Origin of the sequence: Blautia massiliensis (ex Liu et al. 2021) (assembly GCF_052064225.1) — a bacterium.
In the GTDB taxonomy this organism is placed as follows: Bacteria; Bacillota; Clostridia; order Lachnospirales; family Lachnospiraceae; genus Blautia_A; species Blautia_A fusiformis.
Genome location: NZ_JBQHWA010000020.1, coordinates 1 through 57,671, shown reverse-complemented (window position 1 = coordinate 57,671; position 57,671 = coordinate 1). Strand labels below are relative to the sequence as shown.

The 57,671-nt window shown below is 44.9% G+C and carries 55 protein-coding genes, 2 tRNA genes, 3 pseudogenes and 1 riboswitch (1 of these 61 running past the window's edge); of the genes and pseudogenes, 21 read left to right on the top strand and 39 right to left on the bottom strand.

The features are described from left to right. Nucleotides 1-460, bottom strand: the 5' portion of a protein-coding gene (locus ACTNDQ_RS09680; protein ID WP_441064463.1) for a Crp/Fnr family transcriptional regulator. It extends 200 nt beyond the left edge of the window; only the first 460 of its 660 coding nucleotides appear in the window; its start codon is at nt 458-460; its stop codon lies beyond the left edge, outside the window. 135 nt (nt 461-595) lie between these two features. Between ACTNDQ_RS09680 and ACTNDQ_RS09675 the strand changes: the two genes are divergently transcribed. From ACTNDQ_RS09675 to ACTNDQ_RS09625, 11 genes and pseudogenes are all read left to right on the top strand, one after another. Continuing rightward, complete coding sequence (locus ACTNDQ_RS09675) at nt 596-1,366, top strand: NifB/NifX family molybdenum-iron cluster-binding protein (protein ID WP_154433136.1); 771 nt, start codon at nt 596-598, stop codon at nt 1,364-1,366. A 70-nt stretch (nt 1,367-1,436) separates the two neighbouring features. Continuing rightward, a complete protein-coding gene (locus ACTNDQ_RS09670; protein ID WP_235249357.1) occupies nt 1,437-2,066 on the top strand; it encodes a rubredoxin-like domain-containing protein in 630 nt (209 codons plus the stop codon). Nucleotides 2,067-2,068: 2 nt separating this feature from the next. Continuing rightward, nucleotides 2,069-2,638, top strand: a pseudogene (locus tag ACTNDQ_RS09665) (4Fe-4S binding protein); the annotation flags it as partial. Between the two features lie 18 nt (nt 2,639-2,656). Next, nucleotides 2,657-3,217 (top strand): rubrerythrin, encoded by a 561-nt coding sequence (gene rbr / locus ACTNDQ_RS09660; protein WP_334296353.1) that lies wholly within the window; start codon nt 2,657-2,659, stop codon nt 3,215-3,217. A gap of 89 nt (nt 3,218-3,306) precedes the next feature. Continuing rightward, nucleotides 3,307-4,257, top strand: coding sequence for a hypothetical protein (locus tag ACTNDQ_RS09655; RefSeq protein ID WP_441064462.1), 951 nt, complete (start codon nt 3,307-3,309; stop codon nt 4,255-4,257). Between the two features lie 2 nt (nt 4,258-4,259). Beyond that, nucleotides 4,260-4,571 (top strand): hypothetical protein, encoded by a 312-nt coding sequence (locus ACTNDQ_RS09650; RefSeq protein ID WP_256180645.1) that lies wholly within the window; start codon nt 4,260-4,262, stop codon nt 4,569-4,571. 98 nt (nt 4,572-4,669) lie between these two features. Beyond that, a pseudogene (locus tag ACTNDQ_RS09645) lies at nt 4,670-4,966 on the top strand (thioredoxin family protein); the annotation flags it as partial. A 63-nt stretch (nt 4,967-5,029) separates the two neighbouring features. Further along, on the top strand, nt 5,030-5,935 hold the full coding sequence (gene trxB, locus ACTNDQ_RS09640) for a thioredoxin-disulfide reductase (protein WP_441064469.1): 906 nt from the start codon (nt 5,030-5,032) through the stop codon (nt 5,933-5,935). 1 nt (nt 5,936) lies between these two features. After that, entirely contained in the window at nt 5,937-6,152 is a 216-nt protein-coding gene (locus ACTNDQ_RS09635) for a hypothetical protein (RefSeq protein WP_235249362.1), read from the top strand. Beyond that, on the top strand, nt 6,137-6,799 hold the full coding sequence (locus ACTNDQ_RS09630; RefSeq protein WP_441064461.1) for a cytochrome c biogenesis CcdA family protein: 663 nt from the start codon (nt 6,137-6,139) through the stop codon (nt 6,797-6,799). The genes ACTNDQ_RS09635 and ACTNDQ_RS09630 overlap by 16 nt, the downstream gene beginning before the upstream one ends. Before the next feature lie 9 nt (nt 6,800-6,808). Beyond that, nucleotides 6,809-7,417, top strand: a complete 609-nt coding sequence (locus ACTNDQ_RS09625; RefSeq protein WP_441064460.1) for a TlpA family protein disulfide reductase — start codon at nt 6,809-6,811, stop codon at nt 7,415-7,417. A 196-nt stretch (nt 7,418-7,613) separates the two neighbouring features. On the opposite strand, the gene ACTNDQ_RS09620 is transcribed toward ACTNDQ_RS09625, so the two are convergent. The 12 genes and pseudogenes from ACTNDQ_RS09620 to ACTNDQ_RS09565 all read right to left on the bottom strand — a co-directional run bounded on the left by ACTNDQ_RS09620 (nt 7,614) and on the right by ACTNDQ_RS09565 (nt 14,337). Beyond that, complete coding sequence (locus ACTNDQ_RS09620) at nt 7,614-8,060, bottom strand: RNA polymerase sigma factor (RefSeq protein WP_278796046.1); 447 nt, start codon at nt 8,058-8,060, stop codon at nt 7,614-7,616. Beyond that, a complete protein-coding gene (locus ACTNDQ_RS09615) occupies nt 8,050-8,715 on the bottom strand; it encodes a sigma-70 family RNA polymerase sigma factor (protein WP_278796047.1) in 666 nt (221 codons plus the stop codon). Before ACTNDQ_RS09615 ends, ACTNDQ_RS09620 begins: the two co-directional genes overlap by 11 nt. A 160-nt stretch (nt 8,716-8,875) precedes the next feature. Then, nucleotides 8,876-9,028 carry a hypothetical protein gene (locus ACTNDQ_RS09610; RefSeq protein ID WP_441064459.1) on the bottom strand — a complete coding sequence of 51 codons (153 nt, stop codon included), beginning with the start codon at nt 9,026-9,028 and terminating at the stop codon, nt 8,876-8,878. A gap of 134 nt (nt 9,029-9,162) precedes the next feature. Beyond that, nucleotides 9,163-9,522, bottom strand: a complete 360-nt coding sequence (locus ACTNDQ_RS09605; RefSeq protein ID WP_441064468.1) for a helix-turn-helix domain-containing protein — start codon at nt 9,520-9,522, stop codon at nt 9,163-9,165. A gap of 157 nt (nt 9,523-9,679) precedes the next feature. After that, entirely contained in the window at nt 9,680-10,024 is a 345-nt protein-coding gene (locus tag ACTNDQ_RS09600) for a DUF6050 family protein (RefSeq protein WP_441064458.1), read from the bottom strand. A 1-nt stretch (nt 10,025) separates the two neighbouring features. Further along, on the bottom strand, nt 10,026-10,349 hold the full coding sequence (locus ACTNDQ_RS09595) for a DUF6017 domain-containing protein (protein ID WP_278796051.1): 324 nt from the start codon (nt 10,347-10,349) through the stop codon (nt 10,026-10,028). Further along, entirely contained in the window at nt 10,350-10,748 is a 399-nt protein-coding gene (locus ACTNDQ_RS09590; RefSeq protein ID WP_441064457.1) for a hypothetical protein, read from the bottom strand. Nucleotides 10,749-10,756: 8 nt separating this feature from the next. Continuing rightward, nucleotides 10,757-11,098 (bottom strand): annotated as a pseudogene (locus tag ACTNDQ_RS09585) (ParA family protein); the annotation flags it as partial. A 16-nt stretch (nt 11,099-11,114) separates the two neighbouring features. Next, nucleotides 11,115-11,282 (bottom strand): hypothetical protein, encoded by a 168-nt coding sequence (locus ACTNDQ_RS09580; RefSeq protein ID WP_182447830.1) that lies wholly within the window; start codon nt 11,280-11,282, stop codon nt 11,115-11,117. After that, a complete protein-coding gene (locus ACTNDQ_RS09575) occupies nt 11,269-11,736 on the bottom strand; it encodes a DUF6075 family protein (protein WP_288787273.1) in 468 nt (155 codons plus the stop codon). The genes ACTNDQ_RS09580 and ACTNDQ_RS09575 overlap by 14 nt, the downstream gene beginning before the upstream one ends. Before the next feature lie 282 nt (nt 11,737-12,018). Further along, the gene (rlmD, locus tag ACTNDQ_RS09570; RefSeq protein ID WP_278796054.1) at nt 12,019-13,386 is read right to left on the bottom strand and encodes a 23S rRNA (uracil(1939)-C(5))-methyltransferase RlmD; all 1,368 of its coding nucleotides are present in this window, start codon (nt 13,384-13,386) and stop codon (nt 12,019-12,021) included. Between the two features lie 3 nt (nt 13,387-13,389). Next, a complete protein-coding gene (locus ACTNDQ_RS09565) occupies nt 13,390-14,337 on the bottom strand; it encodes a 3'-5' exoribonuclease YhaM family protein (protein ID WP_015524370.1) in 948 nt (315 codons plus the stop codon). Nucleotides 14,338-14,644: 307 nt separating this feature from the next. On the opposite strand from ACTNDQ_RS09565, the gene ACTNDQ_RS09560 reads away from it, so the two are divergent. From ACTNDQ_RS09560 to ACTNDQ_RS09550, 3 genes are read left to right on the top strand one after another with little or no spacing between them, the layout of a single operon-like run. Then, nucleotides 14,645-17,026, top strand: coding sequence for an endonuclease MutS2 (locus tag ACTNDQ_RS09560; protein WP_441064456.1), 2,382 nt, complete (start codon nt 14,645-14,647; stop codon nt 17,024-17,026). Nucleotides 17,027-17,041: 15 nt separating this feature from the next. Beyond that, on the top strand, nt 17,042-17,743 hold the full coding sequence (locus tag ACTNDQ_RS09555) for a response regulator transcription factor (protein WP_015524367.1): 702 nt from the start codon (nt 17,042-17,044) through the stop codon (nt 17,741-17,743). Further along, nucleotides 17,740-19,149 carry a sensor histidine kinase gene (locus tag ACTNDQ_RS09550; protein WP_279201319.1) on the top strand — a complete coding sequence of 470 codons (1,410 nt, stop codon included), beginning with the start codon at nt 17,740-17,742 and terminating at the stop codon, nt 19,147-19,149. The genes ACTNDQ_RS09555 and ACTNDQ_RS09550 overlap by 4 nt, the downstream gene beginning before the upstream one ends. Nucleotides 19,150-19,250: 101 nt before the next feature. On the opposite strand, the gene trmL is transcribed toward ACTNDQ_RS09550, so the two are convergent. From trmL to ACTNDQ_RS09535, 3 genes are all read right to left on the bottom strand, one after another. Next, nucleotides 19,251-19,751, bottom strand: a complete 501-nt coding sequence (trmL, locus tag ACTNDQ_RS09545; protein WP_015524365.1) for a tRNA (uridine(34)/cytosine(34)/5-carboxymethylaminomethyluridine(34)-2'-O)-methyltransferase TrmL — start codon at nt 19,749-19,751, stop codon at nt 19,251-19,253. Nucleotides 19,752-19,823: 72 nt separating this feature from the next. Further along, entirely contained in the window at nt 19,824-20,435 is a 612-nt protein-coding gene (locus ACTNDQ_RS09540) for an AIR synthase-related protein (protein WP_110103447.1), read from the bottom strand. 104 nt (nt 20,436-20,539) lie between these two features. Beyond that, nucleotides 20,540-22,225 (bottom strand): B12-binding domain-containing radical SAM protein, encoded by a 1,686-nt coding sequence (locus tag ACTNDQ_RS09535; protein WP_412225787.1) that lies wholly within the window; start codon nt 22,223-22,225, stop codon nt 20,540-20,542. 223 nt (nt 22,226-22,448) lie between these two features. Between ACTNDQ_RS09535 and ACTNDQ_RS09530 the strand changes: the two genes are divergently transcribed. After that, a complete protein-coding gene (locus tag ACTNDQ_RS09530; protein ID WP_441064455.1) occupies nt 22,449-23,129 on the top strand; it encodes a Crp/Fnr family transcriptional regulator in 681 nt (226 codons plus the stop codon). Here the strand turns inward: ACTNDQ_RS09530 and ACTNDQ_RS09525 are convergent. The 3 genes from ACTNDQ_RS09525 to ACTNDQ_RS09515 all read right to left on the bottom strand — a co-directional run bounded on the left by ACTNDQ_RS09525 (nt 23,126) and on the right by ACTNDQ_RS09515 (nt 26,303). Beyond that, complete coding sequence (locus ACTNDQ_RS09525) at nt 23,126-24,949, bottom strand: DUF6020 family protein (protein ID WP_441064454.1); 1,824 nt, start codon at nt 24,947-24,949, stop codon at nt 23,126-23,128. The genes ACTNDQ_RS09530 and ACTNDQ_RS09525 overlap by 4 nt on opposite strands. Nucleotides 24,950-25,051: 102 nt before the next feature. Continuing rightward, nucleotides 25,052-25,351 carry a thioredoxin gene (gene trxA, locus ACTNDQ_RS09520; protein ID WP_021651804.1) on the bottom strand — a complete coding sequence of 100 codons (300 nt, stop codon included), beginning with the start codon at nt 25,349-25,351 and terminating at the stop codon, nt 25,052-25,054. A gap of 49 nt (nt 25,352-25,400) precedes the next feature. Next, on the bottom strand, nt 25,401-26,303 hold the full coding sequence (locus ACTNDQ_RS09515; RefSeq protein WP_441064453.1) for an NAD(P)/FAD-dependent oxidoreductase: 903 nt from the start codon (nt 26,301-26,303) through the stop codon (nt 25,401-25,403). A 312-nt stretch (nt 26,304-26,615) separates the two neighbouring features. On the opposite strand from ACTNDQ_RS09515, the gene ACTNDQ_RS09510 reads away from it, so the two are divergent. Together ACTNDQ_RS09510 and ACTNDQ_RS09505 are read left to right on the top strand one after the other, a co-directional pair. After that, complete coding sequence (locus ACTNDQ_RS09510) at nt 26,616-27,800, top strand: iron-containing alcohol dehydrogenase (protein WP_278796063.1); 1,185 nt, start codon at nt 26,616-26,618, stop codon at nt 27,798-27,800. 130 nt (nt 27,801-27,930) lie between these two features. Further along, nucleotides 27,931-28,003: transfer RNA gene (locus ACTNDQ_RS09505), tRNA-Phe, on the top strand. Nucleotides 28,004-28,107: 104 nt separating this feature from the next. Here the strand turns inward: ACTNDQ_RS09505 and ACTNDQ_RS09500 are convergent. Continuing rightward, nucleotides 28,108-29,187, bottom strand: coding sequence for a 3D domain-containing protein (locus ACTNDQ_RS09500; RefSeq protein ID WP_441064452.1), 1,080 nt, complete (start codon nt 29,185-29,187; stop codon nt 28,108-28,110). Between the two features lie 162 nt (nt 29,188-29,349). Here ACTNDQ_RS09500 and ACTNDQ_RS09495 point away from each other — a divergent pair, with 162 nt between their 5' ends. Beyond that, the gene (locus tag ACTNDQ_RS09495) at nt 29,350-30,039 is read left to right on the top strand and encodes a lysozyme family protein (protein ID WP_278796065.1); all 690 of its coding nucleotides are present in this window, start codon (nt 29,350-29,352) and stop codon (nt 30,037-30,039) included. A 166-nt stretch (nt 30,040-30,205) separates the two neighbouring features. Beyond that, nucleotides 30,206-30,278 (top strand) — tRNA-Gly (locus ACTNDQ_RS09490). A 163-nt stretch (nt 30,279-30,441) separates the two neighbouring features. On the opposite strand, the gene ACTNDQ_RS09485 is transcribed toward ACTNDQ_RS09490, so the two are convergent. From ACTNDQ_RS09485 to ACTNDQ_RS09435, 11 genes are all read right to left on the bottom strand, one after another. Continuing rightward, nucleotides 30,442-31,626 (bottom strand): phosphoribosylaminoimidazolecarboxamide formyltransferase, encoded by a 1,185-nt coding sequence (locus ACTNDQ_RS09485; RefSeq protein ID WP_015524356.1) that lies wholly within the window; start codon nt 31,624-31,626, stop codon nt 30,442-30,444. A 38-nt stretch (nt 31,627-31,664) separates the two neighbouring features. After that, nucleotides 31,665-32,378 (bottom strand): IMP cyclohydrolase, encoded by a 714-nt coding sequence (locus ACTNDQ_RS09480; protein WP_118609036.1) that lies wholly within the window; start codon nt 32,376-32,378, stop codon nt 31,665-31,667. Between the two features lie 86 nt (nt 32,379-32,464). Then, nucleotides 32,465-32,546, bottom strand: a riboswitch (ZMP/ZTP riboswitch). Between the two features lie 97 nt (nt 32,547-32,643). Next, entirely contained in the window at nt 32,644-33,360 is a 717-nt protein-coding gene (locus tag ACTNDQ_RS09475; protein WP_441064451.1) for a peptidoglycan recognition protein family protein, read from the bottom strand. Nucleotides 33,361-33,472: 112 nt separating this feature from the next. Beyond that, nucleotides 33,473-34,927 carry an IMP dehydrogenase gene (guaB, locus tag ACTNDQ_RS09470; RefSeq protein WP_015524354.1) on the bottom strand — a complete coding sequence of 485 codons (1,455 nt, stop codon included), beginning with the start codon at nt 34,925-34,927 and terminating at the stop codon, nt 33,473-33,475. A 68-nt stretch (nt 34,928-34,995) separates the two neighbouring features. Further along, entirely contained in the window at nt 34,996-35,499 is a 504-nt protein-coding gene (locus tag ACTNDQ_RS09465) for a DUF6106 family protein (RefSeq protein ID WP_015524353.1), read from the bottom strand. Nucleotides 35,500-35,612: 113 nt separating this feature from the next. After that, nucleotides 35,613-37,232 carry a chaperonin GroEL gene (gene groL / locus ACTNDQ_RS09460; RefSeq protein ID WP_279201302.1) on the bottom strand — a complete coding sequence of 540 codons (1,620 nt, stop codon included), beginning with the start codon at nt 37,230-37,232 and terminating at the stop codon, nt 35,613-35,615. Between the two features lie 47 nt (nt 37,233-37,279). Beyond that, complete coding sequence (gene groES / locus ACTNDQ_RS09455) at nt 37,280-37,564, bottom strand: co-chaperone GroES (protein WP_015524351.1); 285 nt, start codon at nt 37,562-37,564, stop codon at nt 37,280-37,282. A 297-nt stretch (nt 37,565-37,861) separates the two neighbouring features. After that, a complete protein-coding gene (gene codY, locus ACTNDQ_RS09450; RefSeq protein WP_441064450.1) occupies nt 37,862-38,647 on the bottom strand; it encodes a GTP-sensing pleiotropic transcriptional regulator CodY in 786 nt (261 codons plus the stop codon). Between the two features lie 145 nt (nt 38,648-38,792). Beyond that, nucleotides 38,793-40,865, bottom strand: a complete 2,073-nt coding sequence (gene topA / locus ACTNDQ_RS09445) for a type I DNA topoisomerase (protein WP_021651815.1) — start codon at nt 40,863-40,865, stop codon at nt 38,793-38,795. A 75-nt stretch (nt 40,866-40,940) separates the two neighbouring features. Further along, on the bottom strand, nt 40,941-41,828 hold the full coding sequence (gene dprA, locus ACTNDQ_RS09440; RefSeq protein ID WP_173746139.1) for a DNA-processing protein DprA: 888 nt from the start codon (nt 41,826-41,828) through the stop codon (nt 40,941-40,943). A 25-nt stretch (nt 41,829-41,853) separates the two neighbouring features. After that, a complete protein-coding gene (locus tag ACTNDQ_RS09435; RefSeq protein WP_278796070.1) occupies nt 41,854-43,389 on the bottom strand; it encodes a YifB family Mg chelatase-like AAA ATPase in 1,536 nt (511 codons plus the stop codon). A 220-nt stretch (nt 43,390-43,609) separates the two neighbouring features. Between ACTNDQ_RS09435 and ACTNDQ_RS09430 the strand changes: the two genes are divergently transcribed. Further along, complete coding sequence (locus tag ACTNDQ_RS09430; RefSeq protein ID WP_015524345.1) at nt 43,610-43,825, top strand: helix-turn-helix domain-containing protein; 216 nt, start codon at nt 43,610-43,612, stop codon at nt 43,823-43,825. A gap of 104 nt (nt 43,826-43,929) precedes the next feature. Here ACTNDQ_RS09430 and ACTNDQ_RS09425 read toward each other — a convergent pair whose 3' ends face one another. The 6 genes from ACTNDQ_RS09425 to ACTNDQ_RS09400 all read right to left on the bottom strand — a co-directional run bounded on the left by ACTNDQ_RS09425 (nt 43,930) and on the right by ACTNDQ_RS09400 (nt 54,903). Next, the gene (locus ACTNDQ_RS09425) at nt 43,930-44,688 is read right to left on the bottom strand and encodes a hypothetical protein (RefSeq protein ID WP_092071416.1); all 759 of its coding nucleotides are present in this window, start codon (nt 44,686-44,688) and stop codon (nt 43,930-43,932) included. 60 nt (nt 44,689-44,748) lie between these two features. After that, nucleotides 44,749-46,707 carry a fructose-1,6-bisphosphatase gene (locus ACTNDQ_RS09420; protein ID WP_173753359.1) on the bottom strand — a complete coding sequence of 653 codons (1,959 nt, stop codon included), beginning with the start codon at nt 46,705-46,707 and terminating at the stop codon, nt 44,749-44,751. 98 nt (nt 46,708-46,805) lie between these two features. Beyond that, nucleotides 46,806-51,299 carry a PolC-type DNA polymerase III gene (locus ACTNDQ_RS09415; protein WP_441064449.1) on the bottom strand — a complete coding sequence of 1,498 codons (4,494 nt, stop codon included), beginning with the start codon at nt 51,297-51,299 and terminating at the stop codon, nt 46,806-46,808. Beyond that, nucleotides 51,299-52,363, bottom strand: a complete 1,065-nt coding sequence (ispG, locus tag ACTNDQ_RS09410; protein WP_288787257.1) for a flavodoxin-dependent (E)-4-hydroxy-3-methylbut-2-enyl-diphosphate synthase — start codon at nt 52,361-52,363, stop codon at nt 51,299-51,301. The genes ACTNDQ_RS09415 and ispG overlap by 1 nt, the downstream gene beginning before the upstream one ends. Before the next feature lie 84 nt (nt 52,364-52,447). Then, a complete protein-coding gene (locus ACTNDQ_RS09405; RefSeq protein ID WP_059085427.1) occupies nt 52,448-53,596 on the bottom strand; it encodes a toxic anion resistance protein in 1,149 nt (382 codons plus the stop codon). Nucleotides 53,597-53,667: 71 nt separating this feature from the next. Then, the gene (locus ACTNDQ_RS09400; protein WP_279198841.1) at nt 53,668-54,903 is read right to left on the bottom strand and encodes a 5-bromo-4-chloroindolyl phosphate hydrolysis family protein; all 1,236 of its coding nucleotides are present in this window, start codon (nt 54,901-54,903) and stop codon (nt 53,668-53,670) included. A 149-nt stretch (nt 54,904-55,052) separates the two neighbouring features. On the opposite strand from ACTNDQ_RS09400, the gene ACTNDQ_RS09395 reads away from it, so the two are divergent. Beyond that, nucleotides 55,053-56,078 (top strand): branched-chain amino acid aminotransferase, encoded by a 1,026-nt coding sequence (locus ACTNDQ_RS09395; RefSeq protein ID WP_021651824.1) that lies wholly within the window; start codon nt 55,053-55,055, stop codon nt 56,076-56,078. 147 nt (nt 56,079-56,225) lie between these two features. On the opposite strand, the gene ACTNDQ_RS09390 is transcribed toward ACTNDQ_RS09395, so the two are convergent. Further along, the gene (locus tag ACTNDQ_RS09390) at nt 56,226-56,720 is read right to left on the bottom strand and encodes a dihydrofolate reductase (protein ID WP_015524334.1); all 495 of its coding nucleotides are present in this window, start codon (nt 56,718-56,720) and stop codon (nt 56,226-56,228) included. A gap of 23 nt (nt 56,721-56,743) precedes the next feature. Further along, on the bottom strand, nt 56,744-57,592 hold the full coding sequence (thyA, locus tag ACTNDQ_RS09385; RefSeq protein ID WP_092071400.1) for a thymidylate synthase: 849 nt from the start codon (nt 57,590-57,592) through the stop codon (nt 56,744-56,746). Nucleotides 57,593-57,671: the final 79 nt, after the last annotated feature.

Below are 57,671 nucleotides of genomic sequence, written 5' to 3'. Positions count from 1 at the left end.
ATTCTGCCAGCCTTTTATCAAAGCTTTTCCACATGATCTGCTCCATGAGCCACATAACCTCAGAAAAACGGGTAGCCATAATTTCATTGGTAAAATTAGCTACCACAGCAGACTCTTTCATAATGCGCTGATAAGTGTCAGCAGAAATAACCCACATCGTGGTATCCTTCTGCGCCTCAATGGTGATCTCAAACTGAATGCTGTTCATCATACAGGAGGCGGAAAACAGGCAAATATCCCGATCAAACAAACGATAGAGGCTAATCTCCCGTCCTTCATCGGAAAGAATATAGGCACGAAGCTGTCCGCTTCTTACCAGCAGAAGACCGGTACACTCCACAGTTCCGTTGTGAATCACAGTCCCTTTGTCCACTTTTCGTAAAACTGCATTTTGCTCCAAAATCTGCTGCTGGGTCGGTGTCAGTTTGTTCCAAATTGGAAAATAGGATGAAAAATCCATGGGTACACCTCCTTGAATACATATAGTATAAAACAATTTATAGCATATGTCAATAATTCCGTTGACATATAGGAAAAGGAGATGTACAATGGTCGTATAAATGGCATATGCCGCAAATAATATGGAGGTGAATCTATGCCAAGACCGAGAAAATGCAGAAAAGTTTGTTGTTTGCCGGATAATGATGGTTTTGTTCCGGTTCGTGGCGGCGAGGAACTGACTCCCATTGTCCTGAATGTGGATGAGTATGAATCCATTCGCCTGATTGACCGTGAAGGTTTTTCTCAGGAGCAATGCGGAGAATATATGCGTATTGCCAGAACAACGGTTCAGCAGATTTATGCAGCTGCCCGCAAAAAACTGGCCGATGCGCTGGTTGAGGGACTTCCTCTGCGAATCGAGGGAGGGGATTTTACACTCTGCAGCGGAAACAGCGCAGCCTACGGGTGCAGAAATTGCTATCAGCAAAAAATCCATCCGATGCACGAAAAACCGAAAGGAGATAATATTATGAGAATTGCAGTCACTTATGAAAACGGAGAAATCTTTCAGCACTTCGGTCACACCGAACAGTTTAAAATCTACGATGTGGAAGATGGAAAAATCATTTCGTCTGAGGTTGTGGATGCTGGCGGCAGCGGACATGGTGCACTGGCAGGCGTCCTGAGTGCACTGAAGGTGGATGCCCTGATCTGCGGCGGTATTGGCGGCGGTGCCCAGATGGCACTGAGCGATGTGGGTATCCGGCTTTATGGTGGTGTTTCCGGCAACGCTGATGCAGCAGCAGAAGCACTGGCAGCAGGCGAGCTGGACTTCAACCCCAATGTCCGGTGTGATCATCACGACCACCATGGGGAAGGTCACTCTTGCGGTTCCCACGGCTGCGGCCATCACTCCTGTGACTGAAATAGGTGATTAAGTCACGGAATATGTGTCGTGATTTGATAAAATATAGATAAAGGAGGCGGTAAAACCTATGAAACAATATGTTTGCGGCATTTGTGGATATATTCACGATGAAGCTGTCGGTGGCAAGTGGGAAGACCTACCTGCCGATTGGAAGTGTCCTGTCTGTAAAGCAGGCAAAGACGCTTTCAAACCCAAAGAAGAAAAAACAGCGTCCCAGGAGGTCCTTGAAAAGCCCCATGTGGACAAGGAACTCTCTCCCATGGAAATGAGCATCATCTGCTCCAATCTGGCCCGTGGCTGCGAAAAGCAGTATCTGCCCCAGCAGGCAGATGATTTCAGAAAACTGGCAGAGTTCTTCAGAAGCAAGGCTGCGCCCGTCGAGGAGGCCAGCACAGCCAAGCTGCTGGAACTCATTGACAAGGATTTGTCTGTAGGGTATCCCTATGGCAATGCTATAGCCGGTGAAAAGCCTGATCGGGGTGGTCTGCGCTGTCAGGTATGGAGTGAAAAGGTTACCCGAATGCTCCAATCTCTGCTGACTCGATATGAATCTGAGGGAGACAAGATGTTGGAAAACACCGGTGTCTGGGTTTGCACGGTCTGTGGTTTTGTCTATGTTGGTGACATAGCTCCGGAGCTATGTCCGGTGTGTAAGGTTCCCAGTTGGAAATTTGAAAAAATGGAAGGGAGGGCATAACTATGGCTGAAAAATATGCAGTAAGAAATCTTCGCTTATGTACCAAGGATTGCCTTTGCCTCTATGTCTGCCCAACCGGAGCGACTGATACAGAGAACAGCATCATTGATCCTGAAAAGTGTATCGGCTGCGGTGCCTGTGCTGAAGCCTGTCCATCCTCTGCAATCTCTATGGTTCCAAAAGAACTGCCGCCGCAGCAGCCGAAAGAAGAAAAAGTTGTCGAAGCACTTCGTGGCTTAGTTCAAAGCAAAGCCAATGCAGAGAACATTGCTTCGCAGCTTCCTGATGTCTTGAGCGTCGCTGTGGAAAAATCCTCTCGCCTGATGGCTGAGGATCTGTGCAGAGAAGCCGGCTTTATGCTGCCTCAGAGCAGCAACACCAGATCGTTTCTGGAAAGTATTAAAACGTATCCCGGCATTCCTGTGGATGCTGTGGAATCCCTGTTAAAAAACATTCAATTCAATGAAAAAACGGAGGAAAAGAAAATGGAAAAGTGGAAATGCTCTGTCTGCGGCTATATTCATGAAGGCCCCATGACCCCTGATTTCAAGTGCCCTGTCTGCAAGCAGCCCGCCGACAAGTTTGTGAAGATTGAGGATGCTGCGGCTCCTGCAAAGAATCCCTATGCAGGCACCAAAACCGAGAAAAATCTGTGGGAAGCCTTTGCTGGTGAATCTCAGGCACGCAACAAATATACTTACTTTGCTTCAGTAGCCAAGAAAGCCGGTTACGAGCAGATTGCTGCTCTGTTCCTGCATACTGCACAGAACGAGATGGAGCACGCCAAGCTGTGGTTCAAAGCTCTGGGCGAGCTGGGCGATACTGCCGAGAACCTGCTCCATGCTGCTGAAGGTGAGAACGCCGAGTGGACGGATATGTATGACCGCATGGCTCGTGAAGCTGATGAGGAGGGATTCCATGATCTGGCTGAACAGTTCCGTGGCGTAGCTGCCATTGAGAAGATGCACGAGGAGCGCTACCGCAAGCTTTTGAGCAACGTGGAGACCATGCAGGTGTTTGAGAAGAGCGGCGTTACCATCTGGGAGTGCCGTAACTGCGGACATATCGTAGTAGGAACCAAGGCTCCTGAGATCTGCCCTGTCTGCAAGCATCCTCAGGCATTCTTCGAAGTGCGTGCGGAAAATTACTAAGAATCAATAGCCTAAAGATGATGGAAGTATAAAAGGCAGTATGCCGCCTGTCGGTTTCCCGGCAGGCGGTTTTTTACAGGAGGATGCCTATGATTCAAGATAATGCCAGCTTTACCTTTTTACATCGCATAGAGGAAGTAGAACTGAACATTGAGGATGGACGCTGGCAATCTGCTTTGGCATTGGCGCTGACTTTGCCTGATATTTGTGGCGGAATTGCTTTCCCAGAAATTGTAAAGCGTTATCGGGATGGGCGTGCTGTTCTGGACAGAAACCAGAGACCAACTCGTGATGTAGGAAATCAATATATTCGTTGGTTTGATACATACGCAGCACCTTTCTTTAAAGTCTCTGCGCAGGATATCTCGCCCTATATCTGCGGAGAACGATGCTGGCAGCTTCGCTGTGAATACCTACACCAGAACAAAGGCTTTGCAAATACTGAGGACAATACTTCGATTCGTTTTCACCTGGGCGTGAATTGCGGAACCTCAGTTTGTCAACTGGATAGAATTGGTTCTGACAATAGCCTTACGGACATCCGTATCGATATTGAACAGTTTTGCCGAAGAATGTGTCAAGCGGTCAGAGCTTATTATGAAGCAGTACATACAGAAAAAGATTTCAACCTTTATAATACGCCAGTTCTTGATTTTATAAAGGCATCACAAGATGAGCAATCAAATGCCACGATTGCCATTATGTGCAGTGATCCAGCCTATGGGAACGGACTGAGACTGGTACTGCAGAAGTTATCCAAACATATCCTTGTATTTGAAACCCCGGAAGCTGCAAGAAAAAAGCTTGGAAAGAAAAAGCCTATGCTTTGGGTTGTTACAGAAGCTCTGACAAAACAGCCGGATCAGCCATGGCGGGCGGACAAAAGAACACCCGTGATTCTTCTATCCAATCAACTGGAATCAGAAATAACGATAGAAAAGAATGCAGGTAAGTTGATCATCTTGCCCATGCCTGTTCTACCAGGAAGTCTCCGTAATGCAGTTAAGGCTTATCTTTTGTTAAAGGAGGGAAAGCAATAAGAATGATTATTATTATCCTATCAATCATATTACTACTACTTCTTCTTACTTCTTTCCTCTATATTCAAAAGAAAAAAGTGATGTCGCTTCAACAGCAGATTGGTGATCTCCAAAATAAAATTAGTATTCTTGAGAAACAATATCTTGCAGCTGAACAGTATAACGATTCTCTCAGGCAGGAAGCATACACGGTTCATTTATATGCTTCTCTCTCGCTGGAGGAGGCAAGAAAAACATCCATAAAAGATAAGCAGTCTCAAATCATCCGTTCCAGTGAACATATCCTCGAGTTACTTAATAACGAAAAATTTTAGTGCGGCAGCAATGTCGCACTATTTTATGTGATCTCATCACCGAAATGTTATTTTAGATTGGCTATACTATAATCAAGCAAAGGAAAGGAGCTGGCAATATGGCAGTTATCAATATTAATAGAAATCAATTTGAAGAAATGGTGCATAGCGGAAAGACTGTTCTGGTGGAGTTTTCAGCCCCTTGGTGCGTATATTGCCGCCGTCTGGCTCCAGCATTGGAAAGCGTTGCTGAGGAATATAAGGATACGCTGATATTCACTGCTGTCAACATTGATGATGAACCGGAATTGGCTGAGACCGAGGCTATTGAAGTTGTCCCTACTCTGCTGATCTATCACAGCGGACAGACTCTTGGCTCTATCGTCGCTCCGGAATCCAGAGCGCAGCTGGTGGCTTTTATTGAGGAAACCTTACAGCACCGGACTCAGGAAGTAAATAATGCGCAGCATATCTATGACATGATCGTTGTAGGTGGCGGTCCCGGCGGGTATACCGCAGCCCTTTATGCTGCAAGAGCAGGAATGGACACCGTGGTTTTAGAAAAGCTGTCTGCCGGTGGGCAGATGGCTCTGACCGAGCAAATCGACAACTATCCCGGCTTCGAGGATGGCATCGACGGTTTCTCCCTGGGAGAAAAAATGAAGCGAGGAACGGAGCGGTTTGGTGTGGAAACCAAGCTGACTGAGGTGCTGTCTCTGGAACTGTCAGGTTCTGTAAAGAAAGCTGTGACCAGCGAAGGCGCTATGTACGCAAAATCCATCGTATTGGCTACAGGAGCCGGTCCCAGAGAGCTGGGTGTTGATGGGGAACAGGCGTTAATCGGTAAAGGTGTCCATTACTGTGCGGCCTGTGACGGAATGTTCTATCGGAACAAAACGGTTGTCATCGCAGGAGGTGGCAATACCGCTGCGGCGGATGCGCTGATTCTCTCCCGTATCTGCAAAAAAGTCATCGTCGTCCACCGCAGAGGCACCCTAAAAGCAACAAAGATCTACCATGAACCTTTGATGAAAACAGAAAATGTAGAATTTCTCTGGGACAGTGAGATTATAGCTCTGCTCCATAACGAAAAGCTGGCCGGTATCCAGATTAGGAATGTGAAAACTGGAGAAGAAAGTACCCTTGCTTGCGATGGTGTATTTGTAAGCGTGGGAAGAAAGCCTTCCACCGAATTGATGAAAGATCAGATTGAGATTGATCCGGCTGGATACATTATTGCAGATGAGAGTACCCGCACCAACATCCCCGGTGTGTTCGCCGTTGGGGATGTCCGCACAAAGGCATTACGGCAGGTCGTAACTGCTGTAGCCGATGGGGCAACTGCTGTTCACTATGCAGAGGAATATTTAGCAGGAGGAATGTGAGATGAAAGAAAAAATTAAAAAATGGCTGAAGCCAGTTCTTTTTACCGCAGGCGGCGCATTAGTTGGCCTTGCATATTACTACTTTGTGGGATGCCCCACTGGAGCTTGCCCGCTGACTTCTAACCCGTTCATCACGATGGCCTATATGGGCTTTATCGGCTGGCTGTTGTCCGGTATTTTCGGAAAGGGGTGCAGCGGTTCATGCAATACGCAGTAGCTTTCCTGGAGGGCATTATCACCTTCATATCACCCTGCCTGCTTCCCATGCTGCCCATCTATATCTCCTATTTTGCAGGTGGTGGAGAACGCAGCACAAAAAAGACCTTGTTGGGAGCGTTGGGATTTGTTAGTGGGTTTACTGTAATCTTTGTGGCAATGGGCACTTTGGCAGGCACCATTGGCAGCTTCCTGCGAGAATACAAAGGTGCAGTGAATTTAATTTCCGGATTGATAGTAATTCTTTTTGGCCTCAATTTTCTAGGCATTTTCAAAATGAATTTGTTCAGAGGCGGCAGTAAAACATTAAACAGTCGTGAGATGGGGTTCTTCCCCGCTATGCTCTTTGGCATAATATTTTCCTTGGGCTGGACACCTTGTGTGGGCGCATTCCTCGGTTCTGCCTTGATGCTGGCCTCTCAGCAGGGTCATGTAATCAAAGGTATGCTGATGCTGCTTTGCTATTCGTTGGGACTTGGCATTCCTTTTCTTCTCAGTGCTATTCTGATCGACTATTTGAAGTCAGCCTTCAACTGGATTAAAAAACACTACCGAATCATCAATACTGTCAGCGGCTGTTTCCTGATATTGGTGGGTATCCTGATGGCAACAGGAACGCTGGGACAGCTACTCAGCCTGCTTAGTTGAGGAGGGTTTATGAATAAAAAGAAGATAATAATGATACTCGTTCTTGTGTTTGTTCTCATTTTAGGTGGCGCAGGAATTCTATATAAACAGCTTGGACAGAAACTGACTCCCAATCTGCTTGCTACACAAACACCGCAGGAAACCGAATCCACAGAAGCCTCCACTCCAACAACACAAGAGAATGAATCAGAAAAGATATTGGCACCGGATTTTACAGTTTACGATCTGGATGGAAATGAAGTTCATCTTTCGGATTTTATCGGGAAATCCGTTGTCCTAAACTTCTGGGCAAGCTGGTGTAGTCCATGTAAAATGGAAATGCCTGATTTTAACGAAAAGTATCTGGAAATTGGTGAAGAAGTACAGTTTCTCATCATCAATATGACCGATGGCTCCAGAGAGACTGTGGAAACTGCATCTGCTTTCATCGCAGAACAGGGCTATTCTTTCCCGGTATTTTACGATACAGATCAGGATGCCGCTGCAACCTACGGTGTTTATTCACTGCCTACCACATATTTTATTGATGAGGAGGGAAACGCAATCGCTCAAGCAACGGGTGCAATTGATGAAGAAACCTTGCAGCAAGGAATTGACATGATTATTTCCGACAGGTGATGATCAGCATATTATATCGAAGTAAAATGCAAAAAAGTGGCCACGGTCTCACACTCCAAAACGGAATGGACCGTGGCTCGTTCTCTACCTTCAGCGCTGTTCTTCTGACAGGCACCAAGCATATTAAATGTTAACTAATAATAGATAGTTGCTTTTGAGCGGAGATCGATTTCTCCGCTCTTTGAAGCGGTCTCTTTCAAAAGGTGTTTTCGTTAATTCCCAAATCTTGCAATATCTGGTGAAGAATCACTAAAATCCTCTTTCGTCGGTTCTGGATAGTTTTCCGGCTACACCCACAAATCTGTGCTGCCTCTTTTACCGTAATTTCCTCAAAGAACAAAAGATAGATCAAATAAGCGTCTTCCTCTGGCAGATTCTCCATAGCTTCTCGAAGTTTATCTATGTACATTTTTTTGAGAACTGTTTCTTCCGGAGAAATATCAGACTGTACAGAAAAGCATCCATTTTCTTCCAGACCTTCAAGACTGCATACTCCATGCATCTGCATTTTCTCATTCTGATATCGCTCCCTGCGCCTTGATTGATACCATTCCAGATAGACCTCTCTGGTCACTTCCACAAGGGTCCCATTTTCTACACGAAGTACATAACTTTTTCTTTCTTTTGGTTTCTTACCACGCATGACTGTTCCCCCCTTTTCCGGTTATTGTGTCCGCACTCTCAAAACTACGCCCAATCCTATTTTTCCGCATCCGCTGGATTGCCTGTGAAAGCATTTTTGACACTGCAGGAGCAGAGATTCCCAGTTCATCAGAAATCTCCCTTTGTGATTTTCGTTGAAAATAAAATTGACAGATTACAATACGCTGGCGTTCTGTCAGAAGGCTTAACAATTCCTCTATCGTTTCCTCAAGAACTACCTGTTCAAGAGGACACTGCATCTTATTCGCCAGAACAAACCATTCTTCTGAAACAGCACTATATGAAATGCAATTTTTATGTTCAAGTACCTCCCGGTTCCGGTTTAACCAATCCTCACCTTCCAATATCAGGCGCACATACCATGGCTGCTTGTCAAAAAACGATTCCCCGATACTGATTTCTTCATTCTCTGATTCATACAGATATTTTCTGCACTGGAAAAGCGAAAAAACCGTTGCACGGCTACATACTCGATACAGAGCATAACCACTTTTGTAAACAGTAATATTCGTATCCGTATCTAATCTCCGGACTGCAACAACAGTATCATGTCTTTCCAGATACTTTGCGCTTGGAGTTTTATCGCTTTGTTCCGGTCTGCCTGTTATCTGTTTCAATTCCTGCAATGTCAGCATAAATACCACCCTTCTGCCAAATAGCTACGGGTGAGCCAAAAGCAGAAGCATGAGTGGCATCCATTCTGACAAAAAGGCAGTAAAAAACAGCTTCCGGTACACCCGTTTTTTTTAAAGGGAGCCTGAAACTCTTTTACCGCCTGTTACAAATTTCTATGTTCTATTTCACCTGCTTATTTGATATATCCGGCTTTGATTGCCCCAAACCCGTTTGATTACCCTTTCCCTTATTACTATCAAGAAAAACAGTGTAATCACCCATAGCATCATACGGACAGCTCCTTCGATAAGCCAGACTTTCTTCTCTTGTCATTCCTGCTTTCCTCCCTTCTGCTTGCTGCCGTCACTATGCTTCTCTGTTATCCAGTTTAACAACAGAACAACAAATTGACCTCGGCAAATATGGGGATATTTTCAAATCTGTGCCCCAGATTTGTGTAAATTGATTTATCTGTATTTACAAATCCCATCTATCAGGCTATCTACAGTCTGAAGAACAATTTTCTGATCTTTCCTGCTTAAACTCTGAATGCGGCAAATCAACTCATAAATCTGACTTTTTTCTTCTGATCCAGTCACATTTTTTCCTAATAAGCCATTCGCATCTGTTTCAAGTATTTCAATCATTTTTCTGAAAATCTCAATGGACATTGCCGTTTGACCTCCCTCAACCCGGCTGACCGTGTTAATGCTGATACCGGCTTTTTCTGCAAGAGCTTCCTGTGATAAATTCATTTCCTGTCTGCGTTTTCTGATACGTTCCCCAAGTTCAATCAACTCTGGTGATGTTGCACGGCTGCCCAACACGGCACCTCCTTCCACATAGATTTTCAAATTTTGCCACTTCACGACATCGTGTCGCAAAGTTTCCCCTTATAAGTCAGAAAAAAGCAGCCAAATATAATACTTAGCTGCTTTTACGAACTGTTATTAAATTTTCTCATCATCTTTTTATTCATCATTCCTATCTGGCTGCTATCTTTCTGACAATCCATAACGCCAGTGACATCATGCTTTCAATCAGATAATAAATTGCCAAGATCAAGTGCCAAATGAGAATGACACCGCCAATCATACCGCCAACCAGAAAATTAAACGCCCAGACACCCACAGTTCCTCCAATATCAAATCCTTTAGGTATAACCCAGACAAACATTCTATGTATCCCAAACGGAATACCCATCAAAATCCATAATTTCAGGTAATCGCATCCGCCATTGTTCACACACAATGGGTAAAATAAGGCAAATAATAATATCGTTGCCACAATCGGAATAATTACTTTTTTGATGAAATCGCTCACTCTCATTTTAGCCTCCTCCATACATATCATGGTTCATTTCTGCCTGATAATAATTACTGATTGTCAATGGCGCATTGTAAAGCGTTGTCAGAAGATATGCTTTGATATTCCCGACTTTTGTTGTGTTCCTGTGCAAACAGAAAAGCACATATTCAATATGCGAATAATTGAGTTTCATAAAACGATTCTTTACAAGTGCCACAGGCTTGTCCACACCAGCAATCCGGATGGTACTGTCATCGGGCATCACCATCACTTCGACCATCAGTTCCACCAGTTCGTCAACATCTTCCTGCTCATGATATTTATATTCGATACGTTCTTGAATCAATTACCGGTAAATTTTCATCTCCTCAATCACATCCCTCTTATCAGGTGAAACAGGACTCCTTGATTGGATTTGATAAGATTGGATAATATCAGTCTCACTTAAATCAGTGTTGTTAATATCAGTCTTATTAGATTGTGATTTTGAAAACTCTTGAATTTCCATTTTCATCATTCCAGAGTTTTGATTTTCATAATTGTTGAATTGTGATTCTGGAAATTCTTGATTTGTGGTTTTCATCATTCCTGAATTGTGATTTTCACTATTCTTGAATTGTGATTCTGATAATTCCTGATTTGTGATTTTCACAATCTTTGAATGATGATTTTCACAATTCTGTGAAATCGCAGATTTTCCCCTCTCTTCTTCTTGCTTTTGCAAATTTGCTCTTTTACACTGCATAAATACTATCTCAGTATCATTTCACGGCTCATCACATTTACAAGAGCTGTCTCTAAACCTGCCAATTCAATATTTGCCGGGATAAAATCAATTCCTTCCTCATGGTAGATAATTCCCTCTCCTGGTTCCAAATCCTCATCATTGATGACCTTCTCCATAATATTTACAAGTGTTACATCCAATTCGTCAGGTTCTCTGATTCCAAGGCTGACCGCCATGCTTCCCTGTGCATCCGCCTCTACAAGCAGTACTTTTTTACCTTCTCTTGCCAGACCGATACCTAAATTAACACAAGTTGTTGTTTTTCCAACTCCACCTTTTTGATTTGCGATTGCGATTACTCTGCACATATACTTTCCTCCTGCTTTACTTTTCTTCTTTTTCTACTTCTGCATAAACACGAAAATATTTATTGGTTCCTTTGTTGGCGAAAGGCTCTGAAACCTCCTGAACGTTCACTTCTTCATGCCGTTCCAGAAGTCCTTTAAACCACCGAATATCCCTTAGTGTGCCTTGAAGTCTAATTTTCAGCATACATATCCTCCCAATCTACATATGAGCAATACTCTGGATAACGGATTTTGATAGCTTCCCAGAAATATCTTGCATATCCACAGCAGAATAATTCTTCAACTGTATAACACCGGCATTCCTTTACCTGTTCTTCTGCATCATTATAATCATTGACACTGGGAGTTCCATTACAATAAAGATTAAATGCCATCCGGACAATCTTTTCACTGCCACTGGTCTGCCAGCCTTCCTGCAGGCACTCTGTTTTCACATAACCAGTTTTAAAATCATAAATCCTGTTGGCATTTTCCCTTGTGTCTCTGTCAATCCCAAGACAATATACTAATGCCTCATGGTATACATCCCGGTATCTGCACTTCGGTAGGTATTCCATATAAAATTTTTCGTGTTCCTTGTTTTTGAAAGTAATTGTGCAAGAATCATTTTTCTCTGCTCTTAACGCTGTGTTTGCCATTTTCTTTTCCTCCTGAAATTTATTTTTTGAATTTAAAAAGGCACTTCATTTTGAAATGCCCTAATATAAAAAATAGGGATACTCGTTCTCAAGTATCCCTATAATCTATCAACTATCTGATAGTCCACTATTCACTTTCATATTCAGGATTTTTTGTGTTCCCCGTACCGAGGTCTAAGGCAACAACTACGGTTACTCTCTGCACAAGTATCTTTTCCTTATGATTTTCACCGATTTTGTTGAAACTGAAAAACTCTACAAAGTGCGTAAATTCAAGGATTTCTAGGTATCTTTCCTTTGTAGTCCCACCACAGTCTCCACATGAACGCCCTGCGGAAACATATCAGTAGTAGAAACCCGCACCAGTTCATAATCCTCCGCACACAGCACCTTCAGATCCCTCGCCAGTGTCGCACTGTCACAGCTCACATACACAACCCTCTCCGGCTTCATTTTAAGGATCGTATTCAGAAGTACCTCATCACAGCCCTTCCGTGGCGGGTCTACCACGATAACGTCTGCATAAACGCCATTCTTCTCATACTCTCTCGGCAGCACTTCCTCTGCTTTTCCGACAAAAAACTCTACATTCTCAATGCCATTGAGCTTCGCATTCTCTCTTGCATTGTCAATGGCCTGTGGTACGATCTCCACGCCGCGGACGAATTTTGCTTTCTGGGCCAGGAACAGGGAGATAGTTCCGATTCCGCAGTACAGATCCCAGACAGTTTCATTTCCCGTAAGGCCGGCGTACTCCAGAGCCTTTCCATACAGTTTTTCGGTCTGGATGGGATTGACCTGGAAAAAAGACAGGGGAGAAATCTGATAGGAAATATCTCCGATGCTGTCCGTTATATAGGACTGCCCCCAGAGGAGACGAAGCTGATCACCCAGGATCACATTGTTCCGTTTTTTATTAACATTGATGGTAATGCTGGTCATTTCCGGAATTTCACAGAGTGATTCCACAAGAGCCTTTTCTGCAGGGATCTTATCTCTGTTTAAGATCAGACAGACCATCATCTCATCTGTATGGAAGCCATAACGAATCATAATATGACGTACAAGACCTTTTCCCGTGGCCTCATCGTAGGGCTGTACATGATATTTTTCCATGTGTCCGATCACACGGTCCAAAACCGCTTTATTCTGTTTCACTCCCAGAATACATTCTCGGTTATCAATGATGGAGTGGGTTCTTCCTGCATAAAAGCCTGTGATGATCTTTCCGTCTTTATTTTTTCCTACCGGAAACTGTGCCTTGTTTCGATAATGATAGGGGTCTTCCATCCCCATGATCGGTTCCATATCAAGATTCTGAAAACCTCCGATTCTTTCCAGATGTCCACGAACCTTTTTCTCTTTAAATTTCAGCTGCTGCTCGTAGGATAATGCCTGAAGCTGGCATCCTCCGCACTGGCGGGCAATGGAGCAGGCAGGTTTCACACGGTATGGAGACGGTGTGATCACCTCCATCAGACGGCCATAGCCATAGTTCTTTTTTGCCTTGATGATCTTGGCTTTGATCCGGTCTCCGATCACGGCGTCTTTCACAAAAACGGTGAAGCCATCGGCTTTCCCGATACCTTCACCGTCAACTCCGCAATCCTCTATATCTAAAGTGAGTATATCGTTTTTACGGAATTCCATGTATTAAATATCTCCTGTTCTTCTTAAATTGGACTCAAAAAGCCGGTTGAAACCAAGCCATTCTTTTTTGCCTTTGTCTGCGTGGAAAATTTCTGTCAGTGTCTCCATCCTTGCATCTGTATTGTCTGCCAGATTCAGGGCAACTGCCTCCGCAAGTGCCGGTTTCTTGGGAGAACCGTACTCCAGCTCACCATGATGTGCAAGAATACAGTGGATCACCTGATTTTCAAGCTTCTCCGGAAAATCCGGGATCTCTTTTGCAAGATCATGTACCATCTGTGCCCCGATCACAATATGTCCAAGAAGCTGTCCCTCATCTGTATAATCATTCATCGGAAAAGCAGAAAGCTCCTTCGTTTTGCCCACATCATGAAGAAGTGCGGTTGTGATCAGAAGATCTCGGTTCAATAGCGGATATGCATTCGCCATATAATCGCAGAGACGGGTCACTCCAAGAGTGTGCTCCATCAGTCCACCGATAAAGCCGTGATGTACGGTCTTGGCTGCAGAATGTCCCTCAAATATCTTCATAAATTCCTGATCTTCTACAAAAAGCTTCTTCAGAAGCTGGGAAAGATAGGGATTCTTCACACTGTTGATAAGCTCTCGTAGCTGGCTCTGCATATCATCCACACTGTTCTCACTAGTAGGAAGATAATCTGCCGGATCATACTCCCCTTCTCCTGCCTTGCGTGCTCTCTTGATATTCAGCTGCATGGCGCCTGCAAAGCTTGTCACATCTCCCATGATCTCAATGTAATCAAGAGTATCAAACTCATCAATTCCCAGAGAATTGGGATCCCAGATCTTACCATCGATCACACCTGTTTTATCCTGAAGGATCAGATTCTCATAGGGCTTGCCATTCTTCGTTGTAGCTGCCTGTTTCTGTTTGCAGAGATAGATCCCGTTTACTCTGTCTCCCTCATGTAATTCATTTAAAAAACGCATAAAATTCTTGCCTTTCTGTTCTTTTTACTTTCAAAGCAGACATACTCACAAACACATCCGCTTCACACTTTGCATTCATAGCCAGACTTTCTTTATGATCTTTGGCCGCATCCCGGTCCGGGCTTTCTGGCATTTCTGCACAGTTTCCACTTACTTCCGGGCTTTATTCAGTATCATAACACATTTTACTTTCCTTTGCTATGGAAATCATGTAAAATAGGAAACGAAGTGTTTTTTTGCATATCCTGTGTTACGCAGAAAAGCACAGAATCAACAGAAGTAACAAAAAGGAGTAACTATAGCAACAATGAACAAAAAAGCATACAAAGCACTTGAATACTATAAAATCATAGATCTGCTCACAGACAAGGCATCCTCCCCCATGGGAAAAGATCTCTGTCGGAAGCTTACCCCTTCCACAGACATTGAAGAGATCCGGTCCATGCAGCTGCAGACACACGATGCCCTTGCACGCCTGTTCAAAAAAGACGGCATTTCCTTCGGTAGCGTCAAGGACATCCGCGGCACATTAAAACGTCTTACTGTTGGCAGCGCCCTGAATGCACCGGAGCTGCTTTCTGTCTGCAGTCTTCTTGAGAATACCGGCCGTGTAAAGGCCTATTCCAGAAGTGACCGTGATGACGGAATGACCGATTCCCTTGACGGAATGTTTGCGGCACTGGAACCTCTGACACCCCTCAGCACAGAGATCCGCCGCTGTATCCTTTCTGAGGATGAGATCAGTGACGATGCCAGCAGCACGCTTCGTCAGATCCGCCGTAGCATCAAAGCCACCAACGACCGGATACACACCCAGCTTTCTTCTCTGGTTGCAGGAAGTGCCAGGAATTATCTTCAGGATTCCGTTATCACCATGCGCGACGGTCGCTACTGTATCCCGGTAAAAGCTGAATATAAAGGCCAGGTTCCCGGTATGATCCACGACCAGTCCGCCACAGGTTCCACTCTTTTCATTGAGCCCATGGCTGTTGTCAAGCTGAACAACGACATCCGTGAGCTGGAGCTGAAAGAGCAGAAAGAGATCGAAGTGATCCTTGCATCCTTAAGCCAGCAGGTAGCTGCTGAGCTGGAGGCTATTCACGCAGATCTTTCCATCATGGTACAGCTGGACTTTATTTTTGCCCGTGCCGCACTTGCCATGGACATGAACGCCAGTGAACCTGTTTTCAACACAGAAGGCCGGATCCGGCTTCGCCAGGCCCGTCATCCACTGATCGATAAGAAAAAAGCCGTTCCTATTGACATCCGTCTCGGGGATGATTTTGACCTCCTGGTTGTCACCGGACCAAACACCGGTGGTAAAACTGTTTCTCTGAAAACCGTAGGTCTTCTTACCATGATGGGACAGTCGGGTCTCCATATCCCGGCGCTGGATCGTTCCGAACTTGCACTTTTCCGCGAGGTTTATGCTGATATCGGAGATGAGCAGAGCATTGAACAGTCCTTAAGTACCTTCTCCTCTCATATGACAAACGTGGTTTCCTTCCTGAAATCCGCAGATCAGGATTCCCTGGTCCTCTTCGATGAGCTTGGTGCAGGTACGGACCCTACCGAGGGTGCCGCTCTTGCCATTGCGATCCTGTCACATCTTCACGAGCAGGGTATCCGTACCATGGCAACCACCCATTACAGCGAACTGAAGATCTATGCCCTCTCCACTCCAGGTGTGGAAAATGCCTGCTGTGAATTCGATGTGGAAACCTTACGTCCGACCTACCGCCTTCTGATCGGTGTTCCGGGAAAAAGTAACGCATTTGCCATTTCTTCCAAGCTGGGGCTTCCGGATTTCATCATCAACAAAGCAAAGGAACAGATCAGCGAGCAGGATGAATCTTTTGAAGATGTTCTGACATCCCTGGAGCAGAGCCGTGTCACCATCGAAAACGAGCGTGCTGAAATTGCCCGTTACAAAGAGCAGGTAGAAGAGCTGAAAAAATCCCTTCAGGAAAAAGAAGAAAAACTGGATGAACGTAAAGAGCGGATTCTCAGAGAAGCCAATGAACAGGCACATGCGATTCTCCGCGATACCAAGGAATACGCAGATCAGACCATGAAGCTTTTCCATAAATTCCAGAAGGATCACGTAGATACCGCTTCCGTGGAAAAAGAGCGCCAGAACCTGAAAAAACGTATGTCAAAAGCCGAAAACGGAATGTCTTCCAGGCAGCAGAAGCAAAAGCCAAAGAAACAGCTGAAGCCATCCGATCTTTCTCTTGGCGATACTGTAAAGGTGCTCAGCCTGAATCTGAAAGGAACAGTTTCCAGTCATCCGGATTCCAAAGGATATCTCTTTGTGCAAATGGGTATCATACGTTCCAAGGTTCATATCTCCGATCTGGAGCTTGTGGACGAGCCGGTGATCACCACTCCGTCCATGCAGCGTACCGGCGCCGGAAAGATCCGTATGTCCAAGGCAGCCAGCATTTCCACTGAGATCAATCTTCTCGGAAAAACCGTAGATGAGGCAGTTGCAGAGCTGGATAAATATCTGGATGACGCCTATATCGCACACATGAAATCCGTCCGTATCGTTCACGGAAAAGGTACCGGTGCCCTCCGCAAAGGTGTCCACAATTACCTGAAGCGCCAAAAGCACGTAGCTTCCTTCCGTCTCGGCGAATTCGGAGAAGGCGATGCCGGCGTGACCATTGTAGAATTCAAGAAATAAAAAGGAGCTGAAGCCATGGCTACAAAACAGAAAATCCTCATTGTTGACGATGACAACAACATTGCAGAGCTGGTTGCTCTCTATCTCACAAAAGAATGCTTTGAGACTAAGATCGTAAATGACGGCGAGGAAGCCCTGAAGCAGTTCCATATTTTTCACCCGGATCTGATCCTTCTGGATCTCATGCTTCCGGGCATTGACGGATACCAGGTATGCCGTGAGATCCGTCACACCTCCGATGTACCGATCATTATGCTTTCCGCCAAGGGAGAAACCTTTGACAAAGTCCTGGGACTGGAGCTTGGAGCGGATGATTACATCATCAAGCCTTTTGACTCCAAAGAGCTGGTGGCACGTGTCCGTGCGGTACTGCGCAGATTTCATGTAAAATCTCCGTCTGCCGCACCAAAGGAAAAATGTGTTTCCTATCCGGATCTGGTGATCAACCTGACCAACTATTCTGTAACTTATATGGGACACCAGATCGATATGCCGCCAAAGGAGCTGGAGCTTCTCTATTTCCTGGCAGCTTCTCCCAATCAGGTTTTCACAAGAGAACAGCTTCTGGATCACATCTGGGGCTATGAATACATTGGCGATACCAGAACCGTAGACGTTCACATCAAACGTCTACGTGAGAAGATCAAGGATAACCCAAACTGGGCTCTTTCCACAGTCTGGGGGATCGGTTACAAATTTGAGGTAAAGGATTCATGAAACAGCATCTTTATACTAAACTGCTGATCCTGTACTTTATGCTGGGCGGAATCTGCTTTCTGCTGCTTTCCTCCGGTGGCTCCTACCTGGTAGAAAAAAGGCTGGAGCGCTCTACCGGAGAGTCCCTTTACCGCACTGCCAGCCAGCTGGTTTCCAAAAATGAACTTCGTCAGGCTGTAAAAAGCCCCAAAAACGAATCCCTCACCCTGGCTCTTTCCTCTGCAGCAGCCTTTCAAAATGCAGATTTCTGGGTTATGGATACAGATGGGAACGTTCTGATAAACACAAACCAGCAGTCCTCTGATTCCGGTGATATCACCGTCAGGAACTTCCGACCGAAAGATTACGAAAATACCTGCTATTCCTCCGGTACGTTTTACGGGACATTAAAAACCACACAGCTAAGCACAGTCGTTCCCATAAAAGATACGGATCTGGTGACTGGTTATCTGGTGATCCACTACCCTATGAAAAACCTCTACGAAAGCCGCAGCAATATCGTAGAGGTTATGATCCTGATCTTTATTGTGATCTATGCACTGTTTTTCAGTTTTCTTCTGATCTATTTTTACAGGGTCCACAAACCTCTGAAAGAAATCTTAAAGGGTGCCCTGGAATTTGCCAACGGAAATCTTACCTACACGATCCCCGTAGATTCTGAAGATGAGATGGGATATCTTTCCCACTCCCTGAATTACATGGCAGACAAGCTGAACAAAAACGGAGAGTATCAACGACAATTCATTTCCAATGTGTCCCATGATTTCCGCTCGCCTCTGACCTCCATCAAAGGCTATGTGGAAGCCATGCTGGACGGTACCATCCCACCGGAAATGCAGGAACGTTATCTGAAAGTCATTGCTTTTGAATCCACCCGTCTGGAGAAGCTTACCCGAAGTCTCCTTACCTTAAACGAACTGGATGTCAAAAAGCGTATGATGCATATGCGGCGTTTTGATATCAATGAAACGATCCGTACCACAGCCGCCACCTTTGAGGGAACCTGTTCAGAACGAAACATCCGTCTGGAGCTCCTCCTTGCGGGAAAAGAGCTTTTTGTCCGTGCAGATATGGAACAGATCCAGCAGGTACTGTACAATTTATTGGACAATGCAGTAAAATTCAGCAGCGACAATTCTTCTATCACACTGGAAACCACGGTCAATCATGGCAAGGTTTTTGTCTCAGTCAAAGACCATGGAAGCGGAATTCCAAAGGAAAGTCTTTCCAGGATCTGGGACCGTTTCTATAAGATCGATGTCTCCCGTGGAAAAGACCGCAAGGGTACCGGGCTTGGCCTTGCCATTGTAAAAGAGATCATCAACGCTCATAAGCAGAATATCAATGTGATCAGCACCGTAGGTGTTGGAACAGAATTTATCTTTACACTGGAAAAAGCAAAATAAAACATCAAAAAACCTCTGATCCGGAAGGCTGTAAAAGAAATATCTCTCAATATCTCCTACAGTATTTCCGGATCAGAGGTTTTTATTTACTCTTTGCAGGCTTATTTCCAGTCGTAATTTCTCAGATGGCCTTCCAGATTCATATGCGTAAAATTATGCTGTCGCAGCGCCTCATAAAGCACAATGGCAACTGAATTGCTTAAATTCAGGGAACGGATATCTCCGATCATCGGGATCCGCACGCAGGTTTCCTGATTGTTTACCAGGATATCCTCCGGGATTCCCGCACTCTCCTTGCCAAACATAATGAAACAGTCATCCTCATACTGCACATCTGTATAAGTCTGAGGTGCCTTGGTGGTTGCGTAATAAATCTTTGCTCCCGGATTCTTTTTGAGAAAATCCTCATAGTCTAGATATCTGGTCACATCCAGATGTTCCCAATAATCCATACCTGCACGCTTGATGGCCTTTTCATTCAGGCGAAAACCAAGCGGTTCGATCAGATGCAGCCTGGTTCCTGTTGCCACACAGGTTCTTCCGATATTTCCTGTATTTGCCGGAATTTCCGGCTCATGGAGCACAATATTCAAAACTCCCATTTATTTTTTTCCTCTTTTCTACATAGCATTAAATATACAAAATATGCATTCGCAATCCGCTTCGCTGCTTGCTCATGAGATCAAAAAGCCAAGCTTTTTGGTCTCATCTTCTGCCGGGCGTTCCAGATATCTGGCATTTCCGCCGCTGTAAAGAAGCCTGTTATTTCCGGAATCGGTCTGCCCGATCACTGCTGCCATGATCCCCTCTCGCCGCAACTGCTGCACAAACGCATCACCGCCATGGATTCCCATAAGAATACTTCCGCCGGAAAGCAGCTTGTACGGATTCACATCAAGGATCTCACAGATCTCTATGGTTTCCTGTCGGATGGGCACACTTCGAAGATCTGCACTAAGACCTACTCCGGATGCCTCCGCCATTTTCCAGAGGGCAGCAAGAAATCCGCCTTCTCCCATCCGATATCGGGCACTGGCTCCGGATTCTTCCGCCATTTTCCAAATTTTATCATTCTCTGTTCCTGTTCCGTAAACCTCAGGAAGCTTTACAGCATCCTCGAGAAAACGTTCTGCAAAAAACTCCCGCAGCCTGTCATGATAATTCTTTGTGATCCATGCAGTTCCTTCTGCTGCCACAGGGCCTGCCACGATCAGCTCGTCTCCCGGCATAAGCCGTCCGTCTATCTCTGCCTGAAGCGCCTCCAGTGCTTTTTTTCCAAGTTTCATAACTGCCGCCTTAATAAATGATAAGTGAAAGCACAGTCGGAACTACCATTGCCAGTACCAGAATAACTGCGATGATCGCTGTGATCACTTTTCTTTTTTTCGGATCAAACATTCCCATAATTATTATTCACCTCATCTGTAATATCCGTTAATTGCGCATTGTTGGTCAAAGGATCCCTGTCTGTATAATCAAAAAGAAGCTTCTTTCCGTCCCGGAACACCTCGATATGGGCGGTTTTCGGGATTTTTTTCGCTTTCCGGTAATCCCAGATTAGCCGCTCATACGGCTTCTGGTCTGAAGCAAAGGATGGCCTGCTCTTTAAATTCTCTCGAAGATAAAGATCCAGGAGCATTACATCGGAAAGTGCTTCCGACGGAATCTCTTTCTGTTCTCCGGCAAACTCCATAAGGATCTCATAGCGCCTCATCCTGGAATGAGAGATCTCCGAGTATCCTTTTTTCTCATAAAATCTGCCAAGTGCCTCATACATCCGGAAAGGATCGTCAAAATACTTCTCCAGAAATACAAGAGTATTTTTGAACTGCCCACTATTATAATACACTTCCACCATACTTTCCACCATTTTCAGCCTTAAAATCTCCCCGTAGGTCAGCCAGGCTGTGGAAAGTACCTCATAGGGTTCCCGATCCTTGTAAAGAATCTGATATTCCCCTGTCATTTCCATCATGTATGATCCCTTCAGCACTTTCAGAAAACCAAGCTGAAACTGTTCCGGACGCAGTGCGTAAACATCGCAGAAGGACTTGTGGAAGCTGTCGTATCCCTCATAGGGAAGTCCTGCGATCAGATCCAGATGCTGGTGGATATTTCCAAAGCTATGGATCTGCTCTACAATCCCTTTCAGCTTTTCAAAATCCATGGTTCTCCGAATGGCTTTGATGGTCTGAGGATTGGTGGACTGTACACCAATCTCCAGCTGGATCAGTCCCGGACGCATGGTTTTCATCAGCGCCAGCTCCTCCGCACGGAGAAGATCTGCTGAAATCTCAAAATGAAAATTGGTGATCCCGTTATCATTCTCCGTAATATACCTCCAGATCTCCATGGCATGGTCATGCTTGCAGTTGAAGGTACGATCCACAAATTTGACCTGAGGAACTTTATTATCAATAAAAAACTGCAATTCCTTTTTTACAAGCTCAATATCACGGAACCGAAGCTTCTTATCTATGGAAGAAAGGCAGTAACTGCAGGAAAAGGGGCATCCCCTGCTGCTCTCATAATAAATAATGCGGTTTTTAAACTCTGTAAGATTGCTGTATGCAAACGGAACTTTACTTAAATCCATCAATTCCCGCCAGCCCGTGTGTACAATATCCCTGCCTTTGTTTTCATCACGAAAAGCCACTCCGCGGATCCCGCTCAAAGTTTCCGGTTTTCTTTCTATATAATAACCTGCCAGTTCATGGAAGGTTTCCTCTCCTTCTCCCACCATCACTCCAAAAAACGCAGGATTCTTTTTCAGAAATTCCACCGCATCGTAGGATACCTCCGGGCCTCCTGCCCAAAACTCCACCTGTGGAAGGATTTTCTTAAGATCCGGCACCAGCTCCCTGACAAAGGAAATATTCCAGATATAGCAGGAAAAGCAGACCACATCCGGCTGCTCCAGATAAATATCTTTTAAAATGTCATCCCTGATCTGATTGATCGTATACTCTTTGACCACAACCCTGGAGCTGTATTCTCCGGAACAGGATTTCAGGTTATATACCGCAAGATTGGAATGGATATATTTTGCATTGCATGCTGCAAGTAAGATTTTCAAATTTTATATTCTCCTAACTTCTGTCGGATAATTTCTTTCCCCGGCAGTTTTCATTATTTCTCTGTTGATCCTTTTCGCTTTATGATTATAACGTTCCCGCCACCGGATGTAAATAGAAAAACAGGGATTTCCCTCCTGCCGCAAAAATGCCGTTTTTGTTGTATTTCCATCCAAACAGCGTTAAAATGAGTACTATATATTTTTATAAAGGAGTAATCTTTTTATGGATCGAAACAGCTGTCTGAATTATTTTCAGGCGTTTCCCTTCTGGGAACATATGACGGAAGAAGATCGGAATTTTCTTCTTGATAACATTCGCGAGCTTCATTACCCGGCAGGTGCTGCCATACAGTCTGAAGAGCGCCAGTGCCTGGGAACTCTTTTTCTTCTGAATGGAGTTCTCCGTGTTTATCTACTGTCCGCTCAGGGAAAAGAGGCCACCCTGTACCGTTTAAGGGACAGTGACATCTGCACTCTTTCCGCCTCCTGCATGCTTTCTGCCATTACATTTGATGTACAGATCGATGCAGAAACAGACTGTGATCTGCTTCTGCTTCCGGCAGTTCCTTTTTCCCGGCTGATGAAAAACAATATCTATCTGGAAAATTTCATCTACAAACGGACAACTGAACATTTCTCAGATGTGATTGCAGGAATCGAACGGACATTTTTTATGACCCTGACTCAGAGAATCGCAGCCTTTCTTCTGGATGAAGCTGCAGATACCGGTTCCGATGAACTCGCTCTCACACAGGAAGCCGTCGCCCGCTCCATCGGAAGTGCCAGAGAAGCTGTCAGCCGCAGCCTTAAAAAAATGAATAAAGACGGCTCTATCCAGATCTCACGGGGATCGATCCGCATTCTGGATAAAAGACGTCTTTATGAAATGATGAATACTTTTTAATTTGAAGATGTTTTAGGTGCCGGCTGCAGGATCCACCAGAACAGCATCGGCATAATAGTCATTACCGGCCACATATAACGGATCATCCCATTTACAGGAGACACAAGACATATCAGTATATTCAGCACCGGTATGGCAAAGATCAGGAGTTTTTTCCATTGCTTCATCACCAGAAGATATCCCATCAGCAACAGAGTAAGCCAGGTATACGTTCCTGCACTTAAGATAAGTCCCAGGCCAGGTGCGCGCATCCATAATTCATCATAAAGCCGGAATATATACTGGATTTTTTGGGGTCCAACATAACTGACATCGATCCCGGCTTTCTTCTGATACAGTTTATCTATGTAAAACCGGTACACGCCCTGCTGTCCTCTTCCCATATGGAACGGATCATTATAACTGTAGATATTATTCAATGTCGCCTGGATATATACTCCCGGATGACGACGGAACATGGCAAACCAGGCTTTAAAATAATCTTTCATGTATCCATCCAATTTAGGATCATTATCATCATCTCTGAACCTGAATGTAATTTTCACAGGATCCGACAGTTCCGGATTATACTTCTCGGCAAGAACATCATAATCCAGGATCCTGTTGATCGCTTTCTTCTCACTTGCGGTTACATCATCCGGATATTCTCTCAGATATCGGGCAGTCTGCTGAAACGGTACCGAAAGCATTTCACATCGGGATCCAGGTGCCACGCCAAGGGCAGGTGCTACCCCCTTTTCTACGCCCAGATAACAGGCAAAAACACAGACAGCCACAATAAATGCATATTTCCTCGCGCCCTTTACTAGGAAGAAAAACAAAAGGATCAAAGAAGGCAGGACTAGATGAATGCCATTATTTCGGGTAAGACAAACACTGATTCCCAGAAGAAATAAATATACTGCCTTTCTCTTGGAAAAGGAATGACAAATATCTATATACACTGCAAAATACAAAGTAATGACTGCCGTATATAATCCATCTTTGATCACTGCCTGCGCATAGCTTCCAAATATGGGAACAAATGCAAACAGCAGAACAGTACCAAAAAGTATCCATTTTGGAGCCTTCCATCTGTACAGATAGCGGACTACCGCACTGTAACACCAGATTTCCACAGAAGTAAACACAATGACGATCAGAAATACTCCAAAATTATAACACCAGATAGTTTTTCCAAGTGTCAGCAGTCCACCCATGATCATCGTCAGGACCCATGGATGATGATTGTCCAGCGGCATAGCTCCCAAAAATACATCCAGCTGCCGAAATCCATCTGCCGGGATCGAACCTGGGAGAAATGCCAGGATAAACGGTGTCCATCCAATGATCATAGATATCTTTGCCAGGCGGAACCACATTACTTCTTCCTCTCTGGCCGGGATACGCCCACAGGCCTTTCGGAAAAACTCCATCTCAGGAATCCTCCAAAAATAAGTGATTCCCATATCACAGATAATATAAAATCCTATAAAGCATCCGGCTGAGATCAGGATCTGTTTCTTTGCGCCAAACAGAAAATCCCAGTTTCCATTTGTAAAATAAGAAGTTCCAAGAAGCATTCCCGCCGAAAAGATCACTGCCAAAACATGTGCCTGCCAGTTTCTGTATTTCCGGTAGCCCTCCCATCCTTTCACGTATAAAATAAGAAGCAGGATCCATGCAAGCAAACTTGTGCATCCCAATCCATTATAAACATCACTCATTTTTTCTACAGAAGTATTTCCATCCATTGGAAGGCCCGTAAAAGAAAAGGCCAGCGCTGTGATCATTGCCGCGATCACAGGCACTGCATTCTTTTTTATTATTTTCTCATCCATATTTTTATTAACCCTTGTCTAAAATTTTCAGTAAACCAACAATGCTCCGGAAACCGTTTCGGTTCCCAGAGCTGTATCTGTTTTTTCTGTTTTCTGTTTTGGTTACTGAAGCGCTGCCTCAAGCTCTGTCTTTGATGTCAGTCCCACAAAACGTGCGGTCTCTTTTCCTTCTTTGAATACCAGCAGTGTGGGGATACTCATGATCTTGTACTGCTGTGCCAGTGATGGCTCTTTGTCTACGTCAACCTTGCCAACCTCATATCCGGCTTCTGCAAGCTCTTCCACGACCGGAGCCTGACGTCTGCATGGTCCGCACCAGGTTGCCCAAAAATCTACCAGTACCGGCTTTTCTGCCTTTAATACCTCAGTTTCAAAATTGTCTGTTGTAAAAACTTTTGCCATGATAAAATTCCTCCTTGATCCTGTATTTATTTTTAGTATCAGCTTATGCTTACGCCTTCAGAAGCTTCCGCACATACTGACAGGCGGAAAGTCCTGCCTGGGCACCGTCATGAACAGCTTTTGCCACCTGGAGAAGTCCACCGGTGCAATCACCTGCTGCATACAGTCCCGGAACTGTAGTCTCCATCTCTTCATTGACCCGGATATTTCCTTTTTCATTCAGTTCCGCTCCGATCTGGCGGGCCATCTCCGAGCTTCCGGCTGTACCAAGTGCTACAAAGACTCCCTCTGCCGGCACAAAAGAATCTGCTCCGGTACCTGCTTCCTGCATGGACACATCACTTTTCAGGCGGATGCCGGAAACACGCTCATCTCCTTCGATCGCCTGGATCTTCATGGTGTTAACCGGAAGCGGATTTTCTCTTGAAAATTCCGGTTTCTTTCCATCTGTAAAGATCGTCACACGGGAAGCGGTATGAGAAAGTTCTTCTGCTTCATGAAGAGCAAAATCACTGTTTCCAAGCACTGCCACTTCTTTTCCTCTGTAAAAAAATGCGTCACATACTGCGCAGTAGCTGACACCTTTTCCCTCAAATTCCTTTACTCCCGGAATCTTGGCAGAAGCTCTCCTGCTTCCGGTTGCCAGGATCACGCTGCGTGCCTCAAAATCTCCTGCGGTAGTTTTCACCTCAAAAGTATCAAAACCACCCATTCCCACAACCTGGGCATCCAGGATCCGTACTCCAAGTGCTCTTGCCTGGGCAAGGCCTCTTTCGAAAAGCTCTCTGCCGGACAGCGGCTGCTCCAGTCCGTAATAGTTCTCGATCTTCTCCGCTTTTTCCAGTGAACCGATCCCTGTATTTATGATCAGCGGATTCATATTTCCTCTTGCCGCATAAAGTGCTGCCGAGATCCCGGCCGGACCTGCTCCTATGATAATGATATTCTCCATTTCAGACACCTGCTTTCTTCTTCGTTTGGATCTGTTCTATAATATACGCTTCGCATTGGTCTGTTTCTGTGATCAGGTCACTTTTCCTTCACAGAAGTCATTATACCACATTCCCCCAAAATTACACCTTTTTTTCAATAGCTTTTATTTGCGTCTGTTTCTCTTCTATGCTATTATTATAACGACTTTAAACCAATTAAATGAATCAAGATGATACCCCTGCGGGATCATAAATATCTGCTTGACCTGTAAGGAAACGGATTCCTTATATTTATCAATAGATCATGAATCATAAAAAGGAGCCTAATCTCTATGAGAAATTTTGAATATTTTACCCCTACCCGGGTTATTTTCGGAAAAGATACACACCTTAAGATCGGCACTGTTCTAAAAGAGCAGAACTGCAGCAAAGTACTGATCCATTATGGCAGCCACAGTGCAGTAAGCTCCGGTCTGATCGATGAGATCCGATCTTCTCTGGATGAAGCTGGAATTTCCTATGTCACTCTTGGCGGTGTGGTTCCCAATCCCCGTCTCTCCAAGGTACGTGAGGGTATTGAGCTTTGCCGCAAAGAACAGGTTGATTTTCTTTTGGCTGTTGGCGGTGGCAGCGTTATTGATTCCTGCAAGGCCATCGGCTATGGACTTGCCAATCCGGATACAGATGTATGGAACTTTTTTCTCCGCACCGAAACCCCAAAAGCCTGTCTTCCTGTAGGCGTTATCCTGACGATCGCAGCTTCCGGAAGTGAAATGAGCGGATCCTGTGTGATCACCAATGAAGAGGGCTGGCTGAAACGGAGTAGTGCCCGCAACGATCTGTGCCGCCCACGTTTTGCTATTTTAAATCCCCGCCTCACCTATACCCTGCCGCAATATCAGACTGAAAGCGGCTGTGTGGATATCCTGATGCATACTATGGAACGGTACTTTGTAAATATCGAAACCATGGAGATCACCGACAGTATCAGCGAATCTCTGATGCAGACCGTGATCTATAACTCCCGGATCCTGATGAAGGAGGCGGATAATTATACTGCACGGGCAGAGATCATGTGGGCCGGCAGCCTTTCCCACAATGGACTTACCGGCTGCGGAACCGGCGGTGGTGACTGGGCCTGTCACCAGCTGGAGCATGAACTGGGCGGCACCTACGATGTGGCTCACGGAGCCGGTCTTGCCGCTTTGTGGGGAAGCTGGGCACGTTACGTTTATGATGCAAATCCGGAACGCTTTGCCCAGTTTGCAGTCAATATCTTTGACATTCCCTGCAGTACCGACTTCAACAAAACTGCACTTGCCGGCATAGAAGCCATGGAAGATTATTTCCGTTCCATCCAGATGCCTACCAGCCTTCATGAGCTTGGTCTTAATCTTACAGAAAAGGAGATCCATGATCTGGCGTTTAAATGCAGCTTTGAAGACACCCGTACCATCGGTGTGTTCAAACAGCTGAACATGAAAGATATGGAAAAAATCTATCTTGCTGCCAGATAAATCTGTAGCCATAATATTGCAGATGTTTTTTTGAAAATCAGATTTTTCAGAAAAACATCTGCTTTTTTTATTTTTTCCTTGCATTCTCTACATAAATGTGTTAAAGTAACAAAGTACTCGAAAGAGACATGCCCAGATAGCTCAGTTGGTAGAGCAGAGGACTGAAAATCCTCGTGTCGCTGGTTCGATTCCGGCTCTGGGCATTATTTTTTTACTCTGATCGCAGAATAGCCTCTGCTGGTCAGAGTTTTTTTATACAAAAAACTGCTGCAAATCCCCTGTGGAATCTACAGCAGTCTTTTTCTGATCACTGAAGCAAATAAACTTCTGTATAAAACACGCCCTTCTGCTCTGCTTCGGAGTGTGTTGCCACATATACATCAATACAATTGGTCCGGATCGCTCCTCCACAGTCCTCTGCAACATAAACCTGTCCATTGATCACTACTTTGGAACCGTATGGGATCTGACTCGGATCCACTGCGATCGTACGGTTAGTAGTGGCCGTTACTCCTGTGGAAGTAATTCCATTCGCCCATGGTCCGCAACAGATGCTGCACGGACAATAATGCGTGATCCGGAATGTTCCCAGTGGTTTCAGTGTCGCGTCAGAAGATACTGATACCGGCGTTCCGATCTGTACGCCAGATGCGGTACTTCCGGAACCACCTGTGGAAGTTACACCATCTACCGCATCCGCAAAAACGCCCTCCCCGGAACTCTTAGTAAGGGATCCTGCTTTTGTATTCTTTTCCTGCTCTGCCTTGGCCACTTCCGTAGCCTGATAACCTTCCAGACAGCTGGTCGGAATATAGCCGACGTGATCTGAACCACTGTCATCTGTGTAAACGATCCTGCTCCAGATAGCATCTACCGTACCTGTTCTTTTCAACTCATCATCCTGAAGGACCTCTCCTACAACCTCTCCGTCCTTCTTGCCGGGATAATCCAGGATATCACTGTCCTGTGCCGCTGTAACTGTATCCGTAAATTTATTTACGATCTCCATATCACTGAGCACGCTGTCCGAAACATAACCGATGATCTTGTTCTCACCTTTCTTTTGGAAGGTCACCTTGCTCCAGCCATTGTCACAGACTGCAACTCTTTCAAGTTTCGTTCCCAGTATCACAGAACGCAGCTCTGTACCACTGTCTCCCGGATTGGACCGGATTTCCGTATTTTTCGCTGTAACATAAAGCGTATCACTCTTCGCCAAAACATTTACTGTATTTCCCGCCCCATCATCGATCTGAAACTGCTGAGGTGTTTTTTTCTCCTTTGTATATGTATCCAGTGTTGCTTCATATCCCAGTACCTCTGCTGATACGGATGCAGGGAAAAGCATAGAAGCACATAAAATAACTGCCAGAAGTTTTTTTCGCATGAAATCTTGCCTCCTTTCTTCCGGCATTCTACGGTTTGTCCCGACTATCATAGCATACCAGATCATATTTTGCAATTTCACAGGACAGTCTTCAGAAATTTTTAACAAAAAGATCATATTTTTTAACTGGTCAAATCTATCCGTAACGGATACAATACTTATATGAATACAAAACACAAGAAACCAACCCTTACTAAAAAACAGCGCCACAAACTCCGTGTACAGCAGGTGCGAAGGCAGAAGATCTTTCTGACATGTCTTTTTCTGCTGATCGTGGGCTGTATCCTTCTGCGTTTTTCCAAATTTTCCTGCAGGCAGGAGGAAGCCCATCAGATCAATGCAGCCTGTGAAGCTTATCGCGATGAGGTTTCCAGCGAAGCAGCACAATATGATATGTCCGACTATGTAGACCTGATCCTGGCTGTGATGATGCAGGAAAGCTCCGGACAGGGTACCGATCCCATGCAATCCTCAGAAGGAGCCTACAACACCAGATATCCTCAGCAGCCCAATGGTATCACAGATCCTTCTTACTCTATTTCCTGTGGCATCCAGGAGCTGAAATATGCTCTGGAAAAGGCTGTCTGTACCGGTCCGACTGATCTTTCCAAAATCCGTCTGGCTCTGCAGGCATACAATTTCGGAGCCGATTCCTATTTTGCTTATCTGGAAGAAAACGGTCAGACTGTGTGGACGGCCCAAAGTGCTCAGGCCTTTGCTCAGATGGCAAGCGGCAACACACAACGTGATGAAGATGATCCCCTTCATGATCCTGCCGGTCCATGGGACTATGGTGACCAATACTATCCGGATCATGTTTTGCGCTATTACCACTTAGACAATAACTCATAAACCACCGAAATATTGTCATATACAAGTTCTATTTCAGATGTCTGGAATAAACTTTATATGTTGTATATAATTTCAAAAAAATTCCAAAAAACATTTGACAGAATATAAAATCTATGCTAATATATGTCTTGTCGCTGAGGAAAATACTTGAAGCGATAAGACATATGCGATAGTGGCGTAGTTGGTAACGCGCGACCTTGCCAAGGTCGAGACCGCGGGTTCGAGCCCCGTCTATCGCTCTTCAGAACTCTGAGTTTTTCAGAGTTCTTTTTTATTTTTAAAACTATCCTTTTTCGATCAAAAAGTCCCGAGTCTGAACTCTTTTTTTCAGAAATCCAGATTCGGGACTTTATATTTTTATCTTTTATTTCAGCCGCTTATCATGGTCAAGGCATGCCTCTTTTAGTGGTGGAAAAGGCGGATTCCTGTAAATGCCATCACCATTCCATACTTATTACATGTATCGATAACTGCGTCATCACGTACAGATCCGCCCGGCTCTGCAATATATTTTACACCGCTCTTATATGCGCGCTCGATATTATCACTGAACGGGAAGAATGCATCGGATCCCAGTGTCACGCCGGTAAGACCATCCAGCCATGCTCTCTTCTCTTCTTTTGTGAACACTTCCGGCTTCTCTGTGAATGTCTTTTCCCATGCACCATCTGCAAGGACATCCATATATTCCTCACCAATGTAAACATCAATGGCATTATCTCTCTCCGCACGTGTGATCGTGTCTTTAAACGGAAGCTCCAGTACCTTCGGGCACTGACGGAGATACCAGTTATCTGCCTTCTGACCTGCAAGGCGTGTGCAATGTACACGGGACTGCTGTCCTGCACCAACGCCGATAGCCTGTCCATCCTTAACAAAGCATACGGAATTGGACTGTGTATATTTCAGGATGATCAGAGAAACCTTCATATCTCTCTTGGCTTCTTCCGTAAGCTCTTTATTCTCTGTTACAATATTGGAGATCAGCGCATCATCAATTGCCAGCTCCTGACGGCCCTGCTCAAAGGTGACTCCAAATACCTGTTTGTGCTCCAAAGGTTCCGGAACATAGTTTTCATCGATCTGGATCACATTGTAATTGCCTTTTTTCTTCTGCTTCAGAATTTCAAGAGCCTCCTCTGTATATCCTGGTGCGATCACACCATCAGAAACCTCTCTCTTGATCAGCATTGCGGTATCTTTGTCGCAGACATCAGAAAGAGAAATAAAATCACCAAATGATGACATACGATCTGCACCTCTTGCTCTTGCATACGCACATGCAAGCGGGGAAAAATTTTTCCAGTCCATATCATCTACCCAGTAGATCTTTGCCAGTGTCTCATTCAGCGGAAGTCCGATGGAAGCACCTGCCGGAGATACATGCTTAAATGAAGTTGCTGCCGGAAGTCCGGTTGCTTTCTTAAGGTCACGTACCAACTGCCAACCATTAAAGGCATCCAGGAAATTGATGTATCCTGGTCTTCCGGAGAGTACCTGGATCGGAAGCTCACTTCCATCTGCCATATAGATCTTTGATGGTTTCTGATTTGGGTTACATCCGTATTTTAACTGTAATTCTTTCATGAAAAAGCTCCTCCATTCTCTGTGATATCCCTATTTTCTTATTTATTCTTGTTTACGATCCTGGATTCATAATTTCCTGTCTCAATGTCAATAAAACGAACAAAGAGAGAAACTTTATTATCCTGGTTCAGGCTCTTCCAGAGGAGATCCGCAAACTCATCAATATCGTTTGGGATCTCTACCAGCTTCGGCTCTCCCTCGAAACTTGGAAGTGGATTTCCATCGCATTTATAAGTATGGATAAAACGTCCCTGTCCTGCCGCCGCATTCTCATAGGCGAATGTATAACGAAGACAGGAATCCGGATTTCCGTTATTGCTCTTTAAAATAGACATCGCATAATTGAATTTACCGTTTTCAACATGAAGAACGCCTGAAATACGAGGTGTATAGTTCGGCGCATCCGGCTCAAACTCTCTGCTGCGGAGAGACTGTTCAAAGGTGAGCTGTCTGTCCATTCCCTCATAGATCGTATCTGTCTGATCACCGTTTGTTACGATGGTCTTATTTCCAAGGACACGTACCGGTGCATAAATGATCAGGCTCGGGTCTGTAAGCTTGGACGGATCAAAAGCCTGTGTACGGATTCCTTCCCCATCCTCAACAAAAATACGGTTTCTGCTGTTCTCGCTTCTTCCCATAATAAAATATGCAGTAACTGCATGTTTCCCGTCAGCGGAACGTCCGATCACAATTCCTCTTCCCGGATAGGAATTTTCTTTCAGTTCTTTTTCAAGTGAAAATGTTGTCATTTTTCACAGTCCTCCTTGTCTAATGTAAGGCCCGGGGATTATCCCAGGATATGAACGGTAACAAAAAACCGCCTGGACACCCCTTATCAGGCTGCCCAGGCGGTCGGCTTCTCACTTCACTGCACTCCCTGTAGGTGATCCTACTTTCCGCCAGTCATGCAGCTTCTGCTGTTATACTACAATACTTCTTCTTAATTTTCAAGCCCCTATTTTCAGAAATTATTTTTCCAGACTTCTTGTTGCTCACAAAATAAACAATAACACTTTATTTCCCCTGTAATGCATAATCTGTCTGGATCTGTGCTGCAATGTCTGATTTCATCTGGATCCATGCATCGGGATTTTCCACGTAATACTTCGGACAGTCTTTACCTGTGACATCATAATGACGGATCACCTGATCCGAAGTCAGTCCAAAGCGTGTACAAAGCCACGCTGTCAGCTTTACCGCTGAATCATAGGTTGCTGTATTAAACTGCCCTGTTTCATCCGGATGGCAGCATTCAATGGATATGGTATCTACATTTCTGGAATTTGTGGCATAGGATATTTCCGAAGTGGGAATACATTGTACCACTTCTCCCTCCAACCCTATCACAAAATGACTGCTGACTTTGTTGTCCTGCGTTATCGCAAGATTTTCAAAATAATTCCGGTTGGATACGGCAGTAGATCCCGGATTGGCCGTATAATGAATGGCTATATAATTTACCTGTTCCATAGAAATCTGTGGTCTGGAATAGGAATTCGGTGTCAGAAGCTCCACATCAATAAAAGGTGCTCCTTCTGCCTGCCATTGTTCCGGTCCGCCATTTCCGCTGGCATTCCCGAATATTTCTTCCTGCCCGGACTGAGTTTCACTCTGTTCCATGCGCATCTCAAAAAATGCGTATCCTAACGCACACGCAGCAAAAGCAACGATCACAATGATACATATCAGCACAATCCTCTGCAGGATCTTGATCGGGTTCTTTTTTCTCAAAGACTTCTTTTTTCTTCTGGAAGACCCGGAGGAAGTTTTCTTTACGGAAACAGGCCGCCCGCTATGGGACGGCCTGGGTGACTTTTTACCGGTCTTACCTTTTTTTCCTTTATTATTCATCTACACTGTAGTTTGGAGCCTCTTTTGTGATGTGGATGTCATGTGGATGTGACTCTTTAAGAGATGCAGCTGAAATCTTGATGAATCTGCCTGTTGTCTTAAGCTTCTCAATATTTTCTGCTCCACAGTAACCCATACCGGATCTTAAACCACCGATCAGCTGGAATACGGTATCCTCAACATGTCCTTTATACGCAACACGACCCTCAACACCCTCCGGCACAAGCTTCTTTGCATTCTCCTGGAAATAACGATCCTTGCTGCCATTCTCCATAGCTGCGATAGATCCCATTCCACGATATACTTTATATTTTCTTCCCTGATAAAGTTCGAATGTTCCCGGGCTCTCATCGCATCCTGCGAACATGCTTCCCATCATGCAGACATTGGCACCTGCTGCGATGGCCTTGGTGATATCTCCGGAATATTTGATACCGCCGTCTGCAATGATCGGGATTCCGTAGCTGTTAGCCACTTCATAACAATCCATAACTGCAGTAACCTGCGGAACACCAATACCTGCAACAACACGTGTTGTACAGATAGATCCCGGTCCGATACCAACTTTGACTGCATCTACTCCAGCCTCGATCAGAGCCTTGGTAGCTTCGCCTGTTGCAACATTACCTGCGATTACCTGAAGCTCCGGATATGTTGCCTTGATCTCGCGGACTGCTTTTAAAATGTTTTCTGAATGACCATGTGCAGAATCAATTACGATCACATCTACATTAGCCTTCACAAGCGCATCAACACGCGCAAGCACATTTGCTGTGATGCCAACCGCAGCACCACAGAGAAGTCTTCCCTGTGCATCCTTGGCTGCAAGCGGATACTTGATCTGTTTCTCGATATCCTTGATGGTAATGAGTCCTTTTAAATTAAAGTCATCATCTACAATGGGTAATTTCTCCTTACGGGATTTCGCAAGGATCTTCTTGGCATCCTCAAGTGTGATTCCTTCCTTAGCTGTGATCAGTCCTTCTGAAGTCATGCACTCCTTGATCTTTCTGCTGAAATCTGTCTCAAATTTAAGATCACGGTTTGTGATAATACCTACCAGTTTTCTGCCTTCTGTGATCGGAACACCGGAAATACGGTATTTCGCCATCAGATCATTGGCATCCTTCAGTGTATGCTCTGCTGAAAGATAAAATGGATCGGTGATAACACCGTTCTCAGAACGTTTAACTTTGTCAACCTCTTCTGCCTGTGCCTCAATGGACATATTCTTGTGAATGATACCGATACCACCCTGTCTGGCCATAGCAATTGCCATTCTGTGCTCTGTAACTGTGTCCATTCCCGCACTCATCATGGGGATATTCAGCTTTACTTTCTTGGTTAAATACGTTGAAACATCAACCTGATTCGGAATTACTTTAGAATAAGCCGGAACCAGCAGGACATCATCAAACGTAATACCTTCACCAATAATAGTACCCATTGCATTTCCTCCCTTTGTGTAAGATATTTTAAATTTGTGAACTAGTGTAACAAAAAACAAGATTCATGTCAATCCAAAAAAACTTTACTCGGTGCAGAATTTTTCATGGTATTGGCAAGTTCATCATCCAGTTCCAGGATCACCTTGCAGGTTTCTCCGCTGTCTCTTACGATCATGGCATAGCGCTTATGATCCTCAATACCTGAGGAAAAGTCTATGGTTTTCATCTTCTGATTTCCGTTGTAATAATCCATTCTGTGGGATTTCAGAGGTGCCACAAGATCAGCCTCCGCAAGCTGAAGTGATTTTACTCTTTTCCTCTTTGACTTGGACATGATCATATCAATATCCAGTTCCCCGTTAACAAACAGATATTCATATTCCAGGTCTGTTTTCGGAATTACAAAATAGCATGCAACACCAAGAGCGATAGCCGGAACCAGAAGAAGTGCATTCAGCACCAGACCTCCCAGAACCATGATCACGGTCAGTGCAATAAGACCGTATTTTATAGCAAGATCCTTCCCTGTCTGTTTCTTCTTTACCAGAAGTTCTGAATATAAGTCACTCATTTGCTTCTTCCTTTCGTAATTTACTGATTTCTTTTGATTATAACACAAAAAGAGAGCCGCGTCCATGACGCAGGCCCTCTCATTTTGTAAATTATTTACCTGCCTGCTTGAAATTACATCATTCCCATTCCCGGGTTTGGTGCCGGAGCAGGAGTATCCTCTTTGATCGTAGAAACTACAGCCTCTGTTGTAAGAAGTGTAGATGCAACACTTGTTGCGTTCTGAAGTGCACTTCTTGTAACCTTTGCAGGATCAAGGATTCCATTCTCAACCATGTTTACATATTTCTCATTCAGAGCATCAAAGCCTGTACCTACCTCAGACTCTCTTACCTTGTTGATGATAACAGCGCCTTCCAGTCCTGCGTTTGCAGCAATGTGGAACAACGGAGCCTCAAGGGCTTTCAGGATCACATAAGCACCTGTCTTCTCATCTCCCTCAAGTGTTGCTGCAAGCTTTGCAACCTCTTTGGAAGCATGGATATAAGCAGAGCCACCGCCTGCGATGATACCTTCCTCAACAGCTGCTCTTGTTGCTGCAAGAGCATCCTCAAGACGAAGCTTTGCTTCTTTCATCTCTGTCTCAGTAGCAGCACCTACACGGATAACAGCTACGCCGCCTGCCAGTTTTGCAAGTCTTTCCTGAAGTTTTTCTTTATCAAACTCGGATTTTGTCTCCTCGATCTGCGCACGGATCTGAGCAACACGTTTTGCGATGGCATCTTTATCGCCAAGGCCGTCAACGATAACTGTATTCTCTTTTGCAACCTTAACGGATTTTGCACGTCCGAGCTGCTCCATTTTAGCTTCCTTCAGATCAAGACCAAGCTCATCAGAGATCACCTGTCCGCCTGTCAGGATCGCAATATCCTGAAGCATCTCTTTTCTTCTGTCACCATAGCCAGGTGCTTTAACAGCTACTACCTGGAAGGTTCCTCTCAGTTTGTTAACGATCAGGGTTGTGAGAGCCTCACCCTCAACATCTTCTGCAATAATGAGAAGCTTTGCACCAGCCTGAACAACCTGCTCAAGAAGCGGAAGGATCTCCTGGATGTTGCTGATCTTCTTATCTGTGATCAGAATATACGGATCATCAAGAGTTGCCTCCATCTTCTCCATATCTGTAGACATGTATGCGGAAATATATCCACGGTCAAACTGCATACCTTCAACAAGGTCAAGCTCTGTATGCATGGTCTTGGACTCCTCAACAGTGATAACACCATCCTTGGAAACCTTCTCCATAGCGTCTGCAACCAGCTGTCCAACCTGCTCATCACTTGCAGAGATTGCGGCTACATTAGCGATCTGAGCTTTTCCGTTGATTGCCTGGCTCATCTTCTTGATTGCTTCTACTGCAACATCTGTTGCTTTTTTCATTCCTTTTCTGAGGATGATCGGGTTCGCTCCTGCTGCCAGGTTCTTCATTCCCTCATGTACCATTGCCTGTGCAAGTACGGTTGCTGTTGTAGTACCATCACCAGCTACATCGTTTGTCTTGGATGCAACCTCTTTGATGATCTGAGCACCCATATTCTCGAATCCGTCCTCAAGCTCGATCTCTTTTGCAATGGAAACACCATCGTTTGTGATAAGCGGAGCACCGAAAGATTTGTCAAGTACTACATTTCTTCCTTTCGGTCCAAGTGTTACTCTTACTGTATCTGCAAGTTTATTTACACCAGCTTCAAGTGCTGCTCTTGCTTCTGCGCCGTATTTGATCTCTTTTGCCATGATAAAATGACCTCCTATTTATATTGATATACGATAAGATATTTATATTATTTAATGATTGCCAGGATATCTTCCTGCTTTACAATAATATAATCCGTTCCATCCATCTTTACTTCTGTTCCTGCATATTTTGAATAGATAACAGTATTTCCGACTTCTACTTCCATTTTTACTTCTTTCCCGTTTACAACTCCGCCAGGTCCAACTGCAATAACCTCTGCCTGCTGTGGTTTCTCCTGTGCCTGTCCTGGAAGCACGATTCCGGATGCTGTTGTCTCTTCTGCTTCAACCTGTTTTAATACTACTCTGTCGCCTAAAGGTACTAACTTCATGATCTATGTTCCTCCTTTATAAGTTCTATCTTCGTCTGCTAGCACTCACTTTATACGAGTGCTAATCACTATGGCTATATTAGTGAATTTCACATATTTTCGCAACCCTTTTAAGATATGGTTTTTCTATATTATTCTGGTTTTATCTCTTTTATACTCTTGTTTTCTCTTGTTTTCTTAATTTCATTATTTATTTTAATTTTATGAAACAGACAAAAAAGAGACTCCCACGCTAGCGGGAAGTCTCTTTTGTCACGTTCTTTATCTTATATCAAGCATCTGACAGTGCTGATCACATTATGCCTTCTTGCTTCTCTGTGCTTTTATCTCCTCAAGCTCATCAAAGATCACTTCATTAAGAACTTTAATGTAAGTTCCCTTCATACCGGATGAACGGGATTCGATCACACCTGCACTCTCGAATTTACGCAGTGCATTTACGATCACGGATCTGGTGATACCTACACGGTCAGCGATCTTGCTGGCAACCAGGATACCCTCATCCCCATCCAGCTCATCAAAAATATGGATGATCGCCTCAAGTTCTGAGAAGGACAATGTACTGAATGCCGATTTAACGATCTGCTGTTTTCTGTCTTCTTCTGCGTTCTCGTCATGAACCGCACGCATCATTTCCAGGCCAACAACTGTTGTACCATACTCGCTGACGATAATATCCTCAATATCATAGGGATAATCATTGCGGTACATGAATAACGTTCCCAGTCTCTCACCTGCAATATCGATCGGATTCACGATTCCCTGATAATTTCCGGGTACATGCTCAAAGCCAAGTGTCTGGAGATTGACATTCTCCTTTGTGGAAAGAACACCAAGAAATCTCTCATTCAATAACGGGTCGATATGTCCGCCGATCTTGTCATCGATCAGCTCTGTGATCTCATCCACACCCGGGCAGATACTGACTCCCAGAACCTTACCTTTCTTACTGAGTACCAGGATATTGGAACTTAAGGTTTCCATGAGCACCTGGCAAATGTCGTTAAACACTACCTTGCTTGAGCTGCTGTTATGCAGAAGCTTATTGATTTTTCTAGTTTTATCTAGCAACTGAACGCTCATTTTTCCTCCTTTCACTTTCGTACCTTGAAAGAAATCGTTTTTCTAGTCTAATATTACACGTTATTCTGGAAATTTACAAGACATTTTTATATTTTTTTATTTTTAACGGGATTTTCTGAAAATTAATAGAAAAGCATTTATTCAATCAATCTTCATCTTTTGGTTTTTGTTCCACATATCCGCAGGTTTCCTGGCTGCAAACCAGCTTATTTCCCTTTTCGAGCATATAATTACCACATTTCGGACATTTCTTTGCAGAAGGTTTCTGCCAGGACATAAAATCACATTCCGGATTATTCTCACATCCGTAATATTTTCTGCCTTTTTTCGTTTTTTTCATGACAATTTCGCCGCCGCACTTCGGACATGCAACACCGATCTTCTCATAATATGGTTTTGTATTACGGCAGTCCGGAAATCCGGGGCATGCAAGAAATCTTCCATGAGGACCGTACTTGATCACCATGTTGCGGCCACAGTTGTCGCAGATCACATCCGTAACCTCATCCTGTATATCAACTTTCTCAAGCTCTTTCTCAGCCTCATCCACATCATGCTTCAGATCCGGATAGAAGTTACGTACAACCGTTTTCCACTGTACGGTACCTGCTTCCACGCAGTCCAAAAGCCCCTCCATAGTTGCTGTAAAGTTTACATCCACAATACTTGGAAAAGCCTGTTTCATAATATTATTAACAACCTCTCCAAGCTCTGTGACGTAAAGATTTTTCTGTTCCTTGGATACATAGCGTCTGCTGATGATCGTTGTGATGGTCGGCGCATACGTACTTGGACGTCCGATTCCAAGTTCTTCCATAGTCTTTACAAGTGAAGCCTCTGTGTAATGTGCCGGCGGCTGTGTAAAATGCTGCTCCGGCTTCAGTTCTTTCAGCTTCAGCTCCATACCCTTTTCCAGACTTTGACTTAAAACATTGCCCTTTTTGTCATCGCCCTCTTCTGTGTACACAGACATAAAGCCATCAAAGGCAACCTTGGATGCTGCAACCGTGAACACATACTCACCTGCTCCGATCTTGACAGACGTGGTCTCATAACGTGCCGGTGCCATTCTGCTCGCCGCAAAACGTCTCCAGATCAGCTGATATAAACGGAACTGATCCCTGGTCAGGGATTCCTTCACCAGAACTGGTGTCCTCGCAATATCTGTAGGACGGATCGCCTCATGAGCATCCTGTATCTTCTGTCCGTTTTTGATCGCCTTCTCTGTCTGAGAAACATAATCCAAACCATACTGCTCAGAAATATAAGTTCTTGCTGCTGCATCTGCTTCCTCTGAAATTCGAGTAGAATCCGTACGCAGATAGGAGATCAGACCTACCGTACCACTGCCTTTTACATCCACGCCTTCATATAACTGCTGTGCCAGGCGCATAGTCTTCTGCGTAGAAAAATTCAGTGTCTTGGCAGCTTCCTGCTGCAGAGTACTTGTGGTAAACGGAAGGGGAGCGTTTTTGATCCTCTCACCTTTTTTTACTTCTGTGATCTCATATTTACAGTCTTCCAGACTTTTCAGGATCTCATCCATTTCCTGACGGTTTCTGATCGGAAGTTTTTTATCTGTTCCATAGAACTTGGCTGTCAACGGTTTCTTCTCACCCTTTACCTGAAATTCACCCTCCAGGCTCCAGTATTCTTCAGGAATGAATGCATTGATCTCATCTTCTCTGTCACAGATGATACGCAGTGCCACAGACTGTACACGGCCTGCACTTAAGCCTCTTTTTACCTTGGCCCAGAGCAGCGGACTGATGGTATAACCTACCATACGATCCAGCATACGCCTGGCCTGCTGTGCATCTACCAGATTCATGTCCAGTTCCCTGGCCTGCTTGATGGACGCCTTAACTGCTGTTTTTGTTACTTCATTAAATGTGATTCTGTGCATCTTTGCAGTATCTGTCTTCAAAGCCTGCATCAGATGCCAGGAAATTGCTTCTCCCTCACGGTCAGGGTCAGTTGCAAGATAGATCTTATCTGCTTTTTTTGCTTCTTTACGAAGTTTTGCAAGAAGCTCACCCTTTCCCCGTATTGTAATATACTTCGGTTCAAAATCATTGTCCACGTCAATACCAAACTGGCTCTTGGGAAAATCCCTCACATGACCGTTGGACGCTTCTACTGTATAATTTGCCCCCAGAAATTTCTTTACTGTCTTCATTTTAGCAGGTGACTCTACTATCACCAGATTTTTGGCCATTTTACCTCTCCTAATCTCATTCTGCCTTCCTGTCCGGCTTAAAAACTCCTGCTAAATCTCCGGGCAAAAAAGCATTTATTCAAGTCTGATATAATACTGTCTCCCGGTTTCCTTCACAAGCCCCATCAAAATAAGCTGTCCCAGGATCCCGGCTGTTTTTCCCGGTGAAAAACCGGTTTTTCTGATAATATGATCCAGATTTTTTGGTCGTAAATCGAGACAACTATACACCAAATCCAAATCCGTTGCAAGTCCTAACTTGCTTTTTTCAGACAAATTTGTCTTTTTTTTCACAGATAATCCCCACTCATCCAGAAGTATTTCCGGAGAGTATGCAATTCCTGCTCCGTCGTAGATCAGCTTGTGACAGCCTCTGCTCAGCGCATCATTTACCGCTCCCGGAATGGCGTATACCATCTTCCCCTGTTCCAGTGCACAGGCAGCTGTGATCAGTGATCCGCTCTTTTCTTTTGCTTCCACCACAAGCACCAGATCTGCCAGTCCGCTGATGATCCGGTTCCTTGCCGGAAAATAATATGCCCTGCCTTTGGTACCTGGTTCATATTCGCTGATGATCCCTCCGTTTTTTTCGGGGATCCTCCGGTAAATACCTCTGCTGGATGAAGGATAACAGATGTCCACGCCATTTCCCAGCACGGCAAAGGTCGGGGTACCACCTTCCAGAGCACCCTTGTGGCCCTCAGCATCAATGCCGGCCGCCATACCGCTGATCACCTGTACCCCATGTTCGCTTAAGAATTTTCCGTAATTAAATGCCTGTATCCGTCCGTAAGGACTGCACAGCCTTGCTCCTACAATTGCAGCTGTAGGTTTGTCATCATCCGGAAATCTTCCAATATAATATAATTGTTTTGGCATACCAGGAAGTTCCTGAAGTCTTGCCGGATAAACACTACTGTCCTTCCGGGCACACCGGATCCTTGTTTGCTGTATTTCTTCCATATAAAATACCTTCCTTTTTTCTGTTTTATGACCAGTATTTCTTATCATATGCCCGGTACGTCAGAGCTTCGCAGATATGTTCTTCCTTTATCTTTTCGGAGGATTCCATATCCGCGATGGTCCTGGCCGTTTTCAGGATCTTATGATATGCTCTGGTACTGAATTGAAACTGCTCATATGCCTGCTCCAGAAGTTTGTCTGCCCCTCCCGTCATTACACAGTATTTTTCCAGTTTTCTTCCGTCAAGCTCCCCATTGAAGCAAAATTTTTCCTTTTTGTAACGTTCTCTCTGGATCTCCTGTACTGCTTCCACCCTCTTTCTTATTTGAGCAGAGGATTCCCCTGCAATTTTCTTTTTCATTTTTGAAAAACTCACTGCCGGAACTTCTGTGCAGATATCAATACGCTCCAGGAGAGGCTGGCTGATCTTTCCAAGATAATGCGTGATCTCCCCTGACGTACAACGACATCTGTTCATATCCGGGTAAAATCCGCAGGGACAGGGATTCATCGCTGCCGCCAGCATAAAACTGGCCGGAAAAACATAGGTTCCGGCAGCTCTGGACAGATGGATCTCCTTATCTTCCAGCGGCTGACGCAGGATCTCCAGGCTTTTTCTGGAAAATTCCGGCATCTCATCCAGAAAAAGAACACCTCTGTGTGCAAGAGTGATCTCCCCCGGCCCCGGTATCCTGCCGCCACCTGCCAAAGCCTGAGGGGAACTGGTATGATGCGGACTTCGAAAAGGCCTCTGCCGGATCAGCGGATCTTTTTCCGTGAGAAGTCCTGCCACACTGTATACCTTGGTGATCTCCAGGCTTTCCTCAAATGTCATCTCCGGCATAATGGTAGGCAGACGTCTTGCCAGCATGGTCTTTCCGGATCCTGGCGGTCCGATAAAAAGAATATTATGAAAACCGCTCACTGCGATCTCTGCCGCCCGCCTGGCTCCTTCCTGCCCGCAGATGTCCGCAAAATCAACATTTGGTTTTTCCGGTTTATTTTCTGTTTTTTCTTTTTCCTGATACGCAGCTGTATAAGTGTTTGGGTCTCTCAGACACCGGATCATGTCATTCAGACTTTTTACTCCAAACACCTGCATATCCTTCACCAGATTCCCCTCCCGGATATTTTCCTCCGGAATAACACAAAAGCGTAAGCCCAGCTCTCTTGCGCGGATCACCCGAGGCAAAACTCCGGCAACCCCATGGATCTCTCCATTCAGACTGATCTCTCCCACGATCATAACTCCTTCCAGAAGATCCGGTTCCAGAATTCCGGCAGCCGCAAGTACTGCAGCCGCCACAGGCAGATCAAAACCGGCTCCTTCCTTTTTCATATCGGCAGGTGCAAAATTTACAGTTACTTTTTTTGGCGGCAGACAAAGCCGGTTATTCTTAAATGCAGTCCGGACTCTTTCCTGGGCCTCTCTCACCTGGGCAGAGGGAAATCCTACCATAGCAAAAGAAGGCAGACCATCACTGACATCTGCCTCAACCTGGATCTCACGTACTTCCATTCCGTAGATCGCTGCTGATAAAACACTCGCAAACAAATACATTCCTTTCTGCGAAAAAACGGATCCCGATCTTCCATATTTTCGTCTTTTCAGGTCAGGCGGATATTCACAATCCGCATTCAGTTAAAAACAAGGGAATTTTCAGATAGACATTTTCTGAATTTTAGAAGATAATAAATTTAGTATAGTCCATTTTGCTCCCTTTTGCAAGGGTGCATTTCGTTCTGTTTTATACTTTCAATAGAAAGAAGAGGTGAGCACAATGAAATTTCAGCGTATTCAGGATTTACGTACAGACGCGGATCTGTCCCAAAGAGAATTAAGTGAGATTCTTCATATCAGTCAGCGTTCTTATTCCCATTATGAAACGGGATCCCGTAATATTCCTATCGAAATGCTTATCCGGCTGGCAAATTATTACGACACCAGCATCGATTATCTCGTCGGCCGCACAGACCGCAAAAAAATGATTAAATAAAGAGATCCCCGGAAATGTGGAACAGTTTCGGGAATTCCTGTATCGGGATTCCCTGATTGCCAAAATCCGGGGATTCTTTATTTTACCGTGTTTTATTTTTTTGATCATTCCGTATAATAGGTTTCTTCTTCTCCGTAGGGAATCTCATATTCTTCTGTATTTTCATCAGAAGAATCTTCACTGCTTTCGCTGTAGGATTCCTGTTCATAGGAATTTTCGTTGCTTTCATTATAGGAAGCATCTTCTTCGGAATTTTCGGATACTTCCAGGGATGGCTCCTGCCGGGTCATAATAGACTCTGTTTTCGGATAGGTCAGAGATCCATCTCCCCGTTCATATGTTTTTACCTTCACATAAAGCTCACCACTTTTATCGAAAACAAACTCTCCTTTTGCCTTATTCCCTTCGGAATCCTTAAAACGGAACTGTGTGGCATTTCCTGCTACCTCTGCAGTCACATCTGCTTCTGCGGTCATGGAAGGATCTTTTCCATTCACTCTCTTATAGGTAAAGGAAACAGATTTCAGACTGATATCATAAATATCGATCGTTGTCAGCCCGTCTTCGCTGTACCAGATCCCTTGATAATTTTCCGGTTCAAATGCCGGAAGGATTGTCGGGACCGGTGTCAATGACGGTGTCGGTGTCGCTGTCGGAACCGGTGTTGCTGTTGCTGCCGGAGTTGCTGTCACCTCCGGAATACTGTCCAATGCAGCCAATGCGGCCTCTCTTCGTTGTTCTTTTTCCACTTTATCCCTGTGGGAAACATACAGCATCCCTCCCAGTCCTGCCAGAATAAACAGAATGATCAACAGGATCAGAACTGCTCTCAGCCGTTTTTTTCTTCTTTTGTTTTTTCTCATCTGCATTACCTCTGTTTACTATAGCATACAGGAAACCCTTCTTGTATTTCTCAATTCTGCTTATTTTTTCTCTTTGATGATACCTTTTCTGTAAGCTTCCAGAAGCTGGATCAGCTCACTGATCCTTTCCTTCAGAGCAGTTCCGGTATCGGTATCACCGACCAGAGTACGTTTGTTATTGTAGTGAACTGCCACCCTGTTGGAAACAATATCCTGCTCCTTGGCTACCGCTTCTTCCGCAGAAGTAAAAGGCTCATGAGCAGACAGGATCAGCCCGTAGGAATTATAAACCAGTGTATAACCGGCAATCCCCGTAACCTTCTGATATGGTCTGGAAAAACCGCCGTCGATCACAAGAACTTTGCCATTGCATTTTACAGGACTCTCTCCCTCACTCTGGTGAACCGGCACATGCCCGTTGATGATGTGACCTTTTTCCGGATCCAGTTCAAATTCACGGAGCAGATCATCTACAACATTCTCATTTTCCAGAAGATGATAGTAGGCATTTTTAGTTTCTTTATGTGTTTCCTTATCTTTAATAAAATAACGTTCAAAGGTGGTCATCTTGTCTTTTCCGAACAGCGGTGAATTCGGAGCTGCCCAGATATACCACATAATATCCCTGCCTTTACGCTTTTCATCCTCATTTACAGAGAAAAACGCCCGGCGCACATAAGTCTCAAGAACATCGTACAATTCTTTTCCTTTGTAGGTTTTTCCATAAATCTGGACTTCTTTCAGACTTCCATCCTCATTAAGCGGAATACTTCCATGGAACAGAAGATTTCCATTATAAGTTTTATAAAGGCCTCCCTTGTCCAGAAGAAGCCGGACATGATTCTGCAGTTTCTCGCAGTTTCGGAACGCGGAATCCAAGCGTTCCATTACATCCTTTTCCTCTGTAGTAAGTTCATATGGCTTTTTCCAGTCAATAGTAGGAAAATATGTATCGGTCAGCGGATATTCTTTTCCGTCCGGAAGTGTGATCATTCCCTTTTTCGGATCGATCCTATGAAGCAAACAACGATTTTCCATATGGAATTCTTTGTGCCGGCGGATCAGCTGCCCCTCCAGCTTAAACTGGATAATGGCAATAGCCTTGTGCATTTTCCGTCCAAGCTCTTCTTCCAGAATACTATAGTTATTGGCATCTCCCTTCATCTCAAAAGCAGTACATGGATCATCCTTATAAGCCTCCATTGCAAAGGTTGCCAGAGGCATGAGATTGATCCCATATCCATCCTCAAGAATATCCATATTTCGGTAACGGATGCTGTTCCGGATCACCGTTGCAATGCAGGCTTTCTGTCCTGTAGCAGCTCCCATCCAGACCACATCATGATTTCCCCACTGGATATCCAGCGAATGATATTTCATCAAACGATCCATGATGAAATGCGGGCCCGGACCTCTGTCATAAATATCTCCCAGCACATGAAGATGATCCACAACAAGACGCTGGATCAGTTCTGCCAGGGCAATGATAAAATTCTCTGCCCGGCCGATCTCAATGATCGTATTGACGATGGCATCGTAATATGCTTCTTTGTCCAGAACTTCCGCTTTCTCTGTGATCAGCTCCTCGATCACATATGCATAGTCTGCAGGAAGTGCCTTACGGACCTTGGAACGGGTATATTTGGATGCCGTTGTCTTGCATACTTCGATCAGACGATAAAGTGTGATCTTGTACCAATTCTCCATGTCTTCTTCCTGTTTTTTTACAACCTCCATCTTTTCCTTCGGATAATAGATCAGTGTGGCAAGAGAACGTTTGTCGCTGTTGCTTAAGGTATGTCCGAATACATCATCGATCTTTTTTCGTACAGCCCCTGATCCATTCCGAAGAACATGGGAAAACGCATCGTATTCTCCATGAATGTCCGACATGAAATGCTCGGTACCTTTCGGAAGGTTTAATATAGACTGCAGATTGATGATCTCTGTTGAAGCCTTTGCTATAGTAGGATATAGCTCCGCAAGTCGCTGCAGGTATCTTAATTCTTCTTTTTTCATAGTATCTGGTATCCTCCTGGGAGTTCTCACTGCCAGATCAGCCTTCAGGATAAACGGCAGTATTTTTTATTTATTGTAAGCCCTTCCGGTATCATATATCAACCCGTAAAATCAAACAGTGACATCTGATTGGACTGCGGGATATCTCCAAAAAGATCCATATCATCCATCAGATCGATAACGGTCTTGCTGACCTTGGTACGATCACGGAAATCATCCTTGGAAAGGAATCTGCCTTTTGCGGCAGCATCCACAACTGCCTCTGCTGCCTTATCTCCAAGACCCTCTATGGTATCCAGAGCAGGCATCAGTTTATCTCCGATGATCTGGAACCGGTGTGCCTTTGCCTTATAAAGATCGATCGGCACAAAATCAAAACCTCTGGCGTACATTTCCTGTACGATTCTCATATCCTTCAGTGTATCCTGTTCCTTCTTGGATGCCTCATCACCTTTTTTCCGGATCTCCGCCATATAATATTCCAGACGTTCTTTTCCCATGCACATCAGTTCATAGGAAAAGGAAGTGGCACGGATACTGAAAAATGCTGCATAATAAGCCAGTGGATGAAACACTTTATACCAGGCGATACGATACGCCATCATAACATAGGCTGCCGCATGGGCTTTCGGGAACATGTACTTAATCAACTTACAGGACCAGATATACCAGTCCGGAACATCATGCTCTTTCATAGTCTGGATCCATTCCTCACGAAGCCCCTTTCCCTTACGGACACTCTCCATGATGGTAAACGCCAGACCACTTTCCACTCCTTTTCCGATGAGATAGATCATAATATCATCTCGCGTACAGATTGCTGTGGAAATGGTAGCTGTACCATTCTGGATCAATACCTGGGCATTTCCAAGCCATACATCCGTGCCATGGGAAAGTCCAGCAATACGTACCAGGTCAGAAAAATATTTCGGCTTGGTATCGATCAACATCTGCATGGCAAAGTCTGTACCAAACTCCGGGATCCCGAGGCATCCCAGCCTGCAGCCGCCGATATCCTCCGGGCTGATCCCCAGAGCCTGCGTTCCCGCAAACAGGGACATGACATCTCTCTGGTCCAGCGGAACTGTTCTTGCACTGATGCCGGTCAGATCCTCCAGCATACGGATCATTGTCGGATCATCGTGTCCAAGTATATCAAGCTTCAGAAGATTTCCGTCAATGGAATGGTAATCAAAATGTGTGGTAATGATATCACTGTTCACATCATTGGCCGGGTGCTGCACAGGTGTAAATTTCTCAATCTCCTCACCCATAGGCAGTACGATGATACCTCCCGGATGCTGGCCAGTAGTACGGCGGACACCGGTGCAGCCCTTCACGATACGGTTGATCTCACAGTAACGCTTGTGCTGCCCCCGTTCCTCATAATAGTTCTTCACATAACCAAATGCGGTTTTTTCCGCAAGGGTACCAATGGTTCCCGCCTTAAAGGTCTGCCCTTTTCCGAAGATAACCTCTGTATACCGGTGGGCATTGGCCTGATATTCACCGGAAAAGTTCAGGTCGATATCCGGCTCCTTATCACCTTTAAAACCAAGGAATGTCTCAAAAGGAATATCAAAGCCTTCCTTGTTCATCCTGGCACCGCATTTCGGACAGATCTTATCCGGCATATCACATCCTGCCATACCCGCGTATTTTTTCACCTCAGGGGAATCAAAATCACTGTATTTACAGTCCGGATTCGGACAGAGATAATGAGGCGGCAGAGGGTTTACCTCCGTGATACCGGACATGGTCGCTGCCAGAGAAGAACCTACAGAACCACGGGATCCAACCAGATAGCCGTCCTCATTGGACTTCCACACAAGCTTCTGTGCAATGATATACATTACCGCATAACCATTGGAGATAATAGAATTCAGCTCCCTGTCCAGACGGTCCTCCACGATCTTCGGCAACGGATCTCCGTACATTTCGTGGGCCTTCGTGAAACAGATATTCTTAAGATCCTGCTCGGAGTTCTCAATGACCGGTGGAAATTTATCCGGATGGATCGGTGATATCTTCTCGATCATATCCGCGATCTTATTGGTATTGGTGATCACCACCTCTTCCGCCTTTTCACTTCCCAGATAGGAAAATTCCTCCAGCATTTCCTCCGTTGTACGAAGATAAAGCGGGGCCTGGTTATCTGCATCAGAAAATCCGTTTCCTGCCATGATGATCCGTCGGTAAACCTCGTCCTGAGGATCCATAAAATGCACATCACAGGTGGCAACCACCGGTTTTTTGAACTGTTCTCCAAGTTTTACGATCTTCCGGTTTATCTCTTTTAAGTCTTCCTCAGAATTGATCATATCATGTTTTTCATCCGCAAGCATAAACGCATTGTTCCCAAGAGGCTGGATTTCCAGATAGTCATAAAAATTTACCAGTCTGGCGATCTCCTGATCCGGTGCATTGCGAAGAAGTGCCTGATAAAGCTCTCCTGCCTCGCAGGCACTTCCCACCAGAAGGCCTTCCCTGTATTTTTCCAGCACGCTTTTGGGAACCCTTGGTCTTCTGTGATAGTACTTTAAATGGGACTGGCTTACCAGCTTGTACAGATTGATCCTTCCGGTCTCATTTCTTGCAAAAACAATAGCATGGTATGTGGGCAGCTTTCGGATGGTATCCGGTGAAACCGCCCCCTGCCTGTTCATCTCATCCACATCAAAAATATCTCTTTCTTCCAGCATCTTTACAAACCGCACAAAAATCTCTGCGGTACATGCCGCATCATCCACAGCTCTGTGGTGATGATCAAGAGAAACACCTACTGCCTTGGCTACCGTATCCAATTTAAAACGGTTCAGGGCAGGAAGAAGGAATCTAGCCATACCAACGGTATCCACATAAGTAAAATCATCCGAAATCCCCTGCCGTTTACAGTTTTCAATAATAAAGCTCATATCAAAGTCCGCATTATGGGCCACCATCACGCAGCCCTCACAGAATTCCAGGAATTTCGGCAGTACTTCCTCTATCACAGGTGCATCCAGGACCATGGAATCATTGATGCTTGTCAGCTGCTCAATACGGAACGGAATGGGCACTTCCGGGTTTACAAAGGTGGAAAAACGATCTGTGATCTGTCCTTTTTCCACTTTTACCGCGCCAATCTCAATGATCCTGCAGGTTAGTGCTGAGAATCCCGTAGTCTCAATATCAAAAACAACAAAATCTCCATCCAGCCGCTGCCCTTTGGAATTGGTGACCATACCCTTCAGATCGTCTACCAGATACGCTTCCATTCCATAGAGCACCTTAAAATCAGACTCCTTTGGAACACAACCGCCCCAGGCATCAAAGCAGTGATTTGCCTCCGGGAAGGACTGCACCACGCCATGATCCGTGATAGCGATAGCCTTATGTCCCCACTCATAGGCACGTTTTACCAATGCCTTTGCATCGCTGACACCATCCATATCGCTCATCTTGGTGTGACAGTGAAGCTCCACACGCTTCTGAGGACTGGTATCCATTCTTGTGCTGGTAAAATTGGCGATTTTCTTGATACCTGTAATATTTCCAATAGTAAGCTCACTGTCAAAACGGTCAATGGTGGTAACTCCCTTCAGCTTCAGGAATGCGCCTTTTTTTACACTTTCCGTCACTTCCGGAACCTGCTCGTTACGCAGAAACATCTTCACAACAATACTGTCCGTAAAATCGGTCACAGGGAAGATCAGGATCGTTTTCTCATTTCGGATCTCACGAGCTTCCACATCCATAACCTGACATCGGATGATAACCTCACCCATCTCACCGGTAATGCTCTCCAGCGGAATCGTTTCTCCATCAAAATCTCTGCCGTAAACCACATCCGGATTGCTGTCCCTGCGGAATCCGAAGCTGCCGCGGAAATCTCCCTTCTGAACCTTCTGCTGTTTTTTGTCAACGGATTTCTTCTCGTTTGTCTTTTCGCCCTTCTTATCTCCAGAGGTTTTCTTTGTCTCTTCCCTGGCTGTATCCTCCTGCTTCGGTTCGCTTTCCTGATCCCCGCTGAGTTTGGCATGCTTCAGGACATTTTCCACTTCCTGTTTGATCTGAAGTGCAGCATTTTTCCGGTATTTACTCTCTTTCACTTCCACAAAATCCAGTTCCACTTTCAGATCCATACCGCAGCGTTCACAGAAAACCTTATGAAAATATTCAACAAGTATTTCGCTTTTCTGTCTGGAAATAACCGTATCCGGAAGCTCCATACGCAAGGTATCTTTTCCTGTAAAAATGATTTTTGATCTGCGGAACAGATTGTACTCCAGCATGTTATAGTTGCGCAGCTCCATCTCCATACTGGAACGGTAGCTTTCCAGAAAGTTCTCCGGTGTATACTGCTCGGAAAGATGAAATTTTTCCACAACTGTTACAGTCATGGGAATCCCCGGAAAGCACTGCCGTTCGATCTCATCTTCCAGCGCAAAAATATTCTTCTTGTGTATCCAGCGGCTGCTTTCGATATAAACCCTCAGATGAGTTCTTCCGGGGTTCATGGAAACCTTTGTCACAAATACCATGTCCAGAAGTTCTTCCAGCTCTTTCTTCACTTTAAGATGCGGAAATACATCAAAAAAATCTTTCTCCATTATGACTCCTGCTCATTCCAGGTAAGAAGTTCCTGACGAAGTGTATCCAGAAGATCCGTTTCCTGTACTTTTTTTACAACATCTCCATGCCGGATCAGAAGACCAACACCATCGCCTCCTGCAATTCCAAGATCTGCTTCCTTCGCCTCTCCCGGTCCATTTACCACACAGCCCATAACCGCAACCTTAATATCAAGAGGAATATCCTGTACCATAGTCTCTACCTGGTTTGCAAGGCCGATCAGATCGATTTTTGTTCTTCCGCAGGTCGGACAAGAAACAACCTCCACGCCTCCTTTGCGAAGTCCCAGCGTTTTCAGGATCCTTTTGGCTGATTTCACTTCTTCCAGCGGCGCGCCTGTCAGAGAAACACGGATGGTATCTCCGATTCCCTGATACAGGATGATCCCAAGTCCGATAGCTGATTTGATATTTCCCGAATACAGAGTTCCTGCTTCTGTAATTCCCACATGAAGAGGATACTGTGTTTTTTCTGCGATCAGTTCATGGGCTCTGGCGCACATGAGAACATCAGAAGATTTGATGCTGATCACAAGATTGTCATATCCCATCTCTTCAATGATGTGCACCTTATCAAGAGCACTCTCCACAAGTCCTTCGGCTGTAACACCGTGATATTTTTCTACCAGTTCTTTTTCAAGGGAACCGCTGTTTACTCCTACACGAATAGGGATATTCCGTTCCTTTGCTGTATCCACAACTGCCTGGATCCTCTCTTTGGAACCGATATTTCCCGGATTGATACGGATCTTGTCCGCACCGTTCTCCATGGCTGCAATGGCAAGGCGATAATCAAAATGGATGTCCGCAACCAGCGGAATATGGATCTGCTTTTTGATCTGGGATAAAGCCTTCGCAGCTTCCATAGTAGGAACTGCGCAGCGGATAATATCACAGCCTGCTTTTTCCAGTGAAAGGATCTGCGCAACCGTTGCTTCTACATCTTCAGTTTTCGTATTGGTCATGGACTGGATAAGGATCGGATTTCCTCCTCCGATAACACGATTTCCAATTTTTATTACTTTTGTATGATCTCTGTACATAAAAATCTCCTTTATGAATCCTGAAAGGCAGGTGTCTTCAAACGCCCTGCCTTTCCTTTCCGAACTATCTTTTTACTCTTACTCCTAACGTCGGATCTCCAGCAGCTTTGTTTTCAGTTCGTTTTCCATACGTCTCATATCTGCCTCTGCTGCCTGACGTTTTTCACGGCCTTCCTGCTGGATTTTCATCACATCATCCAGTGTCTGGATCAGTTCCTGATTGGTTTTTTTCAGAGTTTCAATATCTACAATACCACGCTGGGATTCCTTTGCAGTTTCCACAGATGCCAGGTGAAGCGTTTCCGCATTTTTCTTCAGAAGTTCATTAGTAAAATCCGTAACCTGCCGTTGTGCCTGTGCGGCTTCTGTGGAGTGCGCGATCCCTAGAGCCAGCACCATCTGGCTTTTCCAGAGAGGAATGGTATTTACAATGGTTGTCTGGATCTTCTCGATCATCGTCGTATCATTGTTCTGGATCATGCGGATCTGCGGTGCAGTCTGCATAGAAATGGTTCTGGTAAGCTCCAGATCATGAAGCTTTTTCTCAAAGCGGTCACATTTGCTTTCCAGATCATTGGCAGCCTGTGCATCTTCCGGAAGTCCGCTTGCCGCTGCCTTCTGATGCAATTCGTTGAGCTTGCCTTCTCTGACTTCCCTAAGCTTCTTTTTACCCGCAAGAATGTACATGGAAAGTTCTTTAAAGTATGCAAGGTTCTGCTCATACATTTTATCCAGCACGGCAGAATCTTTCATCAGACGCATCTGGTGCTGCTCCAGAGCTTCCGTGATCTTCGTCACATTTCCCTCGGCCTTTGTGTAACGGTTTTTCAGAGTTTCCACCTTCGCTGTCTGTTTTTTGAAAAAGCCGAAAAATCCCTTTTCCTCTGTGGCATCAAAATCCTTCAATTCTCCTACCACATTTGCAAGAAGCTCTCCTGCCTCCCCAAGATCCTGTGTCTTCACATTTACCAGCGCTGCATCAGAAAAATCTGCCATCTTCTTCTGAGTGCCGGCTCCGTACTGCAGAATCTGGTTTGTATTTTCAATATCGATCTTTGCTGCAAAATCTTCTACGATTTTCTGTTCCTGGGGAGATAACACCGGTTCCTCTACTGCAGGCTCCTGGGGTTTCTCCGGTTCTTTTTTTGCAATTTCTTCTTTTTCTTCCGTGAGATCCGGTTCCAGAGTCAGCACCGGTGCTTCTACCTCAAAGTCTTTAAATTCTTCTCCCATAAGCATTCTCCTTGATCAGCTGTACCTTCCGGCAGATGTCTGTATTTCAGCTTCTGATCTGCTCGTTGTACTTATTTCATTTCCGCATTCTGTTTCATTTTTTCGAAATCATCCTCTGTCAGTCCCTCCTGTGCCAGAACTGTATGCAGCACAGAAATATCGGTGGATACATCCCATGCGGTATCCCGGAATATGGAATCCAGAAGTTTCTCAAAAGCAATATTCAGTGTATCAATGGTTTCTTCAATTTCTTTCTTGGAAGCCGTGATATTCTCGCCCTGTACAGGCTGTCCATCCATATCCTCATAAGCTTCCAGAAGCTTCACAGTCATGGGCAGATAGTAATCCATCATTTTCTTAAGATCCGGAATCACCTCCGGATGCTCTCCTGCACGCTCAAAAATTTTCTGAACGATCATTTCCATCCTGGAAATCTTTGCGGAAATTTCTTCCCCGGGAATGGCGTCATTGCTCTCACGGATCTTTACCAGAAATTCATTTCCTTTTCTCAGGACTTCCTGGGCTTCCGGACTCATATTCTCCTCCAGCTGAACCTTAGGATCTGCTTCCTGTTTACGAAGCTCCAGCTGCTTCTGTGTTTCCAGATACTGCTGATAGGTCTCATTACTGGTGATCAGACAGGTTCCCTGCTCATCCACATGGCCTTCCAGAAACCAGCCCTTCTGGATCATTCTGCTGATATCCTTTTTTACAAATTTCTCGTTCTTTCCTGCTGCCTGGGCAAGCTTCTGAAAATTACAGTAGGTGTGGTCTCCCAGCGCACGGATATATTTCTGGAAACGTCCCAGTCTTCCGAGACGGCTTGTTCCTGCTCCCAAAAGAGCACCGCCACCTGCTGCGCCTGCACACATCACTCCAAGCACACCTGCTGCAAGTGCACCGCTGTGTCCAATGCCCATCCAGATCAGAAGCACCATGGCTCCAAGCCCCATGCCACTTAAAAGTATCCCACCGGAAACTGCCATCATCATGCCTTTGAGATTCTCACCGGTAGTCTTTCCGTAGAGCAGTTCCGACTGTTTCCTTGCAGCCTGCTGCTTTGCTTTTCTGCTTCTTCCGTAATAAGGGCTCTGGTATGTATAGCTTTTCTTACGGAATTCCGGATCAGCACCCGGATCAAACACGGAATTCAGCGCATTTTTCAGCGCTTCGCTTCCGGAATCAATGGCCTTATTTACTGTCTGGTTGATCGTATGGCTTAATTCGTGATAGCTGTTTGAATTCACTGCATTATCTACAATATCCTGAATCTTTTTTCCAAGGTCTTCAAATTCGTGATTGTCCATTTTTCCCTCCAGTCCATAGATAATTTTTATTATATCGAAATCATATTAAAATTACAAGCAAATGAAAAAAAGGAACAAAAAACTATTGAAGTCATCACGTAAAAGTTTTACAATGGTAAAAAGTAAAAATTGTAAACGGAGGAATCGTTATGGAAAAAAAGAACATCGACTGGTCCAGCATCGGATTCGCTTACATGCCAACCGACTACAGATACGTGTCTAATTTTAAAGATGGAAAATGGGATGAGGGTACTTTAAGCACAGACCCTAATATCGTACTCAACGAGTGTGCTGGTGTGCTTCAGTATTCTCAGAGTGTATTCGAGGGTCTGAAGGCATACACAACAGAAGACGGACATATCGTTACTTTCCGTCCTGACCTGAACGCAGAGCGTATCGCTGCATCTGCGGCAAGACTTGAAATGCCGGTATTCCCGAAGGAAAGATTTATCGACGCTGTTGAGCAGGTTGTTAAGGCAAATGCTGCATGGGTTCCGCCATATGGTTCCGGCGCAACACTTTATCTTCGCCCGTACATGTTTGGTTCCAACGCCGTGATCGGTGTTAAACCGGCTGACGAATATCAGTTCCGTATCCTTACAACACCGGTTGGTCCGTACTTTAAAGGCGGCGCCAAACCGATCACGATCCGTGTCAGCGACTATGACCGTGCCGCACCTTGCGGAACCGGTAACATCAAGGCTGGCCTGAACTACGCAATGAGCCTTCATGCTATCGTAGATGCTCACAAACAGGGCTTTGATGAGAACATGTACCTTGATCCCAAGACTCGTACAAAAGTTGAGGAGACAGGCGGAGCAAACTTCATCTTCGTTACTAAAGACGGCAAGGTTGTAACACCGAAGTCTGACAGCATCCTTCCTTCCATCACACGTCGTTCTCTGATCTACGTTGCAAAGGAGTACCTTGGACTGGAAGCTGAAGAGCGTGAGGTCTACTTCGATGAGGTTAAAGATTTTGCAGAGTGTGGTCTTTGCGGTACTGCTGCAGTTATCTCTCCAGTCGGAAAGATTAATGATCACGGCAAAGAAATCTGCTTCCCAAGCGGAATGGAAAAAATGGGTCCGGTCATCCAGAAGCTGTACGACACACTGACCGGTATCCAGATGGGACGCATCGAAGCACCGAAGGGATGGATCCACGTAATCGAGTAATTACCGGATTTTCGTCATTATACATAACATTAAGCACAAAAAAACAGACCGCCGTATTTTTTTCGGTGGTCTGTTTTTTTATTATTTCTTCATTGTTTTTCTGTACAAAGCGGGCATTCTCATTCTGCTTTATGATCTGTGCTCACATTATCTATCTTTTCTCTCATATTTCACAAACGCATATTCCAGATCAAAGTATGTCTGTTCTTCACTCTCCGCTGTGATCTCCCAGTCCGGGTCCTCATCCAGGTTTGGAAAATACGCATCCGCTTCATATGCAAAATCGATTTTTGTCACATGAGCTGTATCACAGTACGGAAGCATCTGTTTGTAAATACTGTCTCCGCCGATACAGTACACATCCTCTGCCGGATATTTCTCCACTTCCTTCAGTGCTTCCTCGATGCTGTGAACGATCACCGCACCTTTTACCTGATAATCCCTGTTGCCGGTGATCACAATGTTGGTTCTGTTTTTCAGAGGAAGTCCGTTTGGAAAAGACTCCAGTGTTTTTCTTCCCATAACAACCACTTTTCCTGTAGTTTCCTCACGGAACATCTTCATATCTGCCGGAATACTTACCAGAAGTTCATTATTTCTTCCGATTCCCCAGTTTTTATCTGCTGCAACAATAATATTCATTCTTGCTTCCTTTCTTTATGCAATTATACTGCAATGGGAATATTTTTGATCTGTGGCCATGTCTCATAATTCTCCACGATCAGATCATCGGTGGTGAATTTATAAAAATCCTTTATCTCCGGATTCAGTTTTACTGTCGGTGCAGGATACGGTTTTCTGGAGATCAGTTCTTTAATTACCGGAATATGACGATCATAAATATGGCAGTCTGCGATCACATGAACAAGCTCTCCGGCTTCCATATCGCAGGCCTGTGCGATCATCATGAGAAGAAGAGAATACTGACACACATTCCAGTTGTTTGCAGCCAGGATATCCTGCGATCTCTGGTTCAGCACCGCATTAAGGACCAGCTTGTCTTTTCCGGGTTCCTTGGTTACATTGAAAGTCATGGAATAGGCACATGGGTAAAGATTCATCTCGTGGAGATCCTGATGTACATAAATATTGGTCATGATCCTTCTGCTGTACGGATTGTTCTTAAGATCAAAAAGAACTCTGTCTACCTGATCCATCATTCCCTCTTTATACTGATGCTTCACACCTAACTGATAGCCGTAGGCTTTTCCGATGGAGCCCTTCTCATCTGCCCAGCTGTCCCAGATGTGGCTGTGAAGATCATGGATATTATTGGATTTCTGCTGCCAGATCCATAGAATCTCATCCATTGCACTCTTTAACGCTGTTTTTCTTAAAGTCAGTGCCGGAAACTCCTTCCGGAGATCATAACGGTTCACAACACCAAATCTCTTGATGGTATAAGCCGGAGTTCCATCCTCCCACACAGGACGTACCTTCTCACCTTCTGTGCTGGTTCCGTTTTCTATGACATCTTTGCACATGTCAATGAATATATTATCTGCAAGACTCATTTGTTGATTTCCTCCTGTAATTTTCTTCTATTCGATCCCGGGCTGCTTTTTTCTTAAAAATGCCCCTGAAATTTATTTT

Coding starts and splice junctions, on each gene's coding strand:
- ACTNDQ_RS09675 (WP_154433136.1), top strand. CDS start 596: ATGCCAAGACCGAGAAAATGCAGAAAAGTTTGTTGTTTGCCGGATAAT.
- ACTNDQ_RS09500 (WP_441064452.1), bottom strand. CDS start 29,187: ATGCGAAAAAAACTTCTGGCAGTTATTTTATGTGCTTCTATGCTTTTC.
- ACTNDQ_RS09465 (WP_015524353.1), bottom strand. CDS start 35,499: ATGAGTGACTTATATTCAGAACTTCTGGTAAAGAAGAAACAGACAGGG.
- ACTNDQ_RS09635 (WP_235249362.1), top strand. CDS start 5,937: ATGAAAGAAAAAATTAAAAAATGGCTGAAGCCAGTTCTTTTTACCGCA.
- ACTNDQ_RS09600 (WP_441064458.1), bottom strand. CDS start 10,024: ATGAGAGTGAGCGATTTCATCAAAAAAGTAATTATTCCGATTGTGGCA.
- groL (WP_279201302.1), bottom strand. CDS start 37,232: ATGGCAAAAGAGATCAAATACGGCGCAGAAGCAAGAGCAGCACTTGAA.
- ACTNDQ_RS09580 (WP_182447830.1), bottom strand. CDS start 11,282: ATGCTGAAAATTAGACTTCAAGGCACACTAAGGGATATTCGGTGGTTT.
- ACTNDQ_RS09655 (WP_441064462.1), top strand. CDS start 3,307: ATGATTCAAGATAATGCCAGCTTTACCTTTTTACATCGCATAGAGGAA.
- rlmD (WP_278796054.1), bottom strand. CDS start 13,386: ATGGAATTCCGTAAAAACGATATACTCACTTTAGATATAGAGGATTGC.
- ACTNDQ_RS09510 (WP_278796063.1), top strand. CDS start 26,616: ATGAGAAATTTTGAATATTTTACCCCTACCCGGGTTATTTTCGGAAAA.
- trmL (WP_015524365.1), bottom strand. CDS start 19,751: ATGGGAGTTTTGAATATTGTGCTCCATGAGCCGGAAATTCCGGCAAAT.
- ACTNDQ_RS09615 (WP_278796047.1), bottom strand. CDS start 8,715: ATGCTGACATTGCAGGAATTGAAACAGATAACAGGCAGACCGGAACAA.
- guaB (WP_015524354.1), bottom strand. CDS start 34,927: ATGGGTACTATTATTGGTGAAGGTATTACGTTTGATGATGTCCTGCTG.
- ACTNDQ_RS09540 (WP_110103447.1), bottom strand. CDS start 20,435: ATGAAACTTGGAAAAAAAGCACTGGAGGCGCTTCAGGCAGAGATAGAC.
- ACTNDQ_RS09625 (WP_441064460.1), top strand. CDS start 6,809: ATGAATAAAAAGAAGATAATAATGATACTCGTTCTTGTGTTTGTTCTC.
- ACTNDQ_RS09620 (WP_278796046.1), bottom strand. CDS start 8,060: ATGCGTGGTAAGAAACCAAAAGAAAGAAAAAGTTATGTACTTCGTGTA.
- trxB (WP_441064469.1), top strand. CDS start 5,030: ATGATCGTTGTAGGTGGCGGTCCCGGCGGGTATACCGCAGCCCTTTAT.
- ACTNDQ_RS09495 (WP_278796065.1), top strand. CDS start 29,350: ATGAATACAAAACACAAGAAACCAACCCTTACTAAAAAACAGCGCCAC.
- ispG (WP_288787257.1), bottom strand. CDS start 52,363: ATGTACAGAGATCATACAAAAGTAATAAAAATTGGAAATCGTGTTATC.
- ACTNDQ_RS09405 (WP_059085427.1), bottom strand. CDS start 53,596: ATGGGAGAAGAATTTAAAGACTTTGAGGTAGAAGCACCGGTGCTGACT.
- ACTNDQ_RS09485 (WP_015524356.1), bottom strand. CDS start 31,626: ATGAAAGAATTACAGTTAAAATACGGATGTAACCCAAATCAGAAACCA.
- ACTNDQ_RS09560 (WP_441064456.1), top strand. CDS start 14,645: ATGAACAAAAAAGCATACAAAGCACTTGAATACTATAAAATCATAGAT.
- ACTNDQ_RS09415 (WP_441064449.1), bottom strand. CDS start 51,299: ATGGAGAAAGATTTTTTTGATGTATTTCCGCATCTTAAAGTGAAGAAA.
- trxA (WP_021651804.1), bottom strand. CDS start 25,351: ATGGCAAAAGTTTTTACAACAGACAATTTTGAAACTGAGGTATTAAAG.
- ACTNDQ_RS09480 (WP_118609036.1), bottom strand. CDS start 32,378: ATGACAACATTTTCACTTGAAAAAGAACTGAAAGAAAATTCCTATCCG.
- codY (WP_441064450.1), bottom strand. CDS start 38,647: ATGAGCGTTCAGTTGCTAGATAAAACTAGAAAAATCAATAAGCTTCTG.
- ACTNDQ_RS09430 (WP_015524345.1), top strand. CDS start 43,610: ATGAAATTTCAGCGTATTCAGGATTTACGTACAGACGCGGATCTGTCC.
- ACTNDQ_RS09395 (WP_021651824.1), top strand. CDS start 55,053: ATGGAAAAAAAGAACATCGACTGGTCCAGCATCGGATTCGCTTACATG.
- ACTNDQ_RS09565 (WP_015524370.1), bottom strand. CDS start 14,337: ATGCGTTTTTTAAATGAATTACATGAGGGAGACAGAGTAAACGGGATC.
- thyA (WP_092071400.1), bottom strand. CDS start 57,592: ATGAGTCTTGCAGATAATATATTCATTGACATGTGCAAAGATGTCATA.
- ACTNDQ_RS09650 (WP_256180645.1), top strand. CDS start 4,260: ATGATTATTATTATCCTATCAATCATATTACTACTACTTCTTCTTACT.
- ACTNDQ_RS09575 (WP_288787273.1), bottom strand. CDS start 11,736: ATGGCAAACACAGCGTTAAGAGCAGAGAAAAATGATTCTTGCACAATT.
- ACTNDQ_RS09530 (WP_441064455.1), top strand. CDS start 22,449: ATGGATCGAAACAGCTGTCTGAATTATTTTCAGGCGTTTCCCTTCTGG.
- ACTNDQ_RS09425 (WP_092071416.1), bottom strand. CDS start 44,688: ATGAGAAAAAACAAAAGAAGAAAAAAACGGCTGAGAGCAGTTCTGATC.
- groES (WP_015524351.1), bottom strand. CDS start 37,564: ATGAAGTTAGTACCTTTAGGCGACAGAGTAGTATTAAAACAGGTTGAA.
- ACTNDQ_RS09610 (WP_441064459.1), bottom strand. CDS start 9,028: ATGACAAGAGAAGAAAGTCTGGCTTATCGAAGGAGCTGTCCGTATGAT.
- topA (WP_021651815.1), bottom strand. CDS start 40,865: ATGGCCAAAAATCTGGTGATAGTAGAGTCACCTGCTAAAATGAAGACA.
- ACTNDQ_RS09630 (WP_441064461.1), top strand. CDS start 6,137: ATGCAATACGCAGTAGCTTTCCTGGAGGGCATTATCACCTTCATATCA.
- ACTNDQ_RS09525 (WP_441064454.1), bottom strand. CDS start 24,949: ATGGATGAGAAAATAATAAAAAAGAATGCAGTGCCTGTGATCGCGGCA.
- dprA (WP_173746139.1), bottom strand. CDS start 41,828: ATGGAAGAAATACAGCAAACAAGGATCCGGTGTGCCCGGAAGGACAGT.
- ACTNDQ_RS09590 (WP_441064457.1), bottom strand. CDS start 10,748: ATGCAGTGTAAAAGAGCAAATTTGCAAAAGCAAGAAGAAGAGAGGGGA.
- ACTNDQ_RS09420 (WP_173753359.1), bottom strand. CDS start 46,707: ATGAAAAAAGAAGAATTAAGATACCTGCAGCGACTTGCGGAGCTATAT.
- ACTNDQ_RS09515 (WP_441064453.1), bottom strand. CDS start 26,303: ATGGAGAATATCATTATCATAGGAGCAGGTCCGGCCGGGATCTCGGCA.
- ACTNDQ_RS09400 (WP_279198841.1), bottom strand. CDS start 54,903: ATGGACAATCACGAATTTGAAGACCTTGGAAAAAAGATTCAGGATATT.
- ACTNDQ_RS09435 (WP_278796070.1), bottom strand. CDS start 43,389: ATGTATTTGTTTGCGAGTGTTTTATCAGCAGCGATCTACGGAATGGAA.
- ACTNDQ_RS09670 (WP_235249357.1), top strand. CDS start 1,437: ATGAAACAATATGTTTGCGGCATTTGTGGATATATTCACGATGAAGCT.
- ACTNDQ_RS09550 (WP_279201319.1), top strand. CDS start 17,740: ATGAAACAGCATCTTTATACTAAACTGCTGATCCTGTACTTTATGCTG.
- ACTNDQ_RS09555 (WP_015524367.1), top strand. CDS start 17,042: ATGGCTACAAAACAGAAAATCCTCATTGTTGACGATGACAACAACATT.
- ACTNDQ_RS09390 (WP_015524334.1), bottom strand. CDS start 56,720: ATGAATATTATTGTTGCAGCAGATAAAAACTGGGGAATCGGAAGAAAT.